Raw genomic sequence first — 56335 nt, forward strand, 5'->3', positions numbered from 1 at the left:
TTGACCCATGCGGATCAGGCTGCGATCCACATTGTCCACTGCCGCATAGGCCGCCACCACCGTGGGGGTGAAAGTACCAAAGGCAATCAGCGCGTATTTGCTGGCCTCATCAATCCCGAACCAGATCACAAACAGCGGCAGCAGCGCGATTTTGGGAATGGGGAAGATCGCCGCGACCAGTGGCACCAGACCGGCTCGTGCAAGGCTAAAGAGCCCGATCAACACGCCAACTGATATGCCGATCACCGCGCCCATGCTGGCCCCAATCACCAGCCGTGTCAGCGAGGGTATCAAATGTTTGAACAGCAGGCCGGATGCATAAAGCTCACCAAAGGTCGCCGCCACATCGCTCGGCCTCGGCAGGGTCAGCGCCGAAATCACACCGCTGCGCGTGCCCCATTCGGCCAGCAGGATCAACAGCACAAACACCACCACCCCGACCCCGCGTTTACGCTGAGTGATGAAACCGCCGCCCCGAAAAGTGACCTTTTTTGCCTGCTTCATTTCACTCTCAGACATGAATGAGCTCCGCATCGGCAGCTGCGGCCTCTTCGCGCATCAACCCCCAAAGGTATTGTTGCTGTTCCTCAAGCGCGGCATCGCCGTAAGCGCGGTCTGTCAGAGGCGTGTCCAGCGTGACAACCTCGCGGATTTGCCCCGGCCTGCGGGACAGCACGACAATCTTGTGCCCCAGACGCACAGCTTCGGCGAGGTTGTGGGTGACATAGACGGCGGTGAACGGTTGCCGTGTCCATAGGCCAACCAGATCATCCATCAGCAATTCGCGGGTCTGGCTGTCCAATGCCGACAGGGGTTCATCCATCAGCATTACCGCCGGTCGCACCGCCAGTGCACGGGCGATGGCCACCCTTTGTTTCATCCCGCCCGACAATTGTTTAGGCAGCGCATCGGCAAACTCGCTCAGCTTGGTGCGGGCCAGTACATCGGCGATGATATCATCCCGCGCTGCCGCTCCCATTCGGTGATCCTCAAGCGCCAGCGCAATATTGCCGCGCACCGTCCGCCATGGCAGCAGGGCAAAATCCTGAAAGATATAGGTCAGCGGGTTCAGGCAATCCTCCGGTGCATCGCCCAGTTGCAACACCTGCCCGCCGCCGGGTTCTTCCAACCCACCAATCAGACGCAGCAGGGTGGACTTGCCACAGCCTGATGGGCCGACAAGACAGACAATCTGCCCCGATGGAATTTCCAGCGAAATGTCACGCAACACCTCGGTCTCGCCGTAGTGGTGGCTGATGTTGTCCAGTCTCAGGTCCATGGCACTGCCTTAAAAAGCAAAGGGCCAGGCGGACAGCCCGGCCCTTGTTTCACTCGATGTGCGGCTGTTACGCGCCCATCGTTTTGACGTAGGAGGTGTCAATCAGCTGATCCAGCGTGATGTCCGCATCCACCAGACCCTCGGACTGGAACCAGCTCAGCTGATCTGCGACCGATGCCACATTCAGCGCGGCCCCTTCATTGAGGCGCATCGTGCCGTTGATGATCGACGGCGCGGCCTTTTCGCGGGGGCGGTCGGTGTAAACATATTTGTGAATCAGATCGACCATTGCATTCACGCCATCCTCACCGCCGTCCTTGGCAATCATCGCGCTGTTGTAGTCCGCAACCCCTTTGGAGAACCCGTTCAAAAAGCTTTGCGTCAGATCCCGGTCTTCGCTGGCGTTTTTGGCCGAGGTAAAGACGGTTGTGACCTGATAATCGGGCAGATAATCGGCCACATTGCCGATGATATGCACCGCGCCTGACCCCGACAGCGGTTTGGCGATATGCGGCACGATGGACCAGGCATCAATCTGGCCAGATTTCAACGCACCAATGATCGCGCCGACCTTTTGCAGCGGCTTGAAGGTCAGGTTGATACCCTCTGCGGCGGCCATTTTGGACCCCATATAGTGGAATGACGATCCAGCCTGCGTGATGCCATAGCTTTTGCCATCCAGCATCGCCGGGGATGTGACACCCGCCTGATAGGCCGCGTCAGAGACGAGGAACTTTTGACCGTCGATGCCGGCCTCTTCTTGCAATGCGCCGCCGATCACCTTGATCGCGCCCTTTTGCGCCAGTGACACCAGACCACCAGAGATGGCTGTCACGGCATAGTCGACATCGCCGCTGGCAATCGCCACCGCCATCGGTTGCGCGGCCTGAAAGAACCGCAGTTCAACATCGAGACCGGCCTCTTTGAAATAATCCCGCTCAAAGGCGACAAAGCTGCCGGAATGGCTGGTAAAGCGCAATGCCCCCACAACGATCTTCTTGTTTTGTGCAATCGCGGGCGCGGCAAGGCCAACAGCGGCGGCAGCGCCCATCGTGGCCAATGTCTGGCGGCGGTTAAAAGTGATCATGTTCCTACTCCCCATATCTGGCGGTAGCATGGTCAAGGCGGTCCGGCAGAGTCAAGCGCAGCACTGGCAATTCACGCGCTGCTGTGGCACCTGCTGTGGCATGAAATTTTTCTCGTCCAAATCGCGCCCCATGCATATGGGTACTTATCCACTGGAACGGCTGCGCCGGTTGAGTGCACCCTTGACGCAGCTGCCAGACCTGCCTTTTCCAACGCTCAGCTTTGATCGGCCTGAAGATCCGGCAAGCATCGTCAATGCCATGGGTCCGTTTCAGGCGATGATGGATGTGGTGCGCAGCGGCAAGGTCAATCCGGCAAGGGCCGCGATCCCCGATGATCCGTTGGCGCGCAGCCAGCACCTAAAGTCCTTTGGCTATTACAACGATGCCAGCATGATCGGCATTTGCGCCCTGCCGGATGCGGCGCGGCTGGCCCGGCCCCGGCACAACCCTGCCACCGATGCACTGGCCCGCGACCTGCGCGAGCGTCAGACCAAGACATTGGCCGCCGGGGTCGATGTGATCATGGCAAACCTGCGCGATGCCGCCGAAGCCCCGGCGCAACCACTTGGCGATCACCGCCATGCGATGGTGATCCTGACAGCTTTTCCACGCGATCCAAATGCCGACGAGCCGGGCAGCGATTGGATCATGGATGCACAGGCCGAACGGGCCTGCCTGCGGGCCAGCGAAAATGCCACCGTGCTGGCCGAATACATCCGGCAGCTTGGCTTTGATGCGCGGGTGCATTCGGCGACCACATCGGATGTGCATCTGGGCAAGCTGGCGATTGCGGCAGGTCTGGCGGTCTGGGAGAGCGGCACATTGCAAGCGCCCTGGATCGGGGATCGGTTCGGCCTCGCCGTGGTGACAACCGACATGAGCCTTGCCGATGATCTGCCGCTGGCACCATTGCGCGAACAGCCATGGGCGGCGCTCAAAGGGCCGCACTGGCAGCTTGGCACCCACGGCGGGACCAGCGCTCGCGATCACGACCCTTATGCCAAACGCGGCTATGCCCAAGGACCGCACCCGTTTGAGACCCTCAAACGGGTAGATGATCCGACCACCTATATCGACGCGGCGAATGTACCGCGTGTGCCCAAACGCGCCGATCTGTTTGCACGCGGGCAATTCGGCGATATGGGGCCAAAAGTGCAAAACGCCATGAAGGGCGGCCATCACGTGGTCAAATCGGCCCCAGCCGCCGCGCAGCGCCGGTTGCTTGGTGCGTTGATCCTGTTGCAGGACGGCGCGGTGCATCCTGAACCGGCGCAGCATGACGCGACACGCAACGCCGCCAACCTCAAGGCGGCAAGCTATTTTCTGGGCGCGGATGCGGCGGGCATTTCGGCCTGCCCCGATTGGACATGGTACAGCCATGACGCCACCGGCACGCCGATTGATCCGCCCCATGATCAATCCCTGAGCATGATCATTGATCAGGGGTTTGACACGATGGAGGGGTCGTCAGGCGACGATTGGATTGCGGTGTCGCAAAGCATGCGAGCCTATTTGCGGTTCTCGATGCTGGGCGGGGTACTGGCCCAACATCTGCGCAACCTTGGCTATCCGTCCAAGGCCCATACGGTGATGGACGGTGATGTGTTGCAGCCGCCCTTGCTGTTGCTGGCAGGCATGGGCGAGGTCAGCCGCATTGGCGAGGTGATCCTCAACCCGTTCCTGGGGCCGCGCCTCAAATCCGGTGTGGTGACAACCACCCTGCCCGTCACCCATGACAAGCCGATTGATTTTGGCCTGCAAAAATTCTGCGAGGCCTGCAACAAATGCGCCCGTGAATGCCCCTCCGGTGCGATCACTGCCGGGCCGAAAAAAATGTTCAACGGCTATGAGATCTGGAAATCCGACAGCCAGAAATGTGCCACCTACCGGATCACCAATCAGGGCGGCGCGATGTGCGGACGTTGTATGAAAACCTGTCCGTGGAACCTTGAGGGGCTTTTTGCAGAGGCACCGTTCCGCTGGGCCGCCACGCATATCCCGCAGGCCGCGCCGATGCTGGCCAAGCTGGACGACAAAGTCGGCAAGGGCCGGTTGAACCCGGTGAAAAAGTGGTGGTGGGATGTCGAGCTTCAGGATGATGGCAGCTATGACACGCCCACAGCGCCGGTGAATGCCCGCGATCTGCAAACCGATTTGGACCTGAAGTTTGAGGATCAGACGCTGGCCGTTTATCCCGCGCCACTGGCCGCGCATCCGTGGCCCTATCCCGATCCGATGAACCGCGAGGCCGGGATCAAGGCGCATGCCGATCTGATCACTGCCGATGAACATCGTGCGAAATCCGCACGAGGCGAGACAGACCACCTGCATCTTTACGATGTCGGCAGCGATGCGCCGGTTCTTGATCTGCGCATCGTGAATGCCGAAAAGATGAGCGACGGGGTGACCCTATATGATTTCGCTCATCCAGAGGGGCATGACCTGCCGGAATGGACGGCTGGGGCGCATCTGGATCTGGTGGTCGCCCCTGAATTCTTGCGGCCCTATTCCCTGTTGGGTGATCCCGCAGACCGCAGCCGCTACCGGATTGCCGTGTTGCGAGAGGATCAGGGGCGCGGCGGATCGGCCTTGTTGCACCGGGTGTTCACCAAGGGGCGGCGGGTGTTTGTTTCCAAACCTGTGAACCACTTTGAGCTGGTCGAAGACGCCGCCAAAACCCTGCTGATGGGTGGCGGGATCGGCGTGACGCCGATGATCGCCTTTGCGCACCGCCTGCATACTTTGGGCAAACCTTTTGCCCTGCATTATTCGTCATCGACCCGCGCATCAGCGGCGTTTCTGGCGTTTTTGTCGCAAATGCCTTGGGCCGATCAGGTGCATCTGCATCTGTCGGATGAGGGCAGCCGCGCGGACCTGCCTGCGCTGATGTCCGCCTTACCTGCGGGCAGCCACGTTTACACCTGCGGTCCGGATGCCTATATGCAATCGGTCATGGACGCGGCCGAGGCTGCGGGGGTGCCCGAAGACGCGCGGCATCTTGAATATTTCTCAACGCCGGAACTGCCTGAATACGTGAACACTCCCTTTACCCTGCGCCTATCCACAGGCCGCGACATTGCTGTCGCGGCGGATCAATCGGCCTCGGACGCGCTGATTGCGGCAGGGGTGCCTGTGGACATCAAATGCTCTGACGGGATCTGCGGCGTGTGCAAATGCGGGGTGAAGTCTGGCGATGTGGAACACCGCGATTTTGTTTTGTCGGCCAAACAGCGTGAGACCTCCATGATCCTGTGCCAATCCCGCGCCGCCCAAGAGGGCGCGACACTGGAGATCGACCTTTGAAAACCGCTCTTGTTACTGGATCATCCGGTTTTGTCGGCTATTTCACGTCTCGCGCCCTGCTGGATGCGGGGTGGCAGGTGATCGGGCTGGACAGCCTGTCGGACTACTACGATGTCGGGCTCAAGAAACGGCGGCAGGAGATGTTGCTGGATTACCCTGCGTTTCAGGTGGTGAACGAAAAGATCGAAACGCCCGGTGTGTTGCTGACCCTGTTTGAACAGCACCGGCCCGATATCGTGGTGCATCTGGCCGCACAGGCCGGCGTGCGCCATTCGCTGCATATGCCGCGTGCCTATGTGGAGGCGAACCTGATCGGCACGTTCGAATTGCTTGAGGCCGCGCGGACCTTCCCGCCGGAGCACCTGTTGCTGGCGTCCAGCTCATCGGTTTACGGGGCCAACACCGACCTGCCCTATGCCGAGACTGACAAGGTAGACAGCCCGATGTCGTTCTACGCCGCAACCAAAAAGGCGGGCGAGACGATGGCGCACAGCTATGCCCATCTTTACGGACTGCCCACGACCATGTTCCGTTTCTTTACGGTTTACGGGCCATGGGGCCGCCCTGATATGGCGCATTTCAAGTTCACCAAGGCGATCCTGAATGGCGATCCCATCGACATTTACAACCACGGCCAGATGCAGCGCGACTTTACCTATGTCGATGATCTGGTTGGCGCGATCCTTGCACTGATTGACAAACGCCCCGACCCCGCCGCACCGGTGGAGTATGACAATGTCTCAACCGTGGCGCCGTTCCGGGTGGTGAATATCGGCAATGACAGCCCGGTGAAACTTCTTGATTTCATTGCCGCGATTGAAGGCGCTTGCGGGCGCGAGGCGATCAAGACATTTCACGATATGCAACCCGGCGACGTACCTGCCACATGGGCGGACACCCGGCTGCTGACCGCGCTCATCGGGGACCGTCCCACCACGGATATCAAGGACGGCTTGCAGGCTTTTGTCGATTGGTACCGAGCCTATTATCAGGTCTGAAGCCTGCGGCCATTGTGCATCTTGGGCCAGTCTGCACTGGTCACACAGCCATCGACCCGCTAAGACGCGGCCAAACTGCCAACATAGGACAAGCGCCATGACCTTTGACCGTTCCATCAAAATTGCTCCGTCGATCCTTGCCGCCGATTTCGCCAACTTCGGTGCCGAATGTGAGGCCATCGAGGCACAGGGCGCCGATTGGGTGCATGTGGATGTGATGGACGGGCATTTTGTGCCCAACATCAGCTTTGGCCCAACCACCTGCGCCGCGATCCGTCCGCATATCAAAGGCGTGATGGATGTGCATTTGATGATCGCGCCGGTCGATCCCTACATTGATGCCTTTGCAAACGCTGGCGCGGATGTGATCACCGCCCATGTGGAGGCCGGCCCGCACATCCACCGCACCTTACAAGCCATTCGCGGCGCAGGGGCCAAGGCCGGTGTCGCGCTGAACCCCGGCACCCCCGCAGAGGCCGTCGCGCATCTGCTGGACCTGACGGACCTGATCTGTGTGATGACCGTGAACCCCGGCTTTGGCGGACAGAAATTCATCGACATGAGCGACAAGATCAAAACATTGCGCTCAATGATCGGGGACCGGCCCGTGCATATCGAGATTGATGGCGGCGTGGACCCAAGCACAGCGCCGATTGTGGCACAGGCCGGGGCTGATGTTTTGGTCGCGGGATCGGCCGTGTTCAAAGGCGGATCGGTCAGCGATCCTGCCCCCTACGGCACCAATATCAAGGCGATCCGTGAGGCGGCGGCGGGCGTCTACGCCTAAGCCATTTGTTTGGATCGAAGGGCGGAATGGGGGCCAGCCCCCACCGCGCCTGCGGCGCGTCCCCCCGGAGGTTTTTTGGCCAAATGAAGGGGCGGCGGCGCAAAATTTGTCAGGTCAGTTGATCGGCAAATGTGTCGAGCAGCTTGTGTTTGAGAATTTTACCAGTAGGCGCGGCGGGCAACGCTGTACCGAGTATGATTTGCGCAGGCCGTTTGTAGCCGGTCAGGCGGTCGCGCACAAAATCTCGGAGCGCATCTGCGGTCAGGTCATCGCCTTCGGCAATTTGCACAAAGGCCAGCACCTGTTCATCGCCATCTTTCATCCGGCCAATGACGGCGGATTGGATCACCTGCGGATGGTCATTCAGCGCCGCCTCAACCTCGGGTGGGTAAACGTTGAACCCGCCATGGATGATCAGCTCTTTTGAGCGGCCAAGGATGTGCAGAAAGCCGTTTTTGTCGATCTTGCCCAGATCGCCGGTGCGCATCCAGCCATCGGAAGACAGCACTTTGGCGGTTTCCTCAGGGTTTCGGTAATAGCCCTTCATGATATGCGCGCCGCGCGTCAGCACCTCGCCGGTGCCATCATGGCCGCCCGGCACGCTGTCGTCGATCATCACCTCCACGCCGGGCAGGCAAGGACCAACCGAGATATCCGGCGATCCGATGGGATTGTTCGATGCGCAGACGCCGGCGGTGGTTTCGGTCATGCCATAGCCGTTTTGCAGGGCAACGCCGTAGAATGCCTCGGCCTTGCGTTTCCAGGCCGGGTCAAGGGGTGCTGCGCCCGAGGACACATAGCGCAGGTCGGGCGAGCCGAGCCGATCAAGGCCTTGTTCTTTGGTGTATTGCATCAGCAAAGCATGCATCTGCGGCACAGCTGACAGGAGCGTGACACCCTCATTGAGCGCCTCAAACAGTTTCGCGGCCGAGAACCGTGCCTCAAGCCGCACAGAGGCACCGGCATAGCAAGACGCAGTGACAACAGAGGCCAGACCAAAGACATGGGTGATCGGCAGCACGCCGTAGATCAGATCGTTTGGGGTCATATTGCGCAGGTGCGCCGAAGCCTTGCCGCCGAAGCGCAGATTGGCATGGGTCAACATCACGCCCTTGGGGTCGCCGGTCGTCCCTGTGGTGTAGAGCAGGACAGCCACATCGGCCAAATCGGCGTCGGGTTGGCTGGGCATTGGGGTGGCCAGTTGCAATGTTCCAAACCGGCCCGAGATCGCGCTGGCCTGCATCCGGCCCGCATGTGCGGCTGCATCGGCCGACACGGCCTCCGTCATCACCACTGCTGCCGGGGCAGCGTGCGCCACGACCCGGTCCACCTCGGCGGCGGATTGGCGGGCGTTGACCGGGATCACCACGGCGTCCAGCTTCCAGCAAGCAAAGAGCCCAGCGACCGCAGCGGCGCAGTTTTCCGAAAGCATCAGCACCCGGTCATTGGCCTGCACGCCCGCTTTGGTTAGCTGCCCGGCCAGATCAGTGCTTGCGGCATCCAGATCGGCAAAGCTCCAACGGGTGCCGATGCTGTCAGTCAATGACAGGGCATCGGGGGCCTTTTGCACTTGATCGGCTAGAAAATCCTCAACCCGTTGCATGTGTTTCCCTCCCTGTCGTTGGCTGCGTGATCAGCGGTAATTTGGCGGCCGCTTTTCCAAGAATGCCGCAATGCCTTCGGCGGCTTCGGCCTGTCCGGCGGCATGAGCCATGGCATCGCGTTCGGCATCAAGCTGCGCGGCTTCGGTCACGTCATAAGCAGCGTCTACAAGTCCGCGAATAACGCCTTGGGCGGTGCGCGGACCGGCGGCGAGCGCATCGGCCAGTGCCATGGCTTCGGTCATGGCCTGACCTTCTGGGCAGATCAGATTGACCGCGCCCAGATCCGCAAATCGTTGAGCCATGACGGGGCGGCCCATCAGGCACATTTCCATCGCCAGTGGACGCGGGATCATCCGGGCCAGCGCGGCGGTTAGGCCCGCATCTGGCACCAGCCCTGCCTTGACATAGGCGGCTGTGAACTTAGCGGTCTCACTTGCCACGATCAGATCACATGCCAGCGCCAAAGACAGGCCGGCCCCTGCTGCGCCTCCTTCGACGGCGGCGATCACCGGCACCGGGCAGGCGCGGATGCTGCGGACCAGGTCGTGCAGATCATCAATGCGGTCGCGGCGGTCTGCCTCAGCCATTTTGCGCCGGGCGATCAGCACGTTCAGATCGCCGCCTGCACAGAAAAACCCACCTTCGGAAGTCAAGATCACGGCGCGAATGCGGGGATCTTTCGCTTGTTCCATTGCCGCCGCGATACACTCATAAAGTTCCGGCGACAGCGCCCCCCGTTTGGCGGTGTTGCCATTCCATATGATCAGTCGATCACCTTTGTCTTCGATCCGTGCGGTCATGTCAGTCGTTCCTTAGGGACCCGTTTGAATACGCCGGTGGAGCTGGCGATAAGGCGGCCATCTTCGTCGACCAGATCGGCGGCGATATACAGAATGCTGCGCCCGCCCCCCGTGACGCGGCCCGTCGCCGTGACCCGCTTGCCAATGCCAACCGGCGCGACAAATTGGGTTGTCAGGGTCACGGTGAGAAATGGCGCTTTGCCTGTGGCGTCCACCGTCAGTGATCCGGTGGTGCCGCTGGCGTTGTCCAAGATCGCGGTTGCGATGCCGCCATGCAGCACCCCGTGGCGGTTGGTGTGTTGCGGCCCGATATCAAGCCAGCACCGCCCCTGTCCGTTTTGCCCGCCCACATCCACGACATAACCGATCAGCGTTTGCGTGCCGGTTTCGTCGCGGATCAGGTGATCGTTATCAGGCGGCGACAAGGGCAATGAACCGTTCAAGATGATGGTCCGTATCGCCAAAGCGGTGATCGGCCATGGTGATCCGCTTGGCGATATGAGCCAGTTCATATTCCTGCGTCATCGCGATGCCGCCGTGCATCTGGATGCTTTCTTCGGCAACCAGACGACCGGCGCGTCCCATGAGGTTCTTGGTGGAGGACACGTTGATTTCGCGCAGTTTGCGGTCTTCCTCAAGATGGCCCGCGGCGTTGATCACCGCAGAGCGGGCTTGCTCCATCTCGATCAGCAGGTCAGAGAACCGATGGGCCAGTGCCTGAAAGGTGCCGATGGGGCGACCAAACTGTTTGCGGGTACCGAGGTAGTCGCGGGTCAGTTCTGTCGCAGTTTCCATCGCACCCAGCGTTTCGGCGCATTGTGCGACGCTGGCTGCGGCCATCCGCGCTTCGATCGCGGCGAAAGCACTGCCTGCCTCGCCCAGACGGTCTGCGGCGGTCAGCTGCACATTGTCGAGCATCACTTCGGCAGCACGGCCACCAGCCAGCAAGGCGTAGCCTTGGATGGTGAGACCTTTGGCATCCGAGGGCACAAGGAACAGCGAGATACCCGCCTCGTCATCCACCGCGCCGCTTTCGCGGGCCGAGACCACCAGATAATCGGCAGCTTCGGCGTTGGCGACGACGGCCTTGTGACCGTTCAGCACGATGGCATCGCCATCGGTTTTGGCGGTGGTTTGCACACGGTTCAGGTCGTAACGGCTGGAGGGTTCACCATGGGCGAAGGCCATATGCAGCCCGCCGCCGATCAGGGTTTCGACATGCGCCTGCTGCGCCTCGTTGCCGAGATCCGCCAGCAAGCCGCCCGCCAGAACAGCACTGTCCAAGACCGGTTCTACCACGCCAGCGCGGCCCAGTTCTTCAAACACCACGGCCAGATCAAAGCCCTTGCCGCCAAAGCCGCCTTGTTCTTCGGTGAAAAGCGCGCCGATGACGCCCAGTTCGGCCAGTTGCGCCCAGATGTCTGCGGACATGCCGCTGTCGCTGTCGAGAATAGTGTTCCGTGTTGCGGTGTCATAGCGATCACGCAGGAACCGGCGCAGGGTGTCCTGCAACATTTGCCGTTCTTCGGTCAGGTCAAAATTCATGCGCCACCTCCCATCTTAACTTTGGCAATGATGCCACGTTGGATCTCGTTCGAGCCGCCAAAGATCGACAGCTTGCGATAGTTGAAATATTGCGCAGCCACCGGCCCCGCGTCATGAGGATCGGGCAAGCCCGCGTTGGATCCCTCGACCGCCTCTGAGGCGAACGGCATCGCATAGGCCCCCACCGCACGGCGGGCCAGATCGTTGATTTCTTGCCGGATGATGGTGCCTTTGACCTTGAGCATCGACGCCTCAACGCCCGGCGCGCTGCCGGCGGCGGCCTGCGAAATAATGCGCAGATTGGTGGTGGCCATTGCCATCAGATCAATCTCGACCTGCGCCATGCGCGCGGCAAAATGCGGGTTTTGCGCGAGGGGCTTACCCCCTGCCATTTCGGCGCGGGCCACTCGTTTGACTGCTGCCAGACCGGCCTGAGAAAAGCCAACGCCAGCAATGTTGGTCCGTTCGTGGGTCAGCAGGTATTTGGCGTAGGTCCAGCCCTTGTCCTGTTCGCCCACCAGATTTTCCACCGGCACTTCGACGTCTGTAAACCAGACCTCGTTGACCTCATGGGTGCCATCCAAAAGGATGATTGGGCGCACTTCGACGCCGGGTGTGTCCATGTCGATCAGCAGAAAGGAAATGCCCTCTTGCTGTTTGACGTCCTTGTTGGTGCGCACCAGACAGAAGATCATGTTGGCGTGCTGGCCAAGGGTCGTCCATGTCTTTTGCCCGTTCACCACATAATGGGTGCCCGCATCATTCAATACAGCCGTGGTTTTCAAAGACGCCAGATCAGACCCCGCGCCCGGTTCGGAATAGCCCTGACACCACCAGTCTTCGCCCGACAGAATGCGCGGCAGCCAATAGTCCTGCTGTTCCTTGGAGCCGAATTTTTGCAGCACCGGGGCCAGCATCGACAGGCCGAAGGGCACGATGCGCGGGGCGTTGGCGGCGGCGGCTTCTTCTTCGAAGATATGCCGCTGCACCGCGTTCCATTCCGCCCCGCCAAAGGAGGCGGGCCAGTTCGGCGCAAGCCAGCCCTGCTCGTTCAGGATCGCATGCCAGCGTTCCTGATTTTCGCGGCCCAATTCCTGACCTTTGCGGATCTTGTCGCTGAACTCCTTGGGCAGCTTTTCCTTAAGAAAGCTGCGGACTTCGTCGCGAAAAGCCTTGTCTTCATCTGAGTAACGCAGGTCCATCGGGCCGCTCCCTTAGTAGATTTCGAACAGGCCAGCAGCGCCCATGCCGCCGCCAACGCACATGGTCACAACACCCAGTTTGGCACCGCGACGCTTGCCCTCAAGCAGGAGGTGACCTGTCAGGCGCGCGCCGGTCATGCCGAAGGGGTGGCCGATGGCGATGGAGCCGCCGTTGACGTTGTATTTGTCGGGGTCGATGCCCAGACGGTCCCGTGCATAGAGACACTGCGAGGCAAAGGCTTCGTTCAGTTCCCACAGGTCGATGTCATCCACCTTGAGGCCATGCCGTTCCAGCAGACGCGGCACAGCAAAGACCGGACCGATGCCCATCTCGTCAGGCTCGCAGCCCGCGACGGCAAAGCCCTTGAACGCGCCCAGTGGTTCAAGACCGGCCATTTCGGCTTCCTTGCTGTCCATCACGACAACGGCGGCGGCGCCATCAGAGAGCTGGCTGGCATTGCCCGCGGTGACATAGCCACCTTCGCGCACGGGCTGTAGGCCAGAGAGCCCTTCCATAGTTGTGCCGGGGCGGTTGCATTCGTCGCGGTCCACGACAACCTCATGAGTGGTCACTTCGCCGGTTTCTTTGTTCTTCATGCCCATGGTTGTGGTCATTGGCACGATTTCATTGTCGAACTTGCCGGCCTGTTGTGCCTCATGGATCAGCTGCTGGCTGCGCAGGCCGTATTCGTCCTGGTATTCGCGGCTGAGGCCATAACGCTCGGCGACGATGTCGGCGGTTTCGATCATGGTCATGTAGACGTCAGGCTTGTTCTCAAGCAGCCATGGGTCAGGCACATGCTTCATATGTGGCTGCACCATTGAAATGCTCTCAACCCCGCCTGCAACCATCGGGCCTGCGCCCTCTTGGGTGATGGCGTTGGCGGCCATGGCCACAGTTTGCAGGCCAGACGAACAGAACCGGTTGACCGTGACGCCGGAGGTTGTGATCGGCAGACCCGCACGCAGACCGATCTGGCGTGCGATGTTGGCACCGGTCGCGCCCTCGGGCGTGCCGCAGCCCATATAGATGTCTTCGATCTGCGCCGGATCAAGGCCCGCCCGTTTGACTGCATGTTCAACCGCATGGCCGCCCATGCTGGCGCCATGGGTCATGTTGAACGAACCCCGAAAAGACTTCGCAAGGCCCGTGCGGGCGGTAGAGACGATAACTGCTTGTTTCATTTCAAGGGTTCCTTGTTCAAATCATCAAATGTGCGGCCCTCGGAGGCCAGTTGTTTCAGAAGCGGCGCCGGTTCCCAGAACCAGGCATCTTCCTTTGCATAGCTTTCAATATCCGCCAGAACAGCGGGCAGCCCTTGGATATCGGCCCATTTCATTGGCCCGCCCCAATAGCGCGGGAAACCATATCCAAAGAGCAATGTCATATCGACGTCCAAGGGGCGGCGGGCGATGCCTTCGCCCACGACCTTGGCCGCTTCGTTTACCATGGCACACATGTAGCGGCGTACAATCTCCTGATCGGTGAAAGGACGTGGCGTAATTCCCAGCTCTTGCTGTTCGGCGGTGATCAGATCGGCAATTTTTGGATTGGGCGTGCCGCCGCGTTTGCCCTTTTCATAGACGTAATAGCCCTCGCCGGTTTTCTGGCCAAAGTGGCCCTGCTCGCACAGCCGGTCGATGTAGGTCGGCACACGTTCCTGCGGATGGCGGTCCGGCGCTTTGCGCTTGCGTGTCATCCAGCCAATGTCGAGACCCGCCAGATCGGCCACGGCAAACGGCCCCATAGCAAAACCAAAGTCCGTCAACGCTTTGTCGATCTGATAGGGTGTCGCGCCGTCCAGAACCATGTGATCGGCGGCAGTGCGGTAGGTGGCCAGAATGCGATTGCCGATAAAGCCGTCACAGACACCGGCCCGCACACTGACCTTGCCCAGCGCCTTGCCCAATGCAAACCCCGTGGCAACAACATCCGGCGCAGTTTGATCGGCGACCACGACCTCAAGCAATTTCATCACATGTGCCGGGCTAAAGAAATGCAGGCCAATCACATCCGCCGGGCGCGAGGTGCAGGCGGCGATCTCATTTACATCCAGATAAGAGGTGTTGGAGGCCAGCACGCAACCGGGCTTGCAGGCCGCGTCCAGTTTGCCGAACACCTCGCGTTTGACGGACATGTCCTCAAACACCGCTTCGATGACCAAATCGACGTCTGACAGGCTGTCGTAATTGGTTGAGACGGTCAGCGCCTGAGTGGTCAGGGCATCATATTTCGCTTGATTGATCTTGCCGCGCTTCAAGGCCCCTTGCAGGTTGCCTGCAATGCGGTCGCGGGCGGCGGCGGCAAATTCTTCTTTCATCTCGATCAACACCACGCCAAAGCCAGACAGCAGCGCCGCCGTGGCGATGCCTGCCCCCATGGTGCCGCCACCGATCACACCGATGGATTGCAAGGCGCGGGGTTCAACGCCTTTAAGCTCCGGCAGATTGCTGACGGCGCGTTCGTTAAAGAAGGCGTGAATCATGCCTTTGCGCTGATCGGTGTTCATCAGCTCCATGAACAATTCACGCTCGCGCAGGATGCCTTGGGCAAAGGGCAGTTCGCTGGCGGCTTGCACCGCCCGAACGGCAGTGGCGGGGCTGATCTGACCCCGGCCTTTTTTCAGCACAGCGTCATAGGTGGCATCCCAATCGATCCCTTCCGCAGCAGGCATTTCGCTAACCGGGCGTCGCGGCGCATTCTGATCCAGCAATTCTTGTGTATAGGCTAGACCAACAGCCTCTGGATCGCCCTCTTCAACACGGTCCAGGATGCCCATCTCCAGCGCCTCGGGCGCTTTGATGTGGCGACCTGAGGTGATCGCCTCAACCGCCTTTTCCGCGCCGGTCAAACGCGGCAAGCGCTGCGTCCCACCAGCACCGGGCAAGATGCCCAGATGCACTTCGGGCAGACCCACACGGGCCGATGGTTGTGCGATCCGGTAGTGGGCGCAAAGCGCAACCTCAAGACCGCCGCCAAGGCTGACCCCATGCATGGAGGCCACGACCAACAGCGGTGAGGCTTCGATACGGGTACACAGATCGGGCAGGTTCGGCTCCATCGGGGGTTTGCCAAATTCGGTGATATCTGCACCAGCGATAAAGGCACGGCCATCGCCGAGGATCAGCACCGCCCGAACGCCATCATCCGCTTCGGCGTGGGCCATACCATCAGACAGGCCCTGACGCACAGCTTGGCTCAACGCGTTGACAGGCGGGTTCTGGATGCGCAGCACGGCGATATCTCCGTGGCGGCTATAGGCAATCTTGTCGCTCATGTTCTCAAAGGCTCCTTGGTGTTCTGTTCGGGTGGATCTAACCGCGCCGCGCAAGGGCGGGCGGCAATCCGATTTGTTTTTCAAAGCTGCGCACAGCATCGCGCAGGGCCGGGCCGACCTCGGCCATCATTCGTTCGTCGGGCAAGTCCTGCGGCAGTGCCCCGCAGGTAAAGGCAACCGATTCTCCGAATTCGCTGGCATAATAGGGCACGCTGACCGCGTTGACTGTACCGGCGTATCGGGTGGGCTGCGGCGCGATGGTAAAGCCTTGCCCGATCAACTGGTCATACCCATCCTGCCGGTAGCGGGTCAGCGCTTCATCCGGTTCCAGCGCGGCAAACCGGTCATCCCCCAAGGTGGCCAACACAGCCAGACCAGAGGACGATCCATAGATCGGAATGCGGTGGCCGGGATCAAGCCAGATCGCAGAGACCCCTTCGGGCCGCCATGTCTTGGCCAAAAGCATCCGGTCGCCATCGCGCACCGCAACCAGCGCCAATGTGCCGGTCTGGTTCGCCAAACGCTGTAAAGTGTTGGACGCCAGATCAAGGAAACTGACCGAGAGCGAGGCAACCGATCCAAGCGCGACCGCCGCCGGACCCAGCCGAAACCGGTCATTGCGGGCCCCATGGCTGAGATAACCCAACTCGCACAGCGTATAGGACAGGCGCGTCACGGTTGGCTTGGGCAGGCCGGTCCGCTCTGCAATCTCGGCGTTGGTCAACCCGTCGTCGCTGGCACGAAAGGCCTGCAAAACACCCAAGCCCCGCGCCAAAGTATTGGCGAATTTTCGGTCTGTGGGCGCAGCCGTCATCGCGCAGGCAACACACAAGGCACGACAGCCGGTTGGCACTTACTCTGACAGTCTGATTTGTTTCGCATTGCAAAACGCCGTTTCAATAAATTCCCCAGCGCAAGCTAGTCCGCCCTCCAAAGAGACGCAAGAGCAGCACCCAGAGAATCTTGGTCAGGAAAAGTTAGCTTGCGCGATAGATAAAACAGCGGCCCGCAAACGCCTCCGGCGGCAGCGGCAGCTCTTCTAGCGCATCAAAATACATCCGGTCACTGGCCACCATGATACCGCCCTTGGCCAGCAATGGTTCAACCAGCGGCGAAATCGCCCGCGCAAAGGCATCGTTCTTGGCCCGGTTGTGCCCGCCCAGATCTGCATGAATCAACGCGGCAGTGGGGCCAAACCGTTCCAGCGCCGCAGGCAAGGTGTCATGCACGTCCCCCAAGATCAGCTGGCCATCGGGCGGCATGCTGTCTGGATGCGAGGCCACCGCGCGTTCGAACACATAGATGTCGCGGTCCGGCATGGTTTCCACCATGTGATGATAGGTCCGGCCGTTGCCGAGGCCCAATTCAAACACCGGTCCCTCCATCCCCTTTGTCAGGTCATTGGCATGATCCAGACAGGCGCGTTGCGACACCATGCGGGCGATAAAGAGGTCCAGTCTGCTCATGGTAGGCTCCTTTGGGCAATTTCGTCGATACATTGAGGAATGTAAGCTTCATGTCCAGCAGTTGCGACCAGCTACTGGACGAATGCGCCGGAATCGGCTTCACTCTGGTTCAAAGTATCACCTTGCCCTGACGACAGGACCAAAATGCCACCAATACTCGAAGTAGATGCGCTTACGATCGGCTTCGGAAACGCAGAACCTGTCGTGCGCGATGTCAGCTTTTCCGTGAATGCCGGAGAAACGCTTGCGCTGGTCGGGGAAAGCGGGTCCGGCAAAACGTTGACCTGCCGCAGTGTGCTCAAGATCCTGCCCGAGGCTGCACAGATGCGCAGCGGTCGGATCACCTTTGCCGGAAGCAGCGGCGCGGTGAACCTGCTGGATGCTTCGGAAAGGCAAATGCGCCAGGTTCGGGGCAACCAGATCTCGATGATCTTTCAAGAACCGATGCGGTCGCTTTCGCCACTCCACCGGCTTGGCAATCAGGTGGCCGAGGTGTTGCACATCCATCGCGGGCTGAGCCTGAGCGCGGCCAAGCGCGAGGTGCTGGAACAATTTGAGAAGGTTGGCTTTGTCGATCCGGAACGTGCCTGGCGCAGTTATCCGTTTGAGATGTCGGGCGGGATGCGGCAGCGTGCGATGATCGCGATGGCCATGGTCGCCAAACCCGAAGTGTTGATCGCGGACGAGCCGACAACCGCATTGGATGTGACCACACAAGCGCAGGTGCTGGGCCTGATCCGCAAGTTGCAACAGGACACAGGCATGGCGGTGATCCTTGTCACCCATGATCTGGGCGTGGTGGCCAACATGGCGCAGCAGGTTGTGGTGATGAACAAGGGCCGCGTTATGGAAGCGGGCCGCGCCACTGATGTATTGGGCGCACCGGCGCATAGATACACCGCCAAACTATTTGCAGCGGCGCCGATGATCCCCGAGGTCGCCAAACCGGCACGGGCAATGGCCCGCGATGACGTGATCCTTGATCTGCACAATGTGACCAAGACATTTACCTTGCGGGCGGGCGGATGGCGCAAGCCAGTGCAAGTGACAGCCTGCCGAGATGTGAATTTACAGGTCGAACGCGGCAAAACCCTTGCTGTGGTTGGGGAAAGCGGATCTGGAAAAACCACATGTGCGCGGGTCGCCTTGGGATCAGAACGCCCCGACGCCGGCGGCGAGGTGTTGTTCCATCCGGGGAGCGGCCAAGACCCTCTGCCTGTGCATGACATGACCACCGCCCAGCGTACCGCCTTTCAACGCGAGGCGCAGATGGTGTTTCAAGACCCCTATTCATCGCTCAGCCCCCGGATGCGGGTGTTGGATGCTTTGACCGAACCGATGGACATTCACAAAATTGGCAACCGCGCCGACCGCCGAGATAAAGCGGCAGAGATGTTGCGGCTGGTAGGGCTTAACCCTGATATGCTGGGCCGCTATCCGCATGCGTTTTCGGGCGGGCAGAGGCAACGCTTGTCAATTGCACGGGCGCTGACGCTGGACCCCAAATTGCTGATCTGTGATGAACCGACTTCCGCACTGGATGTTTCGGTTCAGGAACAGATCCTGACCTTGTTGGAGGACATTCGCGATCATGCGCAGCTCAGCTACCTGTTTATCAGTCACGATCTGGCCGTTGTGGCGCGGATCGCCGATGAAGTGGCTGTGATGCGGGCCGGTGTCATCGTTGAGCAGGCCCCGCCCGACACGCTTTTTTATAACCCGCAGCACCCCTACACCAAGGCACTGATCGCCGCGCAACCAGAGCCGGATATGTCCCGCCCGATTGATCTGCAACTGGTGGCCAAGGGTGCGGGTGCGCCGACTTCCTGGCCTGAGATGTTCCGCTTTGACGGCCCGGATGCGCCCGCGCTGCGTGAATTGGAACCCGGACATATGGTGCGTTGCCATGCGTAAACTGCTTTGCCTTTTGATATGTCTCGCTGGCCCGGTCTGGGCGCAAGACAATACGCAGGAAACCTCCTTTTGGGCGATGGAAGTGCAAAACGGCGACCTGCCCCCGATTGCGGACCGTTTGCCAGATGTGCCCTTGGTCGTCGATCTGGAGGCAAAGGGCCGCACCTACGGCACGCAGGGCGGCACATTGCGCACTTTGGTTTCACGCACCAAAGACGTCCGGCAGATGGTGGTTTACGGCTATGCCCGTTTGGTGGGCTATGCGCCCGATTATTCGCTCTACCCGGACATCCTGCGCGATTTTGAGGTGTTCGAGGATCGCCGCTATACCCTGCATCTGCGGCCCGGCCACAAATGGTCGGACGGTGCGCCATTCACCTCGGATGATTTCCGCTATTGGTGGGAAAATGTCATCAACAACGATGAAATCACCCCGACCGGACCGCCGGATTTCATGTTTGTCGATGGCAACCTGGGCAGCGTTACCTTTCCCGATCCCCACACAGTTGTTTTTGAATGGCCCACGCCCAATTCCAACTTTCTGCCGCTTTTGGCACAGGCCAGCCCGCCGTTCCTGTACCGGCCCGCCCATTACCTGCGCCAGTTCCACGTTGATTTTGCCGAAACAGAAAACCTCGCCGAAGAGGTCCGCCGCGCCCGCGTAAAAAGCTGGGCCGCGCTGCACAACAAACGCGACAACATGTACAAGTTCGACAATCCCGCATTGCCGACGTTGCAGCCTTGGATCAACGCCAGCGGGCGCGGCTCGCGCAAACTGTTTGTGCGCAACCCATATTATCACCGCATCGACAAACGCGGGGTCCAACTGCCTTATATTGACGTGGTCGAGATGACGATTGTCAGTGCCGGTCTGATCGCCGCCAAAGCCAACGCCAGCGAGGTTGATCTACAAGCACGCGGGCTCGATTTTCCTGACATTTCGATCCTCAAGAAGGGCGAAAGCGATGGTGGCGATTATCGCACCTTGCTGTGGGCCAATGGCGCGGCCAGCCAGATTGCGATCTATCCCAACCTGAATTTCCGCGATCCGGTTTGGCGTGAGGTGATGCGCGATGTGCGGTTCCGCCGGGCCCTGAGCATGGGTATCGATCGGCGCATGATCAACCGGGCGCTCTATTTCGGATTGGCCCATGAGGGCGGCATGACTGCGCTCTCTTCCTCCCCCCTGCATGACCCTGAGGATCTCACGTCTTGGGCAACGCTGGACGTGGCCCGCGCCAATGCTTTGCTTGACGAGATGGGCCTGACCGATCGCACCCCTGCGGGCATTCGCAAACTAACCGATGGCCGGCCGATGGAGTTTGTGATCGAAACCGCAGGTGAGCGCCAAGAGGTTGAGAATGCCTTGGCAATTGTCACCGACACCTGGCGCGAGCTGGGAATCAAGCTGATCATGCGCCCTCTGGACCGTGATATCCTGCGCAACCGGGTTTATGCGGGCGTCAGCATGGCGGCGATCTGGTTTGGCTGGGACAACGGATTGCCCACACCGGCCACATCGCCCAAGTACCTCGCCCCAACCAATCAGGAATTCTTTTCATGGCCCAAGTGGGGGCAGTTCTACCAAACTTCCGGCAGCGCCGGTGAAGCCCCCGACATGAAGCACCCGCAGCGGCTCATGCAGTTGGCCGATGACTGGAGCCACACCTTTGATCCCAGCCAGCGCCGCGCGATCTGGCGCGAGATGCTGGATATCCATGCCGATCAACAATACGCCATCGGCATCCTGTCCGAAGCGCCGCAGCCGGTTGTGGTTTCCAAACAAATGCGTAACGTTCCCGAAACGGGGATCTGGGCCTTTGAACCCGGTGCGCATTTCGGCATCCACCGGATCGACGAATTTTACTATGAGAACCCGCTACAGCAGGTGACCCAATGATGTTTCTCCGCTATGCGGTCTACCGGTTTTTCACCATGCTGCTCACCCTTTGGGTGGTCTCGATCTTGGTGTTCGTCATCATCAATCTGCCGCCCGGTGATTACCTGTCCAACCAGATCGCGGAACTGCGGGCTACGGGTCAGGCCGAAGGGGTCGCCAAGGCAGAATTCCTGCGCACAGAATATGCGCTCGACCGCCCGTTGTGGGAACAATACCTGATCTGGGTCGGCTTCTCACCGGGGCCAAACGGGTTTTCCGGGCTTATTCAGGGTGATTTTGGCTGGTCTTTCGAATTCGACCGCCCCGTAGGGGAAATTGTTGGCGATGCGCTTTGGCTGACGGTTCTGGTCAATCTGGCAGCGGTGCTCTTTGTCTATTTGATTGCCTTGCCGCTGGGTGTGCTGGCGGCGGCGAAATCGGAAACATGGGTGGATTACACCGCCGGTTTTGTGGGCTATCTGGGTCTCGCGACCCCCAACTTCCTGCTGGCGTTGATCCTGTTTTACTATGGACACAAATATTTCAACCTGCCCATCGGCGGGCTGATGGACCCGGTCTATGAAGGCCAGCCGATGTCATGGCTCAAGGTCAAATCCATCTTGCTGCACATGATCGTGCCAACCTTTGTGATCGGCACCTCCGGCGCGGCGGCCATGATGCAACGGCTGCGCGCCAATATGCTGGACGAGCTGAGCAAACCCTACGTCGAAACCGCCAAGGCCAAGGGACTGGCCCCCGCCAAACTGCTGGCGAAATATCCCCTGCGTATGGCCTTCAACCCCTTTGTCGCGGATATCGGCAACCTGCTGCCGGCGATGGTGTCAGGCTCGGTTCTGGTCTCCGTGGTGCTGGGCCTGCAAACGATCGGGCCCTATCTGCTGGCCGCCCTGAAATCCCAAGATCAGTTTCTCGCAGCATTTGTGCTGATGTTCGTGGCGCTGCTGACGCTGATCGGGACGATGATCTCAGACATGTTGCTGGTGCTGCTTGACCCGCGCATCCGGTACGGAGGGCGCGGCGCATGACCATTCAGCCAGACAACCGTTTTGTCGACACCGAACCATGGATCGACGACGCCGACATCAGCGCCCCCGAGCGGGCGGAAATGGATGCGCCGGGTTGGCTTTTGACTTGGCGCAAATTCCGGCGGCACAAGCTGGCGCTGATCTCAGGGCTGTTCCTGTTGCTGTGCTATCTGATGTTGCCCATCGCCGGCTTCATCGCGCCCTATACACCCAATGAGCGTAGCGCCGATTACCTTTATGCCCCCCCACAAAGCATCAATCTGTGGCACGAGGGATCGTTTGTCGGCCCTTACGTCTATCCGGTCACGGCCAAGGCCGATCTGGTCAATTTCCGCTGGACCTATACCACCGATGAAACCCGGCCCATGCCGCTTGAATTTTTCTGCGAGGGGGACGACTACAACCTCTTTGGTGTGATCCCGTCAGACACCCATCTGGTCTGCGCCCCCGATGGCGCAACGCTGTTCCTCTGGGGGTCCGATAGATTGGGGCGCGATGTGTTCAGCCGCATCCTCTACGGGGCGCAGCTGTCCCTGACGGTTGGGATCATCGGCATCACAGTGTCATTCTTGCTGGGCATCACATTCGGCGCAATGGCAGGCTATTTCGGCGGCAAAACCGACTGGATCATCAACCGCGCGATTGAGATCCTGCGCTCGCTGCCGGAACTGCCGCTGTGGCTGGCGCTGTCTGCGGCGGTGCCCTCCAACTGGGGGCCGGTCGCGGTTTTCTTTATCATATCGATCATCCTGGGCATCCTCGACTGGCCCGGCCTCGCCCGTGCGGTGCGCTCCAAATTCCTGTCGCTGCGCGAAGAGGAATACGTCAAAGCCGCCGAAATGATGGGGGCGCGGCCTGCCCGCGTGATCCGCAGGCATCTGCTGCCCAACTTCATGTCACACCTGATCGCCAGCGCGACCCTATCCATCCCGGCGATGATCCTTGGCGAAACCGCACTCAGCTTTCTCGGCCTCGGCCTACGTGCGCCCGCGGTCAGCTGGGGCGTGATGCTCAACGATGCACAGAACCTCGCCAGCATTGAAATCTACTGGTGGACTGCGATCCCGATGCTGCCAATCATTGTTGTGGTACTGGCCTTCAACTTCCTTGGTGACGGGCTCCGCGCCTCGCTTGATCCATACAAAAGCTAATCCCCCCTTTTTGGCCCTAAATATTCCGGGGGGCGCGGGGGGCTGGCCCCCCGCATCGGTCGGGTGCCGCAAGGCACCCGAAACCAGGTCAGCCATACCAAGGCGCAAACCGAACCTCTGTATCGCCCCCCACCATCTTGGCAAAGGCTTCGGGATCTTGCGTGCCGCCATCGCGGCCACGGTAGTGATAGGGATAGACAAACCGCGGGCCAAACTCCGACACCGCTGATGCCGCCGCATTTGCGTCCATCGTGAAGGGCAGGTTCATACAGACAAAGGCCAGATCAATCCCTGTCAGCGCGCGCATCTCTAGGATGTCTTCGGTATCGCCTGAAATATAGACGCGAAAGCCCTCAAAATTCAGCACATAGCCGTTGTCGCGGCCCTGCGGGTGAAAGTTCTTGCGCTCTTCGGTGATGTTGTAGGCCGGGATCGCCTCGATCTTGAGGCCCTGATAATCCGCCATCCCGCCATTTGCGACCTCGGAGGCCTGCGCCTTCATCTCTTCCGACAGCTTGCCAAACACAGCCGGATTGGTGATCAGCTTTGTGCCATCCTTCACCAAAGCCTTCAGCGTATCTGCATTGTAGTGATCGCCGTGTTCATGAGTGATCAAAACCAGATCGGCCTCCGGGAACTCTTCGTATTGGGCAGGCTCGCCCACCGGATCGACATAGATCGTGCCTTTCGGTGTCTCCATCACGATGGAGGCATGGGCCACGGGGTGTACTTTGATCATGCCTGCGGGGGTGTCGAAACTGTCGCTGGCATGGGCTGCGGCCCGCGCGGCAAAAGGCAGCAATGTGATCGTGCCAGCGCCGGCTGCGGCGCCAACGAGGAAATGTCTACGGCTTGTCTGGGTCATGTCGCTCTCCTGGGTTGCTAATCTAAGATCTAGAGGGAGAGCGGGCCATTTCAACTCAACGGTCGTCGCCGCCGCTTGGGCCGTCCTCCTGCTGCTCTTCTTCCACATGAGCCTGCGCGGCTGCTGTGACGGCGCGTTTTTGGCCCTCGTCCAATTCTTCAACCTTGCCATCCGCCAACCGCACAGTGACTTCACGGTGGGCAAATTTGACGCCTTCGCGTTCAAACAATTCGCGGATTTCTTCGTAGACCTTCTTGCGCACCAACCATTGATCACCCGGTTTGGTCATGAACTTGACCCGGATGATCATCGCGCTGTCTTGCATTTCGATCACGCCTTGGGATTTTAGTGGCTGGATAAAGTTGTCGCCGATCACCGGATCGCTGAGCAGTTCCTGACCCAGTTTCTTGATCAATTTGCGCACCTTTTCGACGTCAGTGTCATAGGTCACCCGCAGGGGCAGTTTCATGATCACCCAGTCGCGGGAATAGTTGGTCATCACCTGCAATTCGCCAAACGGAATGGTGTGTAACGCACCAAGGTGGTGGCGCAGCTGGAAGGACCGGACCGAGATCTTCTCGACCGTGCCTTTGACCCCGCCAACGTCCAGATATTCGCCTTTGCGGAAGGCATCATCGAACAAAAAGAACGCCCCGGCAAAGACATCCCGTACCAGCGCCTGAGAGCCAAAGCCGATGGCGACCCCCACGATGCCCGCACCGGCAAACAACGGGCCAACGTTGATGCCGACTTCCATCAACACGATCAAGATGATGGTGACCACAACCACGATCAGCACGACATTGCGGAACAGCGGCAGCAGGGTCGCCAAACGGCTCGCCGATGATCCGCCGCCTTCGTCGCCCAATTCACCCTCTTCCTGATCGCCAGCCTCTTCGGCGATCTTGGTGTCGATCCAGATCCGGAAGGCGTGGTAGACGATATAGCCGATGAAGATGATCACCATGATGTCCAGCAGCCTGTCGGCAAAGCTCTCGACCATTTCGGCACTTTCGTTGTCCCAGATGTAGAAGAACGCATAGGTGCCTGCGACAAAGGCAAGGATACCGGCGACACGCCGCGCAAGGGCCTCGAATGAATTGAGCGAATGCCGGATGGGATGCGCCGCGCGGGCCGCTTCTTCGGCGGCGCGGGCCTCGGCCAGCTCAAGCTCAAGCCGTGCAGCTTCGGCTTCGCTGTTTGGGGTTTCGCCCATTTGAGCATCCGCCAGCGCCCGCGCTTTGGCCTCTTCCTCGTCCCGGATGGCGTTCAGCTGGCGCAGTGCACGGGCCCGGGCAAAGCTGCGTTCGATCAGGTAATTGATCACCCCGTAGACCACGATGATTGAGACCAGGATGCCATAGGCCCCCGCAATCAACGGGAAGGTACTGGGGTTGGCGAGCACCAGATCAAAGGTCAGATCGAACCATGCCAAAATAACATAGACGATCACCGCCGGTGCCCAGAGACGGGCCAGCGTGCGAACGATGAAACTGCTGTCCGATGGCGCACGGCCATTGCGCAGCGCATTGGAAATGGCGCGGCGGTTGACCAACACCAGCAAGATATTAAGCAACACGATACCCGCCGACATGACCGAAAACAGGAAGGCATAAACATCATAGTTCAGCCCCAACTCACCGATCCAGACCCCGAACAGAATGCTGCAAATATCCAGCGTTCCCAACACCCAAAGCCAGCGGTGAAGGCGCTTGGCCTCGGCGTCAGTCAGCGCGGGAATGCGGTATTGGGACAGGAACGGCGACAGGATCATCCGCCATAGGCCCGCAATGAAACGGCAGGTGAAATAAGCGATGTTGATCAGGGCTGCGGTGAACTGCATCGCAGTGTCTGTCAGTTGGCCAAAGATGACAAAGCCCAGAATATAAGCCACCACCATCGACACCAGAATGCCCACAACTCCTAGCAGGAACCGGAAGATCAGGAACGGCATTTTTTCGACATAGCCGACCGGGTTTTCCTGAATGCGGGCGACGACAAAACTGCGGGCGATCCGTCTGCCAAAGACCTGCGCTTCGACAAAGGCACCGGCTGCAAACAACAACAGGCTGTACAGCACCGCTTTGCCAAAGGCGGCGATGGTCCCGTCCGGGCTGGCGGCGCGCAGGATATATCCAACCTCGGCAAAGGCATCGGGCAGATCCAGCAGGCGATCGATCAAGGCAGAGCGGAACTTGACGATCTGGTCCTGGGTTTCCATCAATGCAGAGGATCCCGCCTCGCCCTCGCCCGCAGATGCCGCCGTATCCGCACTGTCTTGGCTCAGCAAATTGCCCTCGCGGTCGATCACAACCACACCGACGCCATTCTCAGCGGCTTTTTGCATGATTTCGTCGATGTTCGGCGCGTCTTGTGTTTCGGTCTTCGTGGGCATCAGCGACCCCAAAACCTGCGCCGATGCGGGCAGGGACAATCCGCCAAAAAGCAGGCCCAGAACCATCGAAACCAAAATCAAAACGCGCATAAATCCCCCACTGGCCATTTGGCCTTACCTCACGCTAAGTCAGCGACCAGCCCATTGCAATTAAAGGGTGATCGCCCCAAGTCACGATTGTGCGTTCAGTCCCTGCACCGTTTTGCATGATGGATCAAACTATGCCATAGCAGTGACATGCCTTTGGGCCAAAACACCACGACAATACCAAGGAACGACCCATGGCAAACCCCGACAAATCCGAACGCATTGCTGTGCTGGGCCTTGGCTATGTCGGCCTGCCTTTGACGGTTGCCTTGGCGCGGGAAGGGTTTGACGTTGTTGGCCTTGATACCCACGCCCCTGCAGTTGCGGAGTTGCGCGCAGGGCGCGACCCTAATGGCGAGGTCGCGGATGCCTCTGTTGCAGGATCATCGGCGCTGTTTACCCATGACGCCGCTGATTTGGCGGGCTGCACCGCGTTTATCATTGCGGTGCCAACACCGATCACGGACGCAAAGACACCCGACCTTGGTCCGGTGCTTGGGGCCTGCGCCACCATTGCGCCGCATCTGACGAACGGCGCTGTGGTGATCCTGGAAAGCACGGTCTATCCCGGCGTCACCGAAGAGGTCTGCGGACCGGCGCTGGCCGCGGGCAGCGGGCTTGATGCAGGCAGCCAGATCAAGCTGGCCTATAGCCCCGAACGGGTGAACCCAGGTGATGCCGAACATTCGATGGAAAACGTGGTCAAAATCATCGCCGCGCAGGATGATGAAACCCTCACCCGTGTTGAGGCGATCTATGCCCCGGTGGTCAAGGCGGGGTTGCACCGTGCCTCCACAATCATGACCGCAGAGGCCGCCAAAGTGATCGAAAACACCCAGCGTGATCTCAACATCGCACTGGTCAATGAATTTGCCCTGATCTTTGCCCGGCTTGGCCTTGATACGCTTGAGGTTCTGGAGGCCGCAGGGACCAAATGGAATTTCCTGCCCTTCCGCCCCGGCCTTGTTGGCGGGCATTGTATCGGGGTCGATCCCTATTACCTCACCTACCGCGCCGAACAGCTTGGCTATCATCCTGAGGTGATCCTCGCCGGGCGCCGCATCAATGATCACATGGGCGCACATGTGGCCCAGACCCTGATCAAGGCGATGCTGGCCCGCGACATTGGTGTGCGCGGGGCAAAGGTGCTGATCCTTGGTTATACCTTCAAGGAAAACTGCGCCGATACACGCAACACACGGGTCGCGGACATTGTGACTGAGCTGGCGTCCTATTCGGTACAAGCCGATGTGCATGACCCATGGGTTGGCGTGGACAGGTTGCAGGGAGAACACGCGGTCACAGGCATTGCAGAGCCACTGCAAGGCACCTATGACGCGATCATTGTGGCGGTCGGGCACCGCGAATTTGTCACTCTGGGCCCGGATGCAATCCGCGCCTTGGGCAAACCGGGGGCTGTGCTCTATGACATCAAGGGAATTTTTGGTAAATCAGGCAGTGATCTGAGGCTCTGAACGGATATCGGCAGGTGAATTTTATGGCGCAAACCGAAGACGGGCCGATCAACGGCAGCGCGGCCTCACGCCGGGTGATGTTTTACAGCCACGACACATTTGGCCTTGGACATCTGCGCAGGTCGCGGGCGTTGGCCTCTGCCCTTACCGAAGGGGACGACAACGCCTCGGCCATCATCCTGACCGGATCACCCGTTGCCGGTCGGTTTACCTTTCCTGAACGTGTTGACCACATCCGCCTGCCCGGTGTGACCAAGCTGCCCGATGGCAGCTACATCAGCCAGACCCTTGGCCTTGATATCGACCGCACCACCGCCCTCAGGGCAGGTTTGATCCAAAGTGCGGTCGAACAATACCAGCCCGATTTGTTGATCGTAGACAAAGAGCCAACTGGCTTTCGCGGCGAGCTGCTGACCACATTGGAGTGGCTGCGCAAAGAGGGGCGCACCCGTGTTGTTCTTGGCCTGCGCGATGTGCTGGACGAGCCCGAGGTGCTGGCCGCCGAATGGGACCGCAAAGGCGCGGTTGAAGCGACCGAACGCTATTACGATGAAATCTGGGTTTACGGTGTGCGCGATGTTTATGACCCATCCGAAGGTCTGCCGTTGTCAGAGGCGGCCCGCGCCCGCATGCATTGGACAGGATACCTGCGCCGCGAAGTAACCGATGCCACTGACACGCCCGATCATCCTTATGTATTGATCACGCCCGGTGGTGGCGGTGACGGGGCGGCGATGGTGTCGCTGGTGTTGTCGGCTTATGAACAAGATCCGGATCTGTCACCCAAAGCCGTGCTGATCTACGGGCCGTTCCTGTCTGGTGAAGTGCGCGAGGCCTTTGACGCGCGGGTGGCCAAGCTGGATGGCCGCGTGACCGCCATGGGTTTTGACAGCCGGATCGAAGCGCTGTTTGCCGGGGCCGAGGGCGTGATCTGCATGGGCGGGTATAACACCTTTTGCGAGGTTCTGTCCTTTGACCGCCCGGCGGTGATTGTGCCGCGCACCAAACCGCGGCTCGAACAATGGATCCGCGCCAGCCGGGCCGAGCAGCTGGGCCTTGTGCGGATGCTGGACGAAACCCGCGACGGTATGACCACTGATGCAATGATCCGCGCCATTCGCAACTTGCCGCAGCAGGGCAAACCATCGGACGCCGGTGCAGACGGGCTGCTGGATGGTTTGGACGTGGTGGTGGAACGCGCACGGGCGCTGATGCAGAAAGACGATAACTCATGAGCCATCCCAAACTTGCTGTCGTGGTCAAAGGCTGGCCGCGCCTGTCCGAAACCTTCATCGCCCAAGAACTTGTCGCGCTGGAAGAGGCCGGACTGGAGTTTGACATCTGGTCGCTGCGCCATCCAACGGACAAGAAGACCCATCCATTGCATGATCGGTTGCAGGCCAAGATCCGTTATCTGCCGGAATACCTTCGTAATGAACCTCGCCGCGTGGCCACCGCCATGGGGGCGGCTGCCGCGATGCCCGGCTTTGATGCCGCCGCAGCGGCCTTTGCCGCAGATGTAGAGCGCGACGACACTGCCAACCGCCGCCGCCGTTGGGGGCAGGCTTGCGTTATGGCCGCAGAAATGCCCGAAGACGTGGCGGGCATCTATGCACATTTCCTGCATACGCCGTCTTCTGTTGCCCGCTATGCCGCAATTTTGCGAGGCATGCCGTGGTCGTTTTCTGCCCATGCCAAAGACATCTGGACATCACCAGACTGGGAGCTGCGCGAGAAGCTGTCAGCGACCTCTTATGGCGCGGCCTTTGGGGCCACTTGCACCGGTTTTGGCGCAGAGCATTTGCAAGGGCTGGCCGACACGCCCAGCCGGGTCGATCTGGTGTATCACGGGCTTGACCTGTCGCGTTTTCCTGCACCGCCTGAGCGGACCTCGCGCAACACCGGTGCGCCGTTTCACATGATGTCCGTCGGGCGTCTGGTGGAAAAGAAAGGGTTCGACAATCTCATTGATGCGCTGGCACTGCTGCCCGCCTCACTCAACTGGCACTGGACCCACATCGGCGGCGGGGCCTTGGATGCGGTTATGCGGGACCGGGCGACGGCACATGGCATTGCAGACCGGATCACTTGGCGGGGCGCCTGTGATCAACCGGAGGTGATCGACGCGATGCGGGCAGCGGATCTCTTTGTGCTGCCTTCGCGGATTGCCGCAGATGGTGACCGTGACGGCCTGCCCAATGTCTTGATGGAAGCGGCCAGTCAAAAATTGCCGATCCTCAGCACACCGGTCTCTGCCATCCCCGAATTTATCGACAGCGGCACTCATGGTGTTCTCAGCGATGACGCGCCTGCCGCTCTGGTAGAGGCGATGCAAGGTTTTGCCTCCGTTCCCACACAAGGGGCCGCGATGGCCGAGGCTGCTTATGCGCGGCTCACGCAGGATTTCCTGATGCATCCAGGGATTGAGCATCTCAAAAAGCGGCTGCTGGCGATGCTGGCGCAGGCGGGCTGATGCGGCTTGCGTTCTATGCGCCGATGAAACCGCCGGATGATCCTTTGCCATCAGGGGATCGCAGCATCGCACGCGGACTGGTTGCCGCACTGGATCATCTCGGCGCTGAGGTCACCTTGGCCAGCCGGTTTCGCAGCCGCGATGGCAGGGGCAACACTGAAGTACAGGCCGATCTGATGGCGCAGGCCACGTCCGAAATCACCCGTGCCGTGGCGCAGGGCAAAACGGCAGGCTGGCAGGCATGGCTGACCTATCACAACTACTACAAAGCGCCGGATCTGATTGGCCCGCATGTGGCCGCAGCACTAGGCATTCCTTATCTGCAGATCGAATCCACCCGTGCCCGCAAACGTCTTGACGGGCCATGGGCCGCCTTTGCCAAGGCCGCCGAAGCCGCCTCTGACGCGGCGCAGGTGATCTTTTACTTTACCAAACATGACGCAGAGACCCTGCACCGCGATGCGCCACAATCACAGGTCTTGATCCACCTGCCGCCATTCCTGAACCGGGACACCTTGCCTGCCGCCTCGGATTTGACCGGACCGATGCTCAGCGTCGGCATGATGCGCAGCGCGGCCAAATTGCCGTCATACCGGATCATCGCGGAGACATTGGCGATGTTGCCAGACACGGGGTGGTCCCTACAGATCGCCGGTGACGGGCCTGCCCGCGCCGAGGTGGATGCCCTGATGGTCCCGTTCGGGGACAAAGTCCGCTGCCTTGGAGCATTGGACGAAGCCGCGCTGCGAGAGGTATATCGCACATCCAGCCTGTTATTCTGGCCCGGCATCGATGAAGCCTTTGGTATGGTCTACCTTGAAGCCCAAGCCGCAGGTCTGCCGGTGATCGCCCAGGACCGGCCGGGGGTGCGCGAGGTGCTGGCAGGTGTCTCCTATCCGGCCGTCCAAGACGGACCCGCCGCATTGGCCGCGCGGATCACCGACTTGATGAACAACCCGGCCAAACGCCACAAAGCCGCATCGGAGGCACGCAACATGATCACCCAACATCACCTGTTGCCCGCCGCCGCACAGGTGCTGCGCCGCGGCTTGGCAGAGGCAGGTGTCCAATGACCGCCCGCCTTGCCCTTTTGCGCCACGGCCACACACCATGGAACCGTGCAGGCCAAATTCAGGGCCGCACGGATATCGCCCTCGATCCCGAAGCCGTGGCGCAGCTGTCCCGCTTGCGTCTGCCGCCGCCATGGGATGCCGCGCACCTTTGGTCCAGCCCGTTGTCACGGGCTGCTGATACCGCTGCGTTGGTGGCGGGCCGTGCTGCGCAAACGGATGCCGCGCTGATCGAGATGAACTGGGGCGATTGGGAAGGTCTCAAGGGCGCGGATCTCAAGGCCGATCCGGACGCCGCCTATTTGGATATTGAGCAATGGGGTTGGGATTACACTCCGCCCAATGGTGAAAGCCCTGCTGCCCTCAGGGATCGTTTGGTCCCATGGGCCGAGGCCCTGCGCGGAGATCATGTGGCTGTGTGCCATATCGGCGTGATGCGGGTGCTCTTGGCCCATGCGACAGGATGGGATTTTGACGGCCCCGCACCCTTTGCGGTCAAGCGGAACCGGCTTTTTGTGCTCGAGCTTTCTGAGGGCAATTGGACAGTGAAAGGCGCCCCCGTTCGCCTGATTGAGGCCGCACCATGAAGGTTATGATCGTTGTCACGCACCTGCTTGGCACCGGGCATCTGTCGCGGGCGCTGACGCTGGCGAAGGGATTTGTGCAAGCGGGCCATGAGGCCGTGGTTGTCTCTGGCGGCGTGCCAGTGCCCCAGCTTGATCCGGGTGACGCGGCGCTGCTCCAACTGCCTGCGCTGCGGTCCGATGGTGTGAACTTTGCCCAGTTGCTGACGGCGGCGGGCAACCCGGTGGACGACGCGATGCTGCACGGGCGGCTTGACGCGCTTTTGTCCGTGCTTGACGATCAAGCGCCTGATGTTTTGCTCACTGAGTTGTTCCCCTTTGGCCGCCGCGTGCTCCGAGCAGAGTTTATCGCGCTTTTGGAGGCGGCAAAGGCGCAGGACAAGCCGCCGCTGATCCTGTCGTCGATCCGTGATATTCTGGCGCCGCCTTCCAAACCCAAGAAGGCCGCCTTTGCCGATGAGGTGGTAGAGCGGTTCTATGATGGTGTGTTGGTGCATGCCGATCCGATGATCACTCCGCTAGACCTCAGTTGGCCAGTGACCGAGGCGCTGGCAGAACGTTTACGCTACACCGGCTTTGTCGCACCGCCGGTTGCAGACACGCCAACAAAAGCTGGCGAAGGTGAAGTGATCGTCAGCGCTGGTGGCGGTGATGTGGGCCGCGGTGTGTTTACCGCTGCGCTAGAGGCCGCGGCGGGTGATCGGGCAAGACCATGGCGGCTCTTGCTTGGTGGTGCAGATGCTGCCGAACGTTGCGCAGCATTGGCAACAGAGGCGGCAGATAACGTAACGATTGAACCCGCCCGCCCGGACTTTCGCGCAATGCTGCACGATGTGGCGGCCTCTGTATCGCTGTGTGGCTACAACACCGCGCTGGACGTATTGCAGGCCGGATGCCCGGCGGTGTTTGTGCCCTTTGACGCGGGAAACGAAGTAGAACAGGGCATCCGCGCCCGCGCCTTGACGCAGCAGAACGGGATCGCCGCGATCCGCAGTGCCGAGCTGACGCCAGAGGGTTTGCTGCACGCCGTGCAAGAGGTCATTGCCGCCCCTGCCCGCGCCCCGATGAAGGCCGGGTTGGACGGCGCCCGCGAAACCGTGCGCATCGTCGAACACATGTACGAGGCGCGGGCGTGAGTGTTGATTGGTCTCCTCTGAAGGCCGAGATGGCAATCTGGCGGCGCGAGGCGCGGGTGCTGCCAATCTGGTGGCGCGATGACGATGCTGTAAAAGGCACTCCAGCCTTGGCGCAGCTCACCGGATTGGCCGAAACCTTGGGCCTGCCAGTTCATCTGGCGGTGATCCCCAAGTTTGCGCAAGCCTCGCTTATTGAGCTGTGCCGTAGCCCTTGGGCGGTGGCGATGGTACATGGCTGGGCGCATCAGAACCATGCGCCGGAAGGCCAGAAAAAGGCCGAGTTCGGATGGCCCCGCGACGGCGCCACAGATGAGATCCAACAGGGCATTGGCGCACTAAAACAGATGTTTGGCGCGATTCTTGTACCGGTGTTTGTGCCGCCTTGGAACCGTATTGATGCGGGTTTGATCGCAGCCTTGCCTGATCTGGGGTTTGCCGGACTGTCCACCTTCACCCCCCGTACCGCACGATTGGCCGCGCCAGGCCTCGTGCACATCAACACCCATGTTGATCCGATCTATTGGAAAGGCGGCGGCGGTTTGGTGCCGCCCGAAGTACAGATCGCCGCAATGGTGCAAAACCTGCAAGACCGCCGTTTTGATCGCTCAGACAATGCCGAGCCTATGGGCTTTCTCACCCATCACCTTGTGCATAATCGCGACATTTGGGCGTTTACCGAGGCCTGCCTTGGCACCTTGCTGGATGCCGGGGCCGTGCCCTGCAATTTACATGACCTGAAAGGAAATCTGCCATGAGCCGATTGGAATCCATGCGCCGGAGGCTGGAGGCGCAGATTGACGGGCTGAACTGGGCCGCAGAGACCATCCGCGATGTTGCGGGCGATGTTCTGGAGATGGGTCTGGGCAATGGCCGCACCTATGATCACCTGCGGCAGGAATTGCCCAATCGGCGCATCTGGGTGATTGACCGCGTGTTGCAACCACATCCATCTTGCGTGCCACCACAAGAGAACTTTCTGCAAGGCGAGGCGGACGCGATGCTGGCCGAACTGGCAGAACGCGGGACGCGGATGGCATTGGCGCATTATGACTTTGGCTTTGGCGTCAAGGAAAAGGACGTCGAAGAAGGTGCAAAGCTGTCACCCCTGATCGCGCCCTTGATGGTGCCGGGGGGATTGATCGTCTCGCAACAACCTTTGACTGGGTTCACCCAAGTCAGCGGGCCGGACACAATCGACCCGGAACGCTATCTGTTTTATCGCAGTTAAGCCGGACGCAGGCCTAAGATCTGCCGTGCTTGCGCAGGGGTCGCCACGGGGCGCTCGTGCTTTTCGCAAATATCTGCGGCGCGTTGGACCAGCGCCGCATTGGATGGGGCAAGGGTCTCTTTGTCCCAGCGCACGTTGTCTTCGAGACCGGTGCGGGTGTGACCGCCTGCCGCGATGGACCATTCGTTTAGCACAACCTGATTTGGCCCGATCCCCGCCGCGCACCATTGTGCATCAGGGGCCAGCCGTTTGACCGTTTCGATATAGAAATCAAAGGTCGGGCGATCGACAGGCATGGCGTTTTTCACCCCCATCACGAACTGAATATAAAGCTGCCCCGGAATGCGCCCGTCGCGGTTCATCTCTGCGGCCTTGTGAATGTGGCTGAGGTCAAAGGCTTCGATCTCTGGCTTGATCTCATGGGTGCGCATCTCGCTCGCCAGCCAATCGACCAAATCCGGCGGGTTCTCATAAACGCGGGTGGGAAAATTATTGGACCCCACCGAGAGCGACGCCATATCCGGACGCAGCGGCAGCATCCCGCCCCTCGCCTGCCCGGCACCAGACCGTCCGCCTGTAGAGAACTGAATGATCATGCCGGGGCAATGTTTGGTCACGCCCTCTTGCAAGGCTGCAAATTTGTCCGGGTCCGAGGAAGGCGTTTCATCCGCGTTGCGCACATGGGCGTGGCAAATGCTCGCCCCTGCCTCAAAAGCGGCATGGGTGCTTTCGATCTGTTCCGAGACGCTGATCGGGACGGCGGGATTGGCCGCTTTGGTCGGGACAGAGCCGGTGATGGCAACGCAGATGATGCAGGGATCAGACATGGGGTTTCCTCAGCTAAGGCCATGCCAGTGTTCCACAGCGCCCCGCCGAAGTCGAGCGTCAGCGGCGTTTCACAAACGCGGTCAGAATGACGATCCGCTGCCCCTCAACCCGGCCCTCGATATGCGCAGGGTTGTCCTGCACCAGCGATATTTTATGCACCGCCGTGCCACGTTTGGCAGTAAAGCCCGCACCTTTGACCGGCAGATCCTTGATCAGAACAACCGTATCGCCTTGGCTCAGCGGTTGACCGTTGCTGTCACGGTGCGCGCTGTCTTGGGGGACGTTATCCGCCCAAGCGCGGGTCTCGTCATCCAGATAGAGCTGATCGGCCAGATCACGCGCCCAATCGGTCTCTAGCCGCGCCAGAATGCGGGCGGCCAGAACCTGTATCGCCGGATCTTCGGACCACATGGTCGAGGCCAGCACGCGGAAATGATCGGGCGCCGGCGCAGCGCTGGCGATCTCATCGGCGCAGAGGGTGCAGATGTGAACAGACGCCCCCTCAGGACCGCCCGGAACTGGCGTTTCGATCAAAGGCGTATCGGGGGCGGTGCAAAGCGGGCATGTCATGCCCCTGCCCTACCCCATTGATGCCGAAGGGGGAACTAAAGACTGGTGATCTTTTTCGCGACCATCAGCGTGACCGGAACAGCCACCACAGCGCCCGCCGCCGCCGCGATCAGGATCGGCGTCAACGTGTCATATCCGGACGCGAGAACGGCAATGACACCGGCCCCGGCAAGGGTGGAACCGATGATGGAATAAAGCATGGAAGCAAGGCGAAGCATGAGGAGACCTTTCGCGATTTGATGTTACCGGAAAGATATCTGGCGGCGGGGCGGTGCGCTTTGATTTGAGTCAAAAGGGAAAGGGTTTGTTGGGTTTGATTGGATGGTTTTGAGGCCAGATCATTTGCATTGAATTTGGAGGTTGCGACACAGTGATGCCCCGTTCGCCCCATTAGGGCGCCATCAAAGTGCGTTGTTCAATGGGGTGCGCAGAGCCGCTTTCAATCAGTCACCGCACTTACAAACGTTACCACAGATCAACTGGCCCGGTGAACCCCGGTCTACCCATCCATCTTAAGCGCCGAAATAAACGCCTCTTGCGGGATATCCACCTTCCCAAACTGGCGCATCTTTTTCTTACCGGCTTTCTGCTTTTCCAGCAGCTTTTTCTTACGGGTCGCATCACCGCCGTAGCACTTCGCGGTCACGTCCTTGCGCATCGCCGAGAGGGTTTCACGCGCGATCACCTTGCCGCCGATGGCCGCCTGGATCGGGATTTTGAACATGTGACGCGGGATCAGATCCTTGAGCTTTTCGACCATTGCACGGCCGCGCGCCTCAGCCCGGTCGCGGTGCACCATAGTAGACAGCGCATCCACCGGTTCATCGTTCACAAGGATCGACATTTTCACCAGCGCATCCTGACGGTAGCCGATCATCTGATAGTCAAATGAGGCATAGCCCTTGGTCACCGACTTCAGGCGGTCATAAAAATCAAACACCACCTCGTTGAGCGGCAGGTCATAGACCACCATCGCACGTGAGCCAGCATAGGTCAGGTCTTCTTGGATGCCGCGGCGGTCTTGGCACAGTTTCAGCACATCACCGAGGTATTCGTCCGGCACAAGGATTGTCGCCTTGATCCGCGGTTCCTGCAAATGGTCCACCAGCGTCATGTCGGGCATGTCGGCGGGGTTGTGCAGCTGTGTGACCGTGCCATCCTTCATGTGGATGTCATAGATCACCGATGGCGCGGTGGTGATCAGGTCGATGTTGTATTCCCGTTCAATCCGGTCGCGGATCACCTCAAGGTGCAAAAGGCCAAGGAAGCCGCAGCGGAAGCCAAAGCCAAGCGCGGCAGAGGTTTCCATCTCAAAGCTGAAAGAGGCGTCATTGAGGGCAAGCTTTTCGATGCTGTCGCGCAGGTCTTCGAATTCGGCGGCATCTACGGGGAAGAGACCACAGAACACAACCGGTTGCGCCGGTTTGAAGCCCGGCAGCGCGTCGGTGGTGCCCTTCTTTTCGTGCGTGATGGTATCGCCCACACGGGTGTCGCGGACCTGTTTGATCGAGGCGGTGAGAAAGCCAAGCTCGCCCGGGCCAAGTTCATCAATTTCGGTCATTTGGGGGCGGAACACACCGATGCGGTCCACATGGTGGGTGGAGTTGTTGGAGAGCATGCGCACACGCTCGCCCTTTTTCAACACGCCATCCATGATCCGCACCAGAACGATCACACCGAGATAGCTGTCGTACCACGAATCCACCAGCATCGCCTTGAGCGGTGCATCGCGGTCGCCTTTCGGGGCGGGCAATTTGGTCACGATTGCCTCAAGCGTGTCTTCGATGCCGATACCGGTTTTCGCTGACACCTGAATCGCCTCGGTGGCGTCAATCCCGATCACATCTTCGATCTGTTCGGCGACGCGGTCACAATCGGCGGCGGGCAGATCGATCTTGTTCAGAACAGGAACGATCTCATGATCCGCCTCAATCGCGTGATAGACATTCGCCAATGTCTGCGCCTCGACGCCCTGGGTGCTGTCGACCACCAAAAGCGAGCCTTCCACCGCACGCATGGAGCGGGAGACCTCATAGGCAAAGTCGACGTGGCCAGGGGTGTCGATCAGGTTGAGGACATATTCCTCACCATCCTTAGCGGTATAATTGATCCGAACGGTTTGCGCCTTGATTGTGATGCCGCGTTCGCGTTCGATATCCATGCTGTCGAGCATTTGCTCTTTCATATCGCGATCCGCCACGGTGTGCGTGGATTGGATCAAGCGATCGGCAAGCGTGGATTTCCCGTGGTCGATGTGCGCCACGATGGAGAAATTGCGGATATGTGAAAGCGGTGTCATGCAGGGGATATGATGCGCTTTGGTGGTGTGGTCAAGGTGGATTCAATGCAGGCCTGACATGGCTCAAACCCCTGTGGCGCTTGGGCCGAAGCGCCGCCAACCCAGCGGCACTTACAGGATCAGTGCCAGCGCCAGATAGCTGCCCATCCCATAGAGCGCGATCAAGCTGACGCTCATGCAAATCCCGCGCAATCCATCGCGTCCCGTCAGATAGGCAAAGCCATGGCCAAGACGGCCCAGCGCAAAGCCGATGATCCAGACCTGCGCCGCGATTTGGACCGGAGAGATCAGGCTAAGCGTGATGGCCAGCATGGCGAAATAGACGGTGTTTTCCGTGGCGTTGCGGTGAGCGTTGTGCTGACGCTCAAGCTCGGTTTCCGCCTCTGCGGTTATGTCTGCGCGGTTGTGATCACTGGCCGCCCATTCCTCGGGCGTGGCCTTGAGATCATATTTCAGGCGGGTCAGTTCCGTGGTTGTCATCAACACCGTGTGATTGATCACCAGCAGCACTGCACCCATCGCCAATGCCGCGATCAGGGCTTTTGATGGCAGCGACACTACAGCTGCATCCACACCAAACAACAGCAGGTTCATGGCCAACGCGATGGCAATAAGCGCGACGGGATAGGCAATGATGATTGCACGGAACTTTGCCTTGTTGTCTTTTGCAGGGGCCATGACTCTTTGCCTTTCGCGCTCAAGCGATCAAACTGCGGCATTCACGCTGTTGCGGCAAGTCCGGAAAACCAGCCCTTGGTCAGGCATCAGCGGCTCCAATGGGCGGCTGCCGCCCAGATGGACTGTTCCAAACAAACGTGAATTGCCCCCTCGCGCAGAATAGGTCATACTTTGGCCAAAGCAGTAAGGGTCTGAACGGGGCAAACCCGGGGCCAACAAATCGAGGCAGTTTACGATGTTGCGGATAATGATTGCGCTTGTTGCGGTGCTGGGCCTGACGGCCTGCGGCGGATCACGCTATAGCAGTGCCAATGCGCGGGGCTACAAACCGGCACCTGTACTTTTTGCCACCGGCCCCATCCAGAAAGCCTGTCAGCAGGCCAATCGCAAATCCGCGTCACGGGCGAGATGCGGCTGTGTTCAGGCCGTTGCGGATCGCGAGCTGTCGAATGCCGATCAACGCCGCGGCGCCAAGATGTTCAGCGACCCGCACCAATTGCAGGAAATCCGGCAGTCCGACAACGCCAGCAACGAACGGTTCTGGAAGGCGTGGAAGGCCTATGGCAAGGTCGCTGCCGAACTTTGCTCTGCGTCCTGATCCGACCTAAAGCTCTCTGATCCAGAATTGCAGCGGTTTGGCCGTTTCATCCGCCTGATCAATGTCTTTCCATTTGAACTGCGCCACTGCCCCCTCCAGTGGGGCATAGCCGCGCGCGCGCCAGAAATCATCCAGCGGGCGGTAGGTTGCGGGGCGTTTGGAATGATCGGCGGGGCGATCGACGCCACAAAAACAGCAGTTGGAAAACCCCAACCGGCGGGCGTGGGCCTCTCTGATGTCAAAAAACCGGTGCCCGATGCCATGACCGCGGTACGCAGGCAGCAGGACGCTTTCTGCGCAATAGAACACATCATCCAAAGCGATGCCTGTGCCGTCAAAGGCCGCAGCAAAATCATCGGCGTGATCCGTCAGCGGTGTGCCTGTGCTGGCCCCCACCAGATCAGCGCCGTCATAGGCCCCGACAACGATGGCGCGGCCCGACTTGCGGTAGGCTTGCAGATAGCTTTCCTCGTACGCCAGATCCCCATCGTACAAGTAGGGCCAGTCCCGGAACACAACGATCCGCAGGCGGGCCACATCTGCCAAAGCGGGCCCAAGATCCGCGCCGGTCAGGGCGCGGACATCTAGCTGATCTGGTTTTGCCATTGGCACCCTCTGTTCGTCAGGCAACAGCCTGTAGGCTGATCCTACCGGCGTTCAGGAAAATACACCGGTCAAAGATGCCTAAATCCGCCGGATCGGCAAGGCGCACATCCGCAAGGCCGGGGCGGTTTAGCCCCGCCCCGTCAAAGTGGCGGTCAATCTGGCTGAGGCAGACGATGATTTGCCCGCGGGCCTTCGCAAAGGTTTTGAGCGTGGCAAGCTGGCTGTCCAGATCGGGGGTGCTGCGCCGCTCGCAGAGGCGTTGCAGATAGTCGATGACAATCACCCCGCCCGTGGGGGCAGCGGCGTGCGTTTCCACTATATGCCCGGCACAAATACCATCCGAGGTATCAACCTTGATTGCCCGTCCTTCCAGCCCGGTTTCGGCCAGCAAATCCCGCACTGTTTCGCCAGAATACTCCAAGGTCAAAAAGGATGCTGCCTGCCCCGCCGCGGCGGCTTCGGCCAAAATCTCCAACGCGAGCACTGTCTTGCCTTCACCGGGCCGGGCCCCGATCAGGACCAGATCCCCCGGATCAAGCTGCGCCAGCAGGCGCGCCGCGCGGCCGGTGGCCGCGTCACGCTTGGCCAGATGGCTCCAGTTTTGGAAGCCCTCCTGAACCGCGATCCGGTCAAGGGCCGCGCTGTGAGGCAGTTTTCCCGTACGGGCCAATTGTCGTGCCTTGCGTTTGAGAACAAAAATCGGGGCGGATAATAGCATTTTGAAACCTCCTGTGCGCAGGTGTCACAATCCCTCCTGATGTGGCGGCGCGTACAGGTTCAAAGCTGTGCCAACTGCCCTGCATGTCACATGCTTCCCCAGCGGAGGGAGGCGGCGCGGGCAACGCCGTGCCTCAGGTTAGGCGCATCGCCAGCGCCGATCAAGTGTCAGGAGACCTGCGCGATCCAATCGCTGAGGTTATATCGGGTGGTCACGCGGGTGATCTTGCCATCCGCCAGGTCAAAGAACGATCCGGCTGTCAGTTTGTAGGTCTGCCCCTTTGCCTCGGGCAGGCCATCGTCGGTGGCCAGATAGGTGCCGTTGACGACAAATTCCGCCGCCGCACGGGTGCCATCCTCGTTGTGGAAAATCACCATATCCGTGAGATTTTCACGATAACACCGGGTCATGTGGTCACAAAAACTGGCAAAGGCGGGTTTGCCGATACGGATGTCACCTTCGTTGACGTGATGGGCCACGTCATCGGACAAACAGGTCAACATGGCGTCGGTGTCGCCTGCGTTGAAAGCATCAAAATAGCGTTGAACAATATCAGTCATGAGAGGTCTTCTGCTTCTTTGGGGGGGCCGAACCGTTCGACCAGACGGCTGGCGATCTGGTCACGGGCGGCGCGAAATTGCACCAGCTTGGCATCGCGGGTTTCGCCCAAGCCCGTAGGATCAAGGATCGGCCAATACTCAACTTCGAGATGGAAAAATCGGGTCAGTTCAAGTGCGCGGCGCTGGCTCGCCGGGCTAAGCGCGATGACCAGATCGAAAGAGCTGAGATCATCACCCCATTGTTCCATCTCGTCAAAGCTGCGGGATCGGTGGCGGCTGAGCTCCACGTCCATCTCGGCACAGACCGCAATGGAAAAGCCGTCAATCTCAAGATCGTTCTTGACGCCAACCGACTGCACATAGGTATCGGTGCCATAGAACTTTTTCATGATCCCCTCGGCCATGGGGGACCGCACCGCGTTGTGATCGCAGCAAAAAAGCACCGATTGTGGCAAGCCTGAGATCATTCAACCGCCGAAATGCAGAACACAAATAAGCGTAAAGAGGCGGCGGGCGGTGTCAATGTCGATCTCTGCCTTGCCTTCCAGGCGTTCTTGCAACACGCGGCTGCCTTCGTTGTGGATACCGCGGCGGGCCATGTCGATGGTCTCGATCTGGCTCGGCGGCAGTTTCTTGACCGCATCGAAATAGCTTTCGCAGATCTGGAAGTAGTCTTTGACCACCTGCCGGAACGGCCCAAGCGACAGATGAAACTCCGCCGCCTTTTCTTCGGCCTCGGTGGCCACATCAAACACCAGCCGTTTGTCGCGGATCGACAGGCCAAGATGATAGGGGCCATCAGGCACAGCACGTTCTTCGCGCTGCGGCAGGACAAAGGTGTTGTCCTCCAGCAGATCAAACATCGCCACTTTGCGTTCCTGTTCAATCTCAGGCGTCGGCGGTGGCAGGTTCGCGTCATCAAGCGCGATATGGGTGATGCGGGTCATCCGGCGCATCCTTTTCTCAGATAATTACGAGGTTTGCATACGCCAGTGATCCTAGCGGCGCAATGGGCCGTAGCGGCGCACCATCGCCCCGCTGCGTCACCCGTTCAGTTTGCGCAGCCGTGCCGTGACCGACAGCCCATGTGCCTCAAGGCTTTCAGACTGCGCCAGACGCTCTGCCGCCGGGCCGATCTGGCGCAGCGCATCAGGGGTCATCCGCGCCAGTGTCGTGCGCTTCATAAAGTCCAGCACCGAGAGGCCGGAGGAGAACCGCGCAGACCGCGCCGTGGGCAAGACGTGGTTTGGCCCGCCGACATAATCGCCAATCGCCTCTGGCGTCCATTGGCCAAGAAAGATCGCGCCTGCATGGGTGATCTTGGCCGAAAGGGCATCTGGGTCCGCCACGCAAAGCTCAAGGTGTTCGGGGGCAATGCGGTTCGACAGTTCTGCCGCCACATTCAAATCCGGCACTGTGATAATCGCGCCATTGTCGCGCCAGCTTGCGCCCGCGATCTCGCGCCGTTCAAGGGTTTCGAGGCGCTTATCCACGGCGGCACTGACCGCTTTGCCAAAGGCGGGATCGGTCGTGATCAGGATGGATTGCGCGCTTTGGTCATGCTCGGCCTGGCTGAGCAAATCAAGGGCAATCCAGTCAGGATCATTATCGCCATCGGCGATCACCAAAATCTCGGAGGGTCCGGCGATCATGTCGATGCCCACCTTGCCGAAAACCCGCCGTTTGGCCGCCGCGACAAAGGCGTTGCCGGGGCCGGTGATCTTGTCCACGGGGGCGATGGTTTTGGTGCCATAGGCCAGTGCCGCCACCGCCTGCGCCCCGCCAATGCGGTAGATCTCGTCCACACCGGCGATCTGTGCCGCCAGCAGCACCAAGGGGTTCAACACGCCATCCGGTGTTGGCACCACCATCGCCAATCGCGGCACGCCTGCCACTTTGGCCGGAATGGCATTCATCAACACGGAAGAAGGATAACTGGCCAACCCGCCTGGCACATATAGCCCCGCCGCCGAAACAGGCGTCCAGCGCCAGCCAAGGGTCGCGCCCGCATCATCGGTCCATTCGGCGTCTTCCGGCAATTGCCGTTCGTGATAGGCGCGAATACGGGTCGCAGCCAGTTTAAGCGCGGCGCGGTCCTCCGCGTTCACGTCTGCTGCCGCAGCGGCTATCTCTGCCGCGCCGATGCGCAAGGTTTCCGGCGTTAAGGTGACCCGGTCAAACTTTTCCGTCAGTGCGATCACAGCCGTATCGCCCCGCGCACGCACATCGGCAATGATATCGGCAACAGTTGCGTCCACATCCGGGCTGTCTTCCCGCTTGGCCCCCAGCAGGGCGGCAAATGCGGCTTCGAAATCCGGTGCAGCGGCGTTCAGGGTCACGGGCATGGGCGGCAATGCTCCAACAGGGGCGCACCTGCCGGAAGGCTGGGCGCAATGAGGTTGGCTGCTGCTTAGCGGGAATGGTTTGGCGGCTCAAGCGGATGCATTGCCGCGCCTGCCGCTATTCACCCATCAAAGAGATCCCCGGCGAGCCCAACCATGGTGATGATCATCTCGCCGCTGTCTGCCTGCATGGCATCGCCGTGGATGTTGTCGATCATTGCTTTGGCTGTGTATACGCTGGCATCGGTACCATCCAGACCGGCAAAGATCGCTTCGGCCTTATCCAGATTGCTCATCCCTTTTACGGCTGAGTAGTACAGCCCCAGATCAATTTTACCGTCCAAATAGGCGTGATCCAGCGCCCGTTGGGCGGTTTCTTCGGGGGTGTCTGCAGGATCGTCCCGTGGCACTGCACCTTTGATCAGCTCCAGCGCAAAGTTGCTGCGATCAACCAAGCCTTATTCGGCCATCTGAGACCAGAATTCCAACCCACCCGGATCCAATGAGCGGTTCAGCACAGATTGTGCAATCGCCTCCAGATCGCTCACCGTCAGTGACAGATCCTCGTATTGATCGGCAAGCTCTTGCGAGGCTGACAGATGCCCGGCAAGGTTGTCCATGCTCATCCCTTCGGCAATCTTGCTACCCCAGAAATACAGCCCTTGCGCATCCGGTGCGCGATCAAGAACCGCGAGGTAATGCGCAGTGATTTCGCGGGCTTGGCTCTCGCTCAGTTCCAGCGCTGACAACAGCACGTCAGTGTTGATTGTGGCATTCGAGAATTCCAGAAATTCAATCCCGGTGAGTGTATCATTCCCCTCTCTATCCGAGGCACGGTCTGAAACAAGGATCGTTGGCTGCGGCTGGTAGGGCAAAATGTCGGGATCGGCAATAATTGCGAAGGAGCTTTGATCCGATGCGTTCGCTATGTTGTCTGGTTCGGAAGGCACAAAAACTGAAATTGTAAATTCGTCACTCTCCCCCGCAAAGACAGCAGTCTCGCCATCTCCGCCGGAAAGGCTGTCGTCGCCAGCGCCCCCGATGAGCCGGTTTTCTCCACGATAGGCAATAAGCGTGTCGTCGCCTTCACCACCAAACAACGTGTCATTGCCCTCAGCCGCGGTTATGTGGTCGTTTCCTGCATCGCCATGAAAAATACCGTCATTTGGTTTTGGGAAGTCCCAAACGATCACGTCGCCAACGATGAGGTCGTCCAATTCGGGGGATGCGTTTTCTTGCAGCGTAGATACTTGGTCATCGCCGGACGTGCCACCAAGATGATATATTGTCCAAGGATCTTCTTCCCGGATCACATCATCGCCATCATAGCCGCGAATGACCGGAGGTTCTTCGCTCTCCCAACTTGCACTGACCGTAATGTCATCATCACCGCCAAGGATGAGTTCATCCCAGAGGATGGCGCCATAGTCGAAACCGATGACGTTGCCATCGGGGTCAAACAAACCGTCGTTTTGTTCTTGGGCTGGAATTGAAGCGCTCACCCCGGTGATCTCGACCCAAGTCTCGGGGGGGGGCGACAATCACTTGTTGATCACCAGTAGTGATCAACTCTGACGTCTGATAAACCGTGCGCGCGCCAGTGATCGTTCCGGAAAGTTGGCCGTCTTCACTGTGATGAAAGTCGCCGTTGATCTCGGTGCGTAGGGCAGTGCCAAGCTCAATGGTGATCAACGTCTCGGAAAAAGAGAAGCTGCGGTAAGAAACCGAAAACGTTTTTCCGCCGACTTCTACATTTTGGGCCAAAAAATAATGTGTCGACCCGAAAGAGGGCAGCCCGTTTAGGGTGCGCCCTTCCAGAATTACTTGAGGACCATCAATGTGTACATTTGCCAAAATCGAAAACCATCTAATGCCAAAACCTTGCAGTGTTTAATGCACTGTAAAGCAATGCCTCAAGCCTACAATCAGAAAATGTCTAGATTGCCGCCAGTGCACTCTTAAAGGGTGCCCCCCCAAGCAGCCTTGATCATTCCGGATGGTCAGGCAATTTCTTTGAGGGCGCCACATAGGGACGCGTCACATCTTTGAGCGTGACCTCCAGCGCCTCGACCGCGAGACGGATCGCACCATCCCCTGCAAGGGTCAACAATACATGGCCCGAGGGCGCATCTGCCTCTTCAAACGTGATGTTGAGCACGGAGAGGATCACATCTGCATCGCCTTTTGGCACGCCTTGACTGGCCACCGATTGCACGTTCGAGAATAGCAGAACCGATTGCACCCGTTCCGGGGAGTGGCGTGTCTTGCCGTCATCTTCCCAGCGCACCCGGTTCAGCAGCAGAGCAAAGCGTTTGCCTTTGCTGTCCCATGTCATCTCGGAGGCCGGAAACACCGCATCTTGCGCCAGTGACGAGATCACCTCAAGATCCGCCCCATCCAGCGCACCAAGGTTCAACGGTGCCTCGCGGCCATCCTCAAATCGGGCGTCCATGCTCATCAGCTTTTGATCCGTTCAATATCCGCGCCCACGCCGCGCAATTTGGTGACCACGTGTTCATAGCCGCGATCCAGATGGTAAACGCGACTGACTGTCGTTTCCCCTTCGGCGGCCATACCCGCAAGGATCAAGGAAACAGAAGCCCGCAGATCTGTCGCCATCACCGGTGCGCCTTTCAGTTTGGACACACCTTTGACCGTCGCCGTGCCGCCGTGCACTTCGATGTCTGCGCCCATGCGGATCAATTCGGGCGCATGCATAAACCGGTTCTCAAATATCTTTTCCTCAAGCACCGATGTCCCATCCGCCGTGCACAGCAGGGCCATCATCTGTGCCTGCAAATCCGTTGGGAAGCCGGGGAAAGGTTCGGTGGTCACGTCAACAGCGCGGATCTGATCCTCGCGGCGTGTCACGCTCAGCCCGTTTTCGGTTTCGCTGACAGAAATCCCGGCCGCGTCCAGCTTTTCACAAAAAGCTGCCAGCAGGTCGATGCGCCCGCCCAATAGCTCAACTTCGCCGCCGCAGATCGCCGGGGCCAGCATATAGGTGCCCAGCTCAATCCGGTCAGTGACCACGCGATGTGTCGCGCCATGCAGGCGGTCCACACCCTGGATGGTCACGGTTGACGTGCCATCGCCGTCAATCTGAGCGCCCATCGCCCGCAGGCAATCGGCAAGGTCCACGATCTCGGGCTCGCGGGCGGCGTTGTTGATCACGGTTGTGCCTTTGGCCAGCGTTGCAGCCATCATGATGTTTTCGGTCGCTCCGACAGAGGCAAACGGAAAGTCGATGACCGCGCCTTTGAGTTTGCCACCATCCGCCTTGGCGTGCAGATATCCATCGCGCAGATCAATCTGTGCGCCCATTTTGGCCAGACCATCGGTGTGGATATCCATCGGACGCGCCCCAATGGCACAGCCGCCGGGTAAGGACACCTCTGCATGACCTTCACGCGCCAACAGCGGGCCAAGCACCAGATTGGAGGCGCGCATTTTGCGCACGATGTCATATTCCGCGCGGGTGTTGATCGGCCCATGGCTCGCCATCGCCAGAACTTTGCCCTCTTGCAGCGAGGTGACCTCAGCCCCAAGCGAGCTAAGCAGCTCTGTCATGGTGCGGATATCGCTCAACCGTGGCGCATTGGTCAGTGTCAAAGGCTCATCAGACAGCAAGGTCGCCGGCATCAATGCCAGACAGGCGTTTTTGGCCCCTGCAATCGGGATCTGCCCACTGAGTTTGCCGCCACCTCTGACCAGAATTGAATCCATGTTATCTGCTTTCCTGTTCGGAGCCATCCGGCCCGTTGCCTGTATCTGGCGCGGTCTCATCTTGTGTCTTGCGCGCCCGCGCCTGAGCTTTGCGCCGCCCCATATTGGCCTTAAGCGCGGCCTTCAACCGATCCTCGCGGATTTGCGCCTGTTTTGCCGGTTTTTGATCTGCGGGAGCCTTTGCCATGACGCTTGTCTAACGTAGCTGCACAAAGGCGTCCAGATTGGGGTTGCACCAATATTATTTTGCAGCTAATCACCCGCCACGATGCTGCTGTAGCTCAGAGGTAGAGCACTCCCTTGGTAAGGGAGAGGTCGAGAGTTCGATTCTCTCCAGCAGCACCACTAAACTGATATTTAGAAAACTGCATCAACAAGTTAGCAAATTAGAGTATTGATCAGTCCACCCTTTAGACCACCCTTATGAACGCATGTGCTGATGATTTAGGCATCGTCAGATCAAGTTTCAGTAAGGTTTATAGTCTTAGCAGCTTTGCTTAGACAACGTCTTGACTTCCGGTAGGCTCGAAATAGCCCTATCGGCCTTTTCGACCTATTTTGTGTCATTCAAGTCACCCAGAATTCTTACTTCTGGGCCTCCGGCAAACAAGGGGCGGTTTAGTTCAATGCCTAGTTCACTGAGACTCGCGCGCGAAGTACGCGGTGGCCTTTTTTAGGTGAGTACAATCCACGTTCACCCGCGCCAGCTCAGGTTTCGGGCGTTTGATCTCAGCAGCCTATTCCACCACCCCTGATCTGACATGTGGCGACTTCGCAAACTGCGACTTCCGCGTGCACAGCGACTTGGTACTGATCTCCAGCCGTTCAGCCACATCGCTGACCGCAAACCCACGCTCGACGACCTGCGCGACAGCGTCCTGCTTATACTCATCCGTAAATCGAAAGCCTATGCTCATTTCCGTCTCTCCTTGGTCCCAAAATTACCAAGCAAAATGTCAACAAATCTAGGGACAACTCAGCTAGGCTCGTTTTCTTTTGTTAGATAAATTCTGCGCGGCTTCCAATTTCGGGCCTTGTGACCATGAGAGCATCCTCTATTTCGATGCTTCGATCGAACAATGCCCGTCCGATCAATGCACCGGAGACCTGCGAAACAAAGTTCAACCGCGACAGATCATCAAGGGTACGGGTCAGCCCTCTGGCGATCACCGGTGAATTGGCCTCGCTCGCCAATTGGGAGATCAAGGCAACGCTGTCTTCGGCATCACCAATTTCCGCTCCGATGTCCGTCACAACAATTGCGGCAAACGGGTCGCTCTGGAACGCCTCTAGGAATGCCGATGGTGTGAACGCACTTTTCTCTTTCCAGCCGTCGCTGACCACATGGCCTTCAAACACGTCCATGGCGAGCACGACTTGATCAGGAAAGAGCTTGGCAGCCTCCTTTACCAGATCAGGCTGCCGCAATGCCAGCGTACCGACAACAACGCGCCCTACACCATGATCGACCCATTCTGCGATGCGCTCGATGCTTCGAAAACCGCCGCCCAACTGAACAGGGGTTCCAACGACGCGGATGATTTCCCGGATGAGATTGGTGTTCCGCTCATCGCCCGACATCGCATCAAAGTCGGTGATGTGCAGCCATTCTGCCCCCGCCTCGGCAAAGCTTTTGGCCTTTTCTATTGGGTCGATATGCCAAATCTGCGGCTCTTCTGTGCGTCCGCGAAACAAGCTGACGCAGCGACCTTCGAGCAGTTCAATCATGGGGTAAAGAATCATGGCAGGTTTCCTATCAAAGGGATTCTGTGGCTCAGGCCCACTACCCGTAGCTGTGGTTCGCGCTCAAAATCGTGAAGATAAACGACCAATATAGCAGAATTTGAGACAAAACTGAAATTTGCGAGCAATGCTCTCTCGCTCAGAAGCCTGAAATCGGCAATCCACATCCGTCGCTTTCGCTATCTGATCACCTAGGGTCTCAGGCTTGGAAATCGTTAATGTTGCTATTTCCGACGATGCAGCGGTATCCTCGAAAAATTACACTCGTTTCCTGCCCCGACAAACCTATCAATTGATTTCCGGTAACCTATTGCGATGCCATTTGCTTGCGTTCTGATATCCGACGTCACTGGCAGCACACAGCTTTATGAAGCTGTAGGCGATGCGCGGGCCTTGGAGCAGATCACGGATGTCCTGAGCAGAATGCGCCAGATCATTGAACAGCACGGCGGGCATTGCGTTAAATCGCAGGGTGACGATGTGCTGAGCTACTTCGACCAGTCCGACAGCGCGTTTCAGGCCGCGATAAAGATGATCCATGAAGATTGGCACGCAAATCTGTCAGTTCATGTTGGCATGTACGTGGGCGAAATCCTGACCCAGGACGGGGATATTTACGGCACGCCGGTGAACACAGCAGCCCGTTTGGCATCTATCGCCAAACCCGGGGAGATATTGCTAGGCGACGCCTGTTTTGACGGCTTGCTGCCACTATCAAGACAGCAATTGACGCTGATTGGTGAATTGCAGCTCAAGGGCAAACAAACCACGACAAGGGTCTATTCCTGCTCTGCCAGCGATGTATCTTTGCAGACGGCCACAGTTGTGAAACCCAAAAAAGCCCCAGCCAGCGACGCAGACTTTGCCCGTTTTGCCTATGCCGACAGAAGTTGGCAGATTGGCGAAGGCGAGAAACTGGCGATAGGGCGTGCCATCGACAATGACATCGTCATGGGCCACGCTTGGGTCTCGCGCAAACATGCGGTTGTTTCGATGCGGCAAGGGGAACTGGAATTCTCAGACATCAGCTCCACCGGGAGCGTCATTCAAACCGATGACGGCAAAGCGATCTCAATCCATCGAAGGACCACCCTGCTGAATGGCAGCGGTCTGATTTTTCTGGGGGCGGATGAAAAGGCCGAAAAAGCCAATGCGCTGTCTTTCGACACGAAGAAGATGAAGATCGAATATGCCTCGGACTAACTGGTCCGGATCTTAGCCTTCCGAAAAGACCGGGATCTTGCCAGCAAGCCCTTTCAGTTCGTAGGAGCCGCAGGTTTCAAAAGCTTCGTCACTCAGATGTTGGCAGATTTCCTCTGAAACCAAGATCGTTTTGCCCAATGTCCCACACATGTCGGCCAAGCGGCTGGCCAGATTAACGTCGCGACCGATAACAGTGTAGTCGAGCCGGGCACCGGAGCCGATGTTGCCGTATGCAACTTCGCCGAAATGCAGGGCGACACCTACGTCAAACTGTATCACTGCGCTCTTGCGCCGGCCCACAACAGCCTGAAGTCCCTGGCGGGCCGCGCGCAGTGCCTTGGCACAAGCCTTCGCATCATCCTGCCCGGCACGGAAAATGGCCAATACACCATCGCCGATGAATTTGAGAACCTCACCGCCATTTTTTTCGACAGCGGGAACCACGCAATCATAGTATTCATTTAGAAGGGCGGTCGCACTTTCGGCTGACAGATCAGAGGTCAACAGCGTGAATTCACGCATATCCGCAAACAGGATTGCAGATCTTAGTCGGGTCACTTCACCGCGACGCACATCGCCTGCAAGTATCCTCTCATGCGGCTCTTCGCCCACATACATCCGCGTGACCTCCTTCAAGATTCGGTGCATCACAAGGATTTCCTGACAGGCTTCGATTGCCGGAAAGGTTGCACGCAAAAGGGCGACATCCACGTCGCTAAAGCCGGCCTCCGCCTGCGTTGCAAAGGAGAAAATATTCTGCATTCCATTGGCCATGAGCGTCGGCGCACAGATGTAATCCGTTAGCCCGGCTTGTTTGAGTTCTGGGACGAGGTTGAAGTCTGTCTCCTGCAAGTTTTGAGGATTGAACCGAACCCACCGCCCTGTTTGATGCGCGAGGGCTGAGGGCGATGTCTCATATTCGGTTGACGCCGTTCCAATGTATGGAAAGACGTTTGAGATAGCTCCTCGCCCTTGCTCCCAAACCCGATAAGACGCCGAATTTATCGCGTGCAGGATGCGGACAATTGTCACGCATCGGTGTAATGGCAGCCCCGCAGATACAAGTTGTTCTGCCAATGCGGTGAGCGTGTCGTTTGCGTCGGTATTGAACCTGCCTTCTCCCAACATGTAGTCGCGAATGGAGACGGCTTTCTTGACCTTGGCTGGATCAAGCCGGCTCCAAGGGTCGTCCGCATTGGCCGGAAGAAGATATTGCGAATTTTTCATCTCACACCTCTGGGCATCGCTCAATGTTGGCTCTGTTCCCGGTCCCAAGCACCGAAGTATTGAGACACCCTAGCAGATGAACCGCAAACCGGCACACATGGTGCCCGAATAAACCGGCCGCATTGATCTAAAACAAAGCCCAGCCTCCTGAGAGGTGTAGAATTTATCTTGCAGGTCAGTTGAGCAGAGATGAACCTTGGCCATTTTGGTGAAGGAATGAGATGAGGTGCACAATGGAATTGCTCATTATTTACGAAACCGTCGAAGGACAAACCCGCAAGGTTGTCGACGCGGTGGAGCAGCAAATACGCGCAGAAGGGCATGGCGTGCGACTGTTCAATGCGTCGGACAGATTGGCGTCTATTTATTTTGAAGGTGTCGACAAGGTCATTTTGGCTGCTCCAGTGCATGAGCGCCGTCACCCGCAAGGCTTTGAAGTATTGGTTTCTGCCAGCCGAGAAGAACTGCAAGCCCTGCAAACCATGATTATTTCTGTCAGCCTAAAGGCTGCCTTTTCTGATGGGCTTGAAGAAGCTCAAGAATATCTGAACGAGATGGAAATGCGCACACGGTTCAAACCCAACCGTGAACTGCTGCTGGCAGGGGCAGTTCGCGCCAGCAGCTACGGCTATTTTGAAAGCCAAATTGTACAAAATGTGCTGTTGGATGGGCGGGAAGTCGATCTTGTGGATGGCGTTCGCGAGTTCACGGATTGGGACAAACTGCGTGCCGAGATCAGCGGGTTCCTAAGCATGAAACCAACTGGTGCCACATGAGATAGCATGGGCGGACGAAAACCTTTTCGATGACCGGGCGAGGTTGCTTAATGGCCCCGGTGATGAATCAAAGGCTTTTTGCCAATCCTTATAGTGGCAATATTGGGACAGGTTAGATCCCTATCAAAGACGTCGCCACAATGCTGACACAATTCCGCCGGACTATCGTTGCAGTCGCGAATTCCTACGAGCGCCAGACTAGTTGAATCTAGTAAAAAAGTAGGTTTTGACGACATCAAAGTCATAAAGGGGGGCATATAGTGACCTCTCTTCGTGTGCCCTTCTCTAATACCAAAAAAAACATGATAGGAGCTTGCTATGAACAAGCATAAATTCATCATTGTAACGGTAATCGGGCTCTCTCTAGCCGCAAGCATGACACAGGCAGCGACCTGCGCTCCTAGGGAAGCGTTGGTCAAAAAACTCGAGAAAAAGTACTCTGAAGAGCTGATAGCACGTGGACTTCAGTCTAGAACCTCACTTATGGAGGTTTTCGCCTCATCAAAGTCTGGAACGTATACGGTCCTGATAACCAATCCACTAGGTCTAAGCTGCGTTGTCAGTGCAGGTACCGATTGGCTGGTCGAGGATGCTAGCAAAAATGAGTTAGGCACGGCAGGGTAAGCAACCCCAAACTTCTATTTCCGTCCGCTACCATATCCACCTCTTACGGGAAGTATTCAACAGAGCTCTGCGCCATGCACCGCCGGGGCTTATGCAAAGGAAGCCGGTGTGGTTGAGCCGGGCTGCGCACGGCGAGGGCCGCGTGTGCCCTTCGAATGAATTTCGACTAGGGAAAGCCCACCCTTGGCATTCGAGTAAACAACCTAGCCTTGACACTAAGTGTTCGTTGTTAACGGTTCGGAGCGTAGACCTTCGCCGCTGCTGATAACTTGCAGCCGTTCTACTGGAAATGGTCGCAGCAGTTTGAAAGCGTCGTCTGCGTCACCTGTAAGCCATTCTTCAAAATTGTCCGGCGACAAAAGGACAGGCATCCGGTTGTGATATTTTGCCGCCAGTTCATTAGGTTTAGTTGTCACCATGCTAAAGTAGGTGCCGTCTATTTCTGTTTCGCCGACGTTGGCTTTTTGACGCTTCCAAATTCCGGCAAACGCAAAGCCTTCAGCTCCAGCCATGTTGAACCAATGAAAGGTAGCCGGATTGCGCCCTGTGGCTTCCGCATACGCAGTGCCGGGGATCAAACATCTACGGCTCTGATAGCTCGACCGCCACAAAGAGGCCTTTTGGATCTTATCATCGCGTGCGTTGTTCCAAGCCGCTGGCTTAAGCCACTTTCCCGTTTTTTTGCTCTTGTTGGGAGTCAGGAAACCCCAAGATGCCTTTACCAGTGACCTCTCGCCATTATCGAGGGTCACAATCGGCGCTATGTACTTTGGGTAGATGGCGGGCAAAGGCTTCGCATTGCCTAACAAATCGTGATTGGGCTGCACATCAAAGAGCTGGCGCATTGCTTCTTGCGGCATCTTATTGGCGTAAAGATTGCACATAATTCGAGCTTACATAGGATTTGCTTAGTTTGTCTATGAACCGAAGAAGGCTTCGCGTTCTTCCTTGCTGAACATGTGGCGATATTTGCTGAGAAATAGTTGGTTTGCTTGGCTTTCGCACCACTCAATCTCAAAATGTTTGCGTTGGTAAGTCCGTTGCCACATGCCCTTGGGCTTGGGGGCTATCAGATACGCGGTACCTGGTTCGCCGCCCAGCGCCATGCGAAGTTTGTTGGCACGGCGCAACATACGGTCATACCGCGCCTCTGATTGGCTGGCATAAGCAATTCTGTAGCAATGGCGGCATAGGAAGTAGCGTCCGCCTGCGAACAGCTTACCCACGCGAAGCCCGCAATGCCTGCCGTGCACTACGCCAGGACAAATAAAATAGGGACGCTTATTGCCGTAGTTGCACTCAACGTGGGTAATGCGGATGGTTTCGGTTGTCGCCTCCCAGTCACCGCCATAGGAGCGCACACGGTAATCTAGGACCACCCGACCTTCCTCGGCCTTGTAGTTTATCCGTCCAACTTCCTCACCATCGCGGGACCAGACCCAGTTGCCCCTTCTACCAGGGCGCAAACAACCGCCACGGTGCAGTCGGTTCACATCTAGCGATTTACAATGTTCCGCTTTCTGTTTGCTGCTAGGCCGTCCCGAGCCGTATCCGCCCATTGCGGTGCCTCCAGTTTTTTTTACGAAATCAATAGGCAACTTTATCATTTTCACAGGGTGAGTTTAGGGTATCCGATGGCAGATAGGAATCCCTCCGCTAGCAAATGCCCCTATTCTTAGGCTACCAGCGGCTTAGGAGCTTGGGAAGCTGCTTCACCTGCGGCCATCCTTTGCCACAACGGCACTTCGCTCTGCGCTCGAAGTCATGCAGCTTGATGCCGCTTGGTAGCTTGTCTGGTGTTAACTCGACGGTATGACCGCAAGACCAACACCGAACTTCAACGCTTGTCACGCCACGCGAGAATAGAAGAGGTTCAGGATGTTCGGACATGGGCTGGTTGTCAGCCGTTCCATCTTCGCTTGCAAGGCTGACCTGTCCTTAAGTTAGTTTCCAAAATGTATGAATTGTGGGTGCGGGCATTTGGCTTCCCGCGCCGGTCCCTGAGGTCATCAGTCTAAACTTTTGCATACCCTCTCCGTCTTTAGGCATCATAAGAGGGTTGCCGACACCAAGCAATGTTCTCTAATTGTTCCATATGAGCAGCAAGCTACCGCATAGATATGACGTCATCGACAGGGAGTTCCCGGTTCGGCTGGTCATCGAGAACCGCCCAGAGACCTATGAGATAACCCGCCAATGGTTGCAGGGAAATGTCGGCACAGGGAACTACGCCAGCAAGCCGCATCAGCTTTGGAACACTCGGGCTATGGCAGTTTACTTTCGCAGCTTGCATGATGCACTCATGTTCGTGGCAGGTTGTCCGCATGTCAAACTGGCTTGGGAAGGATACTCAGGAAGGGTTACATAGCTACCCGTGCTGATTTACCAGACAGCCCAATCCTGACTGAAACCATCGGATATCGCCTGTGAGCCCAAAAAGACATGGAAACTAATAATTGTTTTTGCGTCATTTGCGGATCAAAATTCCCAATCATCGCCAACCCTAAGTTTTCTATCCGCGACAATCTTATTGGTATGGAACCCTAGGTTTCATTCAGGCTGCAATGCGTAATTGCCCAGCTCCCGTCAGGCTGACGGGCAAGAATATTCATCGAGGAGCCGCTGCCAGTGGTTCCTTCACTAAATCGCGCAATACACCAACCAAGGTCGTCACTATGACCTGCACTTAACACGTTGATTTTCTTGTTCTCTGCACCGTCTTCAACCCATTCTTTGTGTGTCGCCTCGATGGCTTGGCGTCCAATGGCAGGTCGTCCAAAAGGCGAGTACAACTCAGCCTCAAGGCTATACACAGATGCGCAGCCAGCGGCATCGCCTTTGCGATAGAAGGATACGTATTGATCAAGCAATTGCTGACACTCTTCTCGAAAATTCATTACATTCCCCAAGCTGTCTAAACTGAGCATCCTTTTTGGAGAGCATTTGTCAACTGTTGCACCTTGCTCAGGTCACTTAGTCCGCAAACCGGAAGTCTAAGCAACTCTCACGTCTCAGCATCTTGTGCCAATACTCAAGCGTTCGCCCTAGACGCGAAGTGTTCAAAGTTGCCTAGAAATGAAGATTGCGTTGATAGTTCTGCGCATCACAACAAGGCGCGCGACCCTCGCTGCGCATTGCGTCATTCTCAGTCAGCCACTTCCCGGTTGTGAACATTGCCCACAAT

57 protein-coding genes and 1 tRNA gene (2 of these 58 running past the window's edge) are annotated in these 56335 nt (G+C 58.5%); 20 read left to right on the forward strand and 38 right to left on the reverse strand.

The window, feature by feature from the left end:
• The 3 genes from C8N31_RS11380 to C8N31_RS11390 all read right to left on the reverse strand — a co-directional run.
• A protein-coding gene (locus C8N31_RS11380; RefSeq protein WP_025049664.1) for an ABC transporter permease crosses the window boundary here: on the reverse strand, positions 1–519 show its 5' portion. Its footprint begins 288 nt before the window's first position; only the first 519 of its 807 coding nucleotides appear in the window; its start codon is at positions 517–519; the stop codon falls past the left edge of the window.
• Positions 512–1279, reverse strand: coding sequence for an ABC transporter ATP-binding protein (locus tag C8N31_RS11385; RefSeq protein ID WP_025049663.1), 768 nt, complete (start codon positions 1277–1279; stop codon positions 512–514). The genes C8N31_RS11380 and C8N31_RS11385 overlap by 8 nt, the downstream gene beginning before the upstream one ends.
• 67 nt (positions 1280–1346) lie before the next feature.
• Positions 1347–2366, reverse strand: coding sequence for an ABC transporter substrate-binding protein (locus tag C8N31_RS11390; RefSeq protein ID WP_025049662.1), 1020 nt, complete (start codon positions 2364–2366; stop codon positions 1347–1349).
• A 100-nt stretch (positions 2367–2466) separates the two neighbouring features.
• On the opposite strand from C8N31_RS11390, the gene C8N31_RS11395 reads away from it, so the two are divergent.
• From C8N31_RS11395 to rpe, 3 genes are all read left to right on the forward strand, one after another.
• Complete coding sequence (locus C8N31_RS11395; RefSeq protein ID WP_025049661.1) at positions 2467–5670, forward strand: 2Fe-2S iron-sulfur cluster-binding protein; 3204 nt, start codon at positions 2467–2469, stop codon at positions 5668–5670.
• The gene (locus C8N31_RS11400; protein WP_025049660.1) at positions 5667–6668 is read left to right on the forward strand and encodes an NAD-dependent epimerase/dehydratase family protein; all 1002 of its coding nucleotides are present in this window, start codon (positions 5667–5669) and stop codon (positions 6666–6668) included. The genes C8N31_RS11395 and C8N31_RS11400 overlap by 4 nt, the downstream gene beginning before the upstream one ends.
• Positions 6669–6765: 97 nt before the next feature.
• Complete coding sequence (gene rpe, locus C8N31_RS11405; protein WP_025049659.1) at positions 6766–7455, forward strand: ribulose-phosphate 3-epimerase; 690 nt, start codon at positions 6766–6768, stop codon at positions 7453–7455.
• Between the two features lie 109 nt (positions 7456–7564).
• Here rpe and C8N31_RS11410 read toward each other — a convergent pair whose 3' ends face one another.
• The 9 genes from C8N31_RS11410 to C8N31_RS11450 all read right to left on the reverse strand — a co-directional run bounded on the left by C8N31_RS11410 (position 7565) and on the right by C8N31_RS11450 (position 17350).
• Positions 7565–9058: a class I adenylate-forming enzyme family protein gene (locus tag C8N31_RS11410; RefSeq protein ID WP_025049658.1), complete on the reverse strand. Its 1494-nt coding sequence runs from the start codon at positions 9056–9058 to the stop codon at positions 7565–7567.
• A gap of 30 nt (positions 9059–9088) precedes the next feature.
• On the reverse strand, positions 9089–9859 hold the full coding sequence (locus C8N31_RS11415; RefSeq protein ID WP_025049657.1) for an oxepin-CoA hydrolase, alternative type: 771 nt from the start codon (positions 9857–9859) through the stop codon (positions 9089–9091).
• On the reverse strand, positions 9856–10284 hold the full coding sequence (locus C8N31_RS11420) for a PaaI family thioesterase (RefSeq protein ID WP_231476900.1): 429 nt from the start codon (positions 10282–10284) through the stop codon (positions 9856–9858). Before C8N31_RS11420 ends, C8N31_RS11415 begins: the two co-directional genes overlap by 4 nt.
• The gene (locus C8N31_RS11425; RefSeq protein ID WP_025049655.1) at positions 10271–11404 is read right to left on the reverse strand and encodes an acyl-CoA dehydrogenase family protein; all 1134 of its coding nucleotides are present in this window, start codon (positions 11402–11404) and stop codon (positions 10271–10273) included. Before C8N31_RS11425 ends, C8N31_RS11420 begins: the two co-directional genes overlap by 14 nt.
• Positions 11401–12606 carry an acyl-CoA dehydrogenase family protein gene (locus C8N31_RS11430; protein WP_025049654.1) on the reverse strand — a complete coding sequence of 402 codons (1206 nt, stop codon included), beginning with the start codon at positions 12604–12606 and terminating at the stop codon, positions 11401–11403. Before C8N31_RS11430 ends, C8N31_RS11425 begins: the two co-directional genes overlap by 4 nt.
• Before the next feature lie 12 nt (positions 12607–12618).
• Positions 12619–13791, reverse strand: a complete 1173-nt coding sequence (locus tag C8N31_RS11435) for an acetyl-CoA C-acyltransferase (protein ID WP_025049653.1) — start codon at positions 13789–13791, stop codon at positions 12619–12621.
• Positions 13788–15884 carry a 3-hydroxyacyl-CoA dehydrogenase NAD-binding domain-containing protein gene (locus C8N31_RS11440; protein WP_025049652.1) on the reverse strand — a complete coding sequence of 699 codons (2097 nt, stop codon included), beginning with the start codon at positions 15882–15884 and terminating at the stop codon, positions 13788–13790. The genes C8N31_RS11435 and C8N31_RS11440 overlap by 4 nt, the downstream gene beginning before the upstream one ends.
• A gap of 37 nt (positions 15885–15921) precedes the next feature.
• On the reverse strand, positions 15922–16698 hold the full coding sequence (locus C8N31_RS11445) for an IclR family transcriptional regulator (protein ID WP_025049651.1): 777 nt from the start codon (positions 16696–16698) through the stop codon (positions 15922–15924).
• Between the two features lie 163 nt (positions 16699–16861).
• On the reverse strand, positions 16862–17350 hold the full coding sequence (locus C8N31_RS11450; protein WP_025049650.1) for a class I SAM-dependent methyltransferase: 489 nt from the start codon (positions 17348–17350) through the stop codon (positions 16862–16864).
• Positions 17351–17494: 144 nt separating this feature from the next.
• Here C8N31_RS11450 and C8N31_RS11455 point away from each other — a divergent pair, with 144 nt between their 5' ends.
• Genes C8N31_RS11455 through C8N31_RS11470 form a run of 4 tightly spaced genes read left to right on the forward strand, consistent with a single transcriptional unit; the run spans position 17495 to position 23340 of the window.
• Complete coding sequence (locus C8N31_RS11455) at positions 17495–19264, forward strand: ABC transporter ATP-binding protein (RefSeq protein ID WP_025049649.1); 1770 nt, start codon at positions 17495–17497, stop codon at positions 19262–19264.
• Positions 19257–21164 (forward strand): ABC transporter substrate-binding protein, encoded by a 1908-nt coding sequence (locus C8N31_RS11460; RefSeq protein WP_025049648.1) that lies wholly within the window; start codon positions 19257–19259, stop codon positions 21162–21164. Before C8N31_RS11455 ends, C8N31_RS11460 begins: the two co-directional genes overlap by 8 nt.
• Positions 21161–22189: an ABC transporter permease gene (locus C8N31_RS11465; RefSeq protein ID WP_025049647.1), complete on the forward strand. Its 1029-nt coding sequence runs from the start codon at positions 21161–21163 to the stop codon at positions 22187–22189. The genes C8N31_RS11460 and C8N31_RS11465 overlap by 4 nt, the downstream gene beginning before the upstream one ends.
• Positions 22186–23340 (forward strand): ABC transporter permease, encoded by a 1155-nt coding sequence (locus C8N31_RS11470; RefSeq protein ID WP_025049646.1) that lies wholly within the window; start codon positions 22186–22188, stop codon positions 23338–23340. The genes C8N31_RS11465 and C8N31_RS11470 overlap by 4 nt, the downstream gene beginning before the upstream one ends.
• A gap of 88 nt (positions 23341–23428) precedes the next feature.
• Here the strand turns inward: C8N31_RS11470 and C8N31_RS11475 are convergent, their stop codons facing one another.
• On the reverse strand, positions 23429–24205 hold the full coding sequence (locus C8N31_RS11475) for an MBL fold metallo-hydrolase (protein WP_025049645.1): 777 nt from the start codon (positions 24203–24205) through the stop codon (positions 23429–23431).
• A 55-nt stretch (positions 24206–24260) separates the two neighbouring features.
• Positions 24261–26690 (reverse strand): mechanosensitive ion channel family protein, encoded by a 2430-nt coding sequence (locus tag C8N31_RS11480; RefSeq protein ID WP_025049644.1) that lies wholly within the window; start codon positions 26688–26690, stop codon positions 24261–24263.
• 191 nt (positions 26691–26881) lie between these two features.
• Here C8N31_RS11480 and C8N31_RS11485 point away from each other — a divergent pair, with 191 nt between their 5' ends.
• From C8N31_RS11485 to C8N31_RS11520, 8 genes are read left to right on the forward strand one after another with little or no spacing between them, the layout of a single operon-like run.
• Positions 26882–28162 carry a nucleotide sugar dehydrogenase gene (locus C8N31_RS11485; RefSeq protein WP_025049643.1) on the forward strand — a complete coding sequence of 427 codons (1281 nt, stop codon included), beginning with the start codon at positions 26882–26884 and terminating at the stop codon, positions 28160–28162.
• Between the two features lie 23 nt (positions 28163–28185).
• A complete protein-coding gene (locus tag C8N31_RS11490; RefSeq protein WP_025049642.1) occupies positions 28186–29397 on the forward strand; it encodes a glycosyltransferase family protein in 1212 nt (403 codons plus the stop codon).
• Positions 29394–30635, forward strand: coding sequence for a glycosyltransferase family 4 protein (locus C8N31_RS11495; protein WP_025049641.1), 1242 nt, complete (start codon positions 29394–29396; stop codon positions 30633–30635). Before C8N31_RS11490 ends, C8N31_RS11495 begins: the two co-directional genes overlap by 4 nt.
• Positions 30635–31708 (forward strand): glycosyltransferase family 4 protein, encoded by a 1074-nt coding sequence (locus C8N31_RS11500; protein WP_197021541.1) that lies wholly within the window; start codon positions 30635–30637, stop codon positions 31706–31708. Before C8N31_RS11495 ends, C8N31_RS11500 begins: the two co-directional genes overlap by 1 nt.
• The gene (locus tag C8N31_RS11505; protein ID WP_025049639.1) at positions 31705–32292 is read left to right on the forward strand and encodes a histidine phosphatase family protein; all 588 of its coding nucleotides are present in this window, start codon (positions 31705–31707) and stop codon (positions 32290–32292) included. The genes C8N31_RS11500 and C8N31_RS11505 overlap by 4 nt, the downstream gene beginning before the upstream one ends.
• Positions 32289–33425 (forward strand): glycosyltransferase family protein, encoded by a 1137-nt coding sequence (locus C8N31_RS11510; RefSeq protein WP_025049638.1) that lies wholly within the window; start codon positions 32289–32291, stop codon positions 33423–33425. The genes C8N31_RS11505 and C8N31_RS11510 overlap by 4 nt, the downstream gene beginning before the upstream one ends.
• Complete coding sequence (locus C8N31_RS11515) at positions 33422–34180, forward strand: polysaccharide deacetylase family protein (RefSeq protein ID WP_025049637.1); 759 nt, start codon at positions 33422–33424, stop codon at positions 34178–34180. Before C8N31_RS11510 ends, C8N31_RS11515 begins: the two co-directional genes overlap by 4 nt.
• On the forward strand, positions 34177–34653 hold the full coding sequence (locus tag C8N31_RS11520) for a class I SAM-dependent methyltransferase (protein WP_025049636.1): 477 nt from the start codon (positions 34177–34179) through the stop codon (positions 34651–34653). The genes C8N31_RS11515 and C8N31_RS11520 overlap by 4 nt, the downstream gene beginning before the upstream one ends.
• On the opposite strand, the gene C8N31_RS11525 is transcribed toward C8N31_RS11520, so the two are convergent.
• The 5 genes from C8N31_RS11525 to C8N31_RS11545 form a co-directional block, all read right to left on the reverse strand.
• On the reverse strand, positions 34650–35480 hold the full coding sequence (locus C8N31_RS11525) for a 3-oxoadipate:acetyl-CoA acetyltransferase (RefSeq protein WP_025049635.1): 831 nt from the start codon (positions 35478–35480) through the stop codon (positions 34650–34652). The two genes, C8N31_RS11520 and C8N31_RS11525, sit on opposite strands and share 4 nt — an antisense overlap.
• 58 nt (positions 35481–35538) lie before the next feature.
• Entirely contained in the window at positions 35539–36051 is a 513-nt protein-coding gene (locus C8N31_RS11530; RefSeq protein ID WP_025049634.1) for an alkylphosphonate utilization protein, read from the reverse strand.
• A gap of 35 nt (positions 36052–36086) precedes the next feature.
• Positions 36087–36269 (reverse strand): hypothetical protein, encoded by a 183-nt coding sequence (locus C8N31_RS11535; RefSeq protein ID WP_025049633.1) that lies wholly within the window; start codon positions 36267–36269, stop codon positions 36087–36089.
• Positions 36270–36550: 281 nt separating this feature from the next.
• Positions 36551–38350, reverse strand: coding sequence for a translation elongation factor 4 (gene lepA, locus C8N31_RS11540; RefSeq protein ID WP_025049632.1), 1800 nt, complete (start codon positions 38348–38350; stop codon positions 36551–36553).
• Positions 38351–38461: 111 nt separating this feature from the next.
• Positions 38462–39028, reverse strand: a complete 567-nt coding sequence (locus C8N31_RS11545) for an MAPEG family protein (protein ID WP_025049631.1) — start codon at positions 39026–39028, stop codon at positions 38462–38464.
• Positions 39029–39275: 247 nt separating this feature from the next.
• Here C8N31_RS11545 and C8N31_RS11550 point away from each other — a divergent pair, with 247 nt between their 5' ends.
• The gene (locus tag C8N31_RS11550; RefSeq protein WP_231476898.1) at positions 39276–39626 is read left to right on the forward strand and encodes a hypothetical protein; all 351 of its coding nucleotides are present in this window, start codon (positions 39276–39278) and stop codon (positions 39624–39626) included.
• Positions 39627–39632: 6 nt separating this feature from the next.
• Here C8N31_RS11550 and C8N31_RS11555 read toward each other — a convergent pair whose 3' ends face one another.
• From C8N31_RS11555 to C8N31_RS11605, 12 genes are all read right to left on the reverse strand, one after another.
• Entirely contained in the window at positions 39633–40232 is a 600-nt protein-coding gene (locus C8N31_RS11555) for a GNAT family N-acetyltransferase (protein WP_025049629.1), read from the reverse strand.
• A 16-nt stretch (positions 40233–40248) separates the two neighbouring features.
• Complete coding sequence (locus tag C8N31_RS11560; RefSeq protein ID WP_025049628.1) at positions 40249–40950, reverse strand: DNA helicase; 702 nt, start codon at positions 40948–40950, stop codon at positions 40249–40251.
• A gap of 167 nt (positions 40951–41117) precedes the next feature.
• Positions 41118–41510, reverse strand: coding sequence for a ketosteroid isomerase-related protein (locus C8N31_RS11565; RefSeq protein ID WP_025049627.1), 393 nt, complete (start codon positions 41508–41510; stop codon positions 41118–41120).
• Complete coding sequence (locus C8N31_RS11570; RefSeq protein WP_025049626.1) at positions 41507–41977, reverse strand: arsenate-mycothiol transferase ArsC; 471 nt, start codon at positions 41975–41977, stop codon at positions 41507–41509. Before C8N31_RS11570 ends, C8N31_RS11565 begins: the two co-directional genes overlap by 4 nt.
• Positions 41978–42457: a UPF0262 family protein gene (locus C8N31_RS11575; RefSeq protein WP_025049625.1), complete on the reverse strand. Its 480-nt coding sequence runs from the start codon at positions 42455–42457 to the stop codon at positions 41978–41980.
• Positions 42458–42553: 96 nt separating this feature from the next.
• Positions 42554–43855 carry a histidinol dehydrogenase gene (gene hisD / locus C8N31_RS11580; RefSeq protein ID WP_025049624.1) on the reverse strand — a complete coding sequence of 434 codons (1302 nt, stop codon included), beginning with the start codon at positions 43853–43855 and terminating at the stop codon, positions 42554–42556.
• Positions 43856–43974: 119 nt separating this feature from the next.
• Entirely contained in the window at positions 43975–44307 is a 333-nt protein-coding gene (locus C8N31_RS11585) for a hypothetical protein (protein WP_025049623.1), read from the reverse strand.
• A 3-nt stretch (positions 44308–44310) separates the two neighbouring features.
• Complete coding sequence (locus tag C8N31_RS11590) at positions 44311–45354, reverse strand: calcium-binding protein (protein ID WP_025049622.1); 1044 nt, start codon at positions 45352–45354, stop codon at positions 44311–44313.
• Entirely contained in the window at positions 45308–45706 is a 399-nt protein-coding gene (locus tag C8N31_RS20220) for a hypothetical protein (RefSeq protein ID WP_146173130.1), read from the reverse strand. Before C8N31_RS20220 ends, C8N31_RS11590 begins: the two co-directional genes overlap by 47 nt.
• A 133-nt stretch (positions 45707–45839) precedes the next feature.
• On the reverse strand, positions 45840–46310 hold the full coding sequence (locus C8N31_RS11595; protein WP_025049621.1) for a DUF2948 family protein: 471 nt from the start codon (positions 46308–46310) through the stop codon (positions 45840–45842).
• Positions 46310–47578 (reverse strand): UDP-N-acetylglucosamine 1-carboxyvinyltransferase, encoded by a 1269-nt coding sequence (gene murA, locus C8N31_RS11600; protein ID WP_025049620.1) that lies wholly within the window; start codon positions 47576–47578, stop codon positions 46310–46312. The genes C8N31_RS11595 and murA overlap by 1 nt, the downstream gene beginning before the upstream one ends.
• Before the next feature lies 1 nt (position 47579).
• Positions 47580–47765 carry a hypothetical protein gene (locus C8N31_RS11605; protein ID WP_025049619.1) on the reverse strand — a complete coding sequence of 62 codons (186 nt, stop codon included), beginning with the start codon at positions 47763–47765 and terminating at the stop codon, positions 47580–47582.
• Between the two features lie 83 nt (positions 47766–47848).
• Here C8N31_RS11605 and C8N31_RS11610 point away from each other — a divergent pair.
• Positions 47849–47923 (forward strand) — tRNA-Thr (locus tag C8N31_RS11610).
• Positions 47924–48315: 392 nt separating this feature from the next.
• Here the strand turns inward: C8N31_RS11610 and C8N31_RS11615 are convergent.
• Together C8N31_RS11615 and C8N31_RS11620 are read right to left on the reverse strand one after the other, a co-directional pair.
• Positions 48316–48495 (reverse strand): transposase, encoded by a 180-nt coding sequence (locus C8N31_RS11615; protein WP_081785739.1) that lies wholly within the window; start codon positions 48493–48495, stop codon positions 48316–48318.
• Between the two features lie 82 nt (positions 48496–48577).
• Positions 48578–49321: a 1-(5-phosphoribosyl)-5-[(5-phosphoribosylamino)methylideneamino]imidazole-4-carboxamide isomerase gene (locus C8N31_RS11620; RefSeq protein ID WP_025049618.1), complete on the reverse strand. Its 744-nt coding sequence runs from the start codon at positions 49319–49321 to the stop codon at positions 48578–48580.
• Between the two features lie 315 nt (positions 49322–49636).
• On the opposite strand from C8N31_RS11620, the gene C8N31_RS11625 reads away from it, so the two are divergent.
• Complete coding sequence (locus C8N31_RS11625) at positions 49637–50524, forward strand: adenylate/guanylate cyclase domain-containing protein (RefSeq protein WP_025049617.1); 888 nt, start codon at positions 49637–49639, stop codon at positions 50522–50524.
• Between the two features lie 12 nt (positions 50525–50536).
• Here C8N31_RS11625 and C8N31_RS11630 read toward each other — a convergent pair whose 3' ends face one another.
• Entirely contained in the window at positions 50537–51751 is a 1215-nt protein-coding gene (locus C8N31_RS11630; protein WP_025049616.1) for an adenylate/guanylate cyclase domain-containing protein, read from the reverse strand.
• A gap of 233 nt (positions 51752–51984) precedes the next feature.
• Here C8N31_RS11630 and C8N31_RS11635 point away from each other — a divergent pair, with 233 nt between their 5' ends.
• Positions 51985–52527 carry a flavodoxin domain-containing protein gene (locus C8N31_RS11635; RefSeq protein WP_025049615.1) on the forward strand — a complete coding sequence of 181 codons (543 nt, stop codon included), beginning with the start codon at positions 51985–51987 and terminating at the stop codon, positions 52525–52527.
• A gap of 318 nt (positions 52528–52845) precedes the next feature.
• Positions 52846–53151 (forward strand): hypothetical protein, encoded by a 306-nt coding sequence (locus C8N31_RS20475; protein ID WP_025049614.1) that lies wholly within the window; start codon positions 52846–52848, stop codon positions 53149–53151.
• A 215-nt stretch (positions 53152–53366) separates the two neighbouring features.
• On the opposite strand, the gene C8N31_RS11645 is transcribed toward C8N31_RS20475, so the two are convergent.
• From C8N31_RS11645 to C8N31_RS11665, 4 genes are all read right to left on the reverse strand, one after another.
• Entirely contained in the window at positions 53367–54035 is a 669-nt protein-coding gene (locus C8N31_RS11645) for an SOS response-associated peptidase (RefSeq protein WP_025049613.1), read from the reverse strand.
• A gap of 33 nt (positions 54036–54068) precedes the next feature.
• On the reverse strand, positions 54069–54758 hold the full coding sequence (locus tag C8N31_RS11650) for a hypothetical protein (RefSeq protein ID WP_231476896.1): 690 nt from the start codon (positions 54756–54758) through the stop codon (positions 54069–54071).
• A gap of 936 nt (positions 54759–55694) precedes the next feature.
• Positions 55695–56078 carry a YybH family protein gene (locus tag C8N31_RS11660; protein ID WP_025049610.1) on the reverse strand — a complete coding sequence of 128 codons (384 nt, stop codon included), beginning with the start codon at positions 56076–56078 and terminating at the stop codon, positions 55695–55697.
• 218 nt (positions 56079–56296) lie between these two features.
• Positions 56297–56335, reverse strand: the final stretch of a protein-coding gene (locus tag C8N31_RS11665; protein ID WP_051544655.1) for a hypothetical protein. The gene runs 360 nt beyond the window's last position; only the last 39 of its 399 coding nucleotides appear in the window; the start codon falls outside the window, past its right edge — the gene reads right to left on this strand; its stop codon occupies positions 56297–56299.

Origin of the sequence: Sulfitobacter mediterraneus (assembly GCF_003054325.1) — a bacterium.
Taxonomy (GTDB): domain Bacteria; phylum Pseudomonadota; class Alphaproteobacteria; order Rhodobacterales; family Rhodobacteraceae; genus Sulfitobacter; species Sulfitobacter mediterraneus.

Excerpts from the sequence above, each read along its gene's own strand:
- C8N31_RS11440 (WP_025049652.1), bottom strand. The coding sequence starts at position 15,884 with ATGAGCGACAAGATTGCCTATAGCCGCCACGGAGATATCGCCGTGCTG.
- C8N31_RS11605 (WP_025049619.1), bottom strand. The coding sequence starts at position 47,765 with ATGGCAAAGGCTCCCGCAGATCAAAAACCGGCAAAACAGGCGCAAATC.
- C8N31_RS11385 (WP_025049663.1), bottom strand. The coding sequence starts at position 1,279 with ATGGACCTGAGACTGGACAACATCAGCCACCACTACGGCGAGACCGAG.
- C8N31_RS11445 (WP_025049651.1), bottom strand. The coding sequence starts at position 16,698 with ATGACGGCTGCGCCCACAGACCGAAAATTCGCCAATACTTTGGCGCGG.
- C8N31_RS11625 (WP_025049617.1), top strand. The coding sequence starts at position 49,637 with ATGCCATTTGCTTGCGTTCTGATATCCGACGTCACTGGCAGCACACAG.
- C8N31_RS11630 (WP_025049616.1), bottom strand. The coding sequence starts at position 51,751 with ATGAAAAATTCGCAATATCTTCTTCCGGCCAATGCGGACGACCCTTGG.
- C8N31_RS11525 (WP_025049635.1), bottom strand. The coding sequence starts at position 35,480 with ATGTCTGATCCCTGCATCATCTGCGTTGCCATCACCGGCTCTGTCCCG.
- C8N31_RS20475 (WP_025049614.1), top strand. The coding sequence starts at position 52,846 with ATGAACAAGCATAAATTCATCATTGTAACGGTAATCGGGCTCTCTCTA.
- C8N31_RS11615 (WP_081785739.1), bottom strand. The coding sequence starts at position 48,495 with ATGAGCATAGGCTTTCGATTTACGGATGAGTATAAGCAGGACGCTGTC.
- rpe (WP_025049659.1), top strand. The coding sequence starts at position 6,766 with ATGACCTTTGACCGTTCCATCAAAATTGCTCCGTCGATCCTTGCCGCC.
- C8N31_RS11545 (WP_025049631.1), bottom strand. The coding sequence starts at position 39,028 with ATGGCCCCTGCAAAAGACAACAAGGCAAAGTTCCGTGCAATCATCATT.
- C8N31_RS11455 (WP_025049649.1), top strand. The coding sequence starts at position 17,495 with ATGCCACCAATACTCGAAGTAGATGCGCTTACGATCGGCTTCGGAAAC.
- C8N31_RS11450 (WP_025049650.1), bottom strand. The coding sequence starts at position 17,350 with ATGAGCAGACTGGACCTCTTTATCGCCCGCATGGTGTCGCAACGCGCC.
- C8N31_RS11430 (WP_025049654.1), bottom strand. The coding sequence starts at position 12,606 with ATGGACCTGCGTTACTCAGATGAAGACAAGGCTTTTCGCGACGAAGTC.
- C8N31_RS11490 (WP_025049642.1), top strand. The coding sequence starts at position 28,186 with ATGGCGCAAACCGAAGACGGGCCGATCAACGGCAGCGCGGCCTCACGC.
- C8N31_RS11595 (WP_025049621.1), bottom strand. The coding sequence starts at position 46,310 with ATGAGCATGGACGCCCGATTTGAGGATGGCCGCGAGGCACCGTTGAAC.
- C8N31_RS11410 (WP_025049658.1), bottom strand. The coding sequence starts at position 9,058 with ATGCAACGGGTTGAGGATTTTCTAGCCGATCAAGTGCAAAAGGCCCCC.
- C8N31_RS11480 (WP_025049644.1), bottom strand. The coding sequence starts at position 26,690 with ATGCGCGTTTTGATTTTGGTTTCGATGGTTCTGGGCCTGCTTTTTGGC.
- C8N31_RS11645 (WP_025049613.1), bottom strand. The coding sequence starts at position 54,035 with ATGTGCAATCTTTACGCCAATAAGATGCCGCAAGAAGCAATGCGCCAG.
- C8N31_RS11460 (WP_025049648.1), top strand. The coding sequence starts at position 19,257 with ATGCGTAAACTGCTTTGCCTTTTGATATGTCTCGCTGGCCCGGTCTGG.
- C8N31_RS11495 (WP_025049641.1), top strand. The coding sequence starts at position 29,394 with ATGAGCCATCCCAAACTTGCTGTCGTGGTCAAAGGCTGGCCGCGCCTG.
- C8N31_RS11505 (WP_025049639.1), top strand. The coding sequence starts at position 31,705 with ATGACCGCCCGCCTTGCCCTTTTGCGCCACGGCCACACACCATGGAAC.
- C8N31_RS11660 (WP_025049610.1), bottom strand. The coding sequence starts at position 56,078 with ATGCTCAGTTTAGACAGCTTGGGGAATGTAATGAATTTTCGAGAAGAG.
- C8N31_RS11465 (WP_025049647.1), top strand. The coding sequence starts at position 21,161 with ATGATGTTTCTCCGCTATGCGGTCTACCGGTTTTTCACCATGCTGCTC.
- C8N31_RS11415 (WP_025049657.1), bottom strand. The coding sequence starts at position 9,859 with ATGACCGCACGGATCGAAGACAAAGGTGATCGACTGATCATATGGAAT.
- C8N31_RS11485 (WP_025049643.1), top strand. The coding sequence starts at position 26,882 with ATGGCAAACCCCGACAAATCCGAACGCATTGCTGTGCTGGGCCTTGGC.
- C8N31_RS11510 (WP_025049638.1), top strand. The coding sequence starts at position 32,289 with ATGAAGGTTATGATCGTTGTCACGCACCTGCTTGGCACCGGGCATCTG.
- C8N31_RS11475 (WP_025049645.1), bottom strand. The coding sequence starts at position 24,205 with ATGACCCAGACAAGCCGTAGACATTTCCTCGTTGGCGCCGCAGCCGGC.
- C8N31_RS11635 (WP_025049615.1), top strand. The coding sequence starts at position 51,985 with ATGGAATTGCTCATTATTTACGAAACCGTCGAAGGACAAACCCGCAAG.
- C8N31_RS11570 (WP_025049626.1), bottom strand. The coding sequence starts at position 41,977 with ATGATCTCAGGCTTGCCACAATCGGTGCTTTTTTGCTGCGATCACAAC.
- C8N31_RS11535 (WP_025049633.1), bottom strand. The coding sequence starts at position 36,269 with ATGCTTCGCCTTGCTTCCATGCTTTATTCCATCATCGGTTCCACCCTT.
- C8N31_RS11650 (WP_231476896.1), bottom strand. The coding sequence starts at position 54,758 with ATGATAAAGTTGCCTATTGATTTCGTAAAAAAAACTGGAGGCACCGCA.
- C8N31_RS11565 (WP_025049627.1), bottom strand. The coding sequence starts at position 41,510 with ATGACTGATATTGTTCAACGCTATTTTGATGCTTTCAACGCAGGCGAC.
- C8N31_RS11530 (WP_025049634.1), bottom strand. The coding sequence starts at position 36,051 with ATGACATGCCCGCTTTGCACCGCCCCCGATACGCCTTTGATCGAAACG.
- C8N31_RS11520 (WP_025049636.1), top strand. The coding sequence starts at position 34,177 with ATGAGCCGATTGGAATCCATGCGCCGGAGGCTGGAGGCGCAGATTGAC.
- C8N31_RS11550 (WP_231476898.1), top strand. The coding sequence starts at position 39,276 with ATGATTGCGCTTGTTGCGGTGCTGGGCCTGACGGCCTGCGGCGGATCA.
- C8N31_RS11575 (WP_025049625.1), bottom strand. The coding sequence starts at position 42,457 with ATGACCCGCATCACCCATATCGCGCTTGATGACGCGAACCTGCCACCG.
- C8N31_RS11620 (WP_025049618.1), bottom strand. The coding sequence starts at position 49,321 with ATGATTCTTTACCCCATGATTGAACTGCTCGAAGGTCGCTGCGTCAGC.
- C8N31_RS11560 (WP_025049628.1), bottom strand. The coding sequence starts at position 40,950 with ATGCTATTATCCGCCCCGATTTTTGTTCTCAAACGCAAGGCACGACAA.
- hisD (WP_025049624.1), bottom strand. The coding sequence starts at position 43,855 with ATGCCCGTGACCCTGAACGCCGCTGCACCGGATTTCGAAGCCGCATTT.
- C8N31_RS11500 (WP_197021541.1), top strand. The coding sequence starts at position 30,635 with ATGCGGCTTGCGTTCTATGCGCCGATGAAACCGCCGGATGATCCTTTG.
- C8N31_RS11395 (WP_025049661.1), top strand. The coding sequence starts at position 2,467 with ATGAAATTTTTCTCGTCCAAATCGCGCCCCATGCATATGGGTACTTAT.
- C8N31_RS11555 (WP_025049629.1), bottom strand. The coding sequence starts at position 40,232 with ATGGCAAAACCAGATCAGCTAGATGTCCGCGCCCTGACCGGCGCGGAT.
- C8N31_RS11390 (WP_025049662.1), bottom strand. The coding sequence starts at position 2,366 with ATGATCACTTTTAACCGCCGCCAGACATTGGCCACGATGGGCGCTGCC.
- murA (WP_025049620.1), bottom strand. The coding sequence starts at position 47,578 with ATGGATTCAATTCTGGTCAGAGGTGGCGGCAAACTCAGTGGGCAGATC.
- C8N31_RS11470 (WP_025049646.1), top strand. The coding sequence starts at position 22,186 with ATGACCATTCAGCCAGACAACCGTTTTGTCGACACCGAACCATGGATC.
- C8N31_RS11425 (WP_025049655.1), bottom strand. The coding sequence starts at position 11,404 with ATGAATTTTGACCTGACCGAAGAACGGCAAATGTTGCAGGACACCCTG.
- C8N31_RS11435 (WP_025049653.1), bottom strand. The coding sequence starts at position 13,791 with ATGAAACAAGCAGTTATCGTCTCTACCGCCCGCACGGGCCTTGCGAAG.
- lepA (WP_025049632.1), bottom strand. The coding sequence starts at position 38,350 with ATGACACCGCTTTCACATATCCGCAATTTCTCCATCGTGGCGCACATC.